Source organism: Endozoicomonas sp. Mp262, assembly GCF_025643335.1.
Taxonomy (GTDB): Bacteria; Pseudomonadota; Gammaproteobacteria; order Pseudomonadales; family Endozoicomonadaceae; genus Endonucleibacter.
On record NZ_CP092489.1, the window covers coordinates 4543037 to 4600707 of the forward strand.

Consider the following 57671-nt stretch of genomic DNA (forward strand, 5'->3'; position numbering starts at 1 on the left):
CTGAATTAGCTCTGAATAGGGTACATACAGGCGACTGCTCTAAGGCTGGTTATGAACACAACAACGCCCCTGCAGCTGATGATGTGTTGAAAAGTTGGGATAGTTTTTTCAAAAATGAAGAAACTGTATCAGATGACTTTATGGCAGACAGAACAAAGAGACAAATAGGCATGATTCAGAAAGTCAGTCCAGCCAGGCGAATCACACTTTCGGAAAGCCAGTGTATTGAACTTGGCATCAAGCCAGGGGATCATGTAGAAACTTTCATTCAGGACAACAGGCTGCAGATTGTAAAGAAACAGAAAGATGTGACTAATAAAACTAAACGACAGCGATAACTTTCTTCGAAGCAGCGCCTGAAATTTCCCATTTAAGACACTCAGATGGAATAAAACAGTCCCTTCCTAATTGAAGAAATCTGATTACTTGACCAACTACATCCATTGATAGCAGTACAGGATAAAAATTCAAGATAAGAGCATTATCTTGAATTTCCTGGGCTTTGAAAAATACCTTAAATCTGATTGCCAGCGTATATTTTTGGCTAATGCCCGATAAGTTGCTACTAGAAATGCGCAAAGGAAAAAGGCCACACAACAGCAAGTGGAATAACCCGTTTCCTTTATTCTTAAGAGATAAGAACGCATGCCCTTCGTTAAATGAAGGTATTTATTGTTATCCTTCTTAGCCACGATTAAGGTAGATACTCATCATCCAAGTTCCGATGAGTTTACTGGTGCTTTCTTAACCGTCTTTAAGACAGATATAGTTGCAGGATAGATTAATGCAGTCAAAATGGCTTTCTTAACCGCCCTTGAGGCAGATAACGTACTCTTGGTTGGAGGAATTTATGTGTATACATTTTTAGTTGCCTACATGGCAGATAACTGCGATAAAATCACTCCATGTCATGATAATAGTGTGGTTCAGCTAATTATCAATGAATGAAGTGGTTCCTATAATTAAAACAGCATTCCCCTGAGTTATAAACGTGCTCATCCCGCAAAAAAAGCCGTATAAAGATTAAAAAATATTTATGCCCTTGACCACCTATGAGGCAGATTGCTAGCGGGCAGTCGTACTTGCTCTTTTGTGGCGTTTCTTAGCCGCCCATGAAGCAGATAAAAACACGAACTGACTTTTACAATTCGCTATTTTCTTCTTAACCACCAAGGGGCAGATAACAAAGATAAAATTGCACTAGTCAGGCATGTGCTCTTCTTAACCACCTATACGGCGGATACACTCAAATACATCTGAACTAGTTCTTAGCCACCTACGAGGCAGATAACTGAAAACAAATTGCATATCGATTAAATCTTGTCTTCTTAGCCGCCTAAGAGGCAGATAACTATTATCCCAGATTGGATTAGAAACCCCTACTCTTCTTAGCCACCTACGAGGCAGATAACATAGCTTCCGTTAAAAATATCTGTGACTCAACCTTCTTAGCCACCTATGAGGCAGATAACTGGCTTTTTGTCACAAATTATGAGCAAGCATCTTCTTAGCCGCCCATGAAGCAGATAAAAACACGAACTGACTTTTACAATTCGCTATTTTCTTCTTAACCACCTAAGGGGCAGATAACAAAGATAAAATTGCACTAGTCAGGCATGTGTTCTTCTTAACCACCTATACGGCGGATAAACTCAAATATTCTCAGCCACCTACGAGGCAGATAACTTTTTATAAAATCCTGGTTAGTTATCGCAAAGCTTCTTAGCCACCTAGGAGGCAGACAACCTTCTCGGTTTCTTCATCGGCTTCTCGCTGGACTTCTTAGCCACCTAGGAGGCAGATAACGTCTGTACGGTGATGATTTTATCGATGGTAACTTCTTAGCCGCCTACGAGGCAGATAACATAAAAAAATAAAGCAGGCCCGTATCATAATACTTCTTAGCCGCCTACAAGGCAGATAACAGTCTTCCAAACAAGCCTCGCCCATGATAATAGTAGTGCTCAGGCAACTTTCAACAAAATACCAATAATTTTTTTCTGAACGCCCCTTGCTAAAGAAGCCTGACATCAATGGTCTGGAAAGGGCATTTATATAAGTTTAAAAAAAAGGGGGTAAATAAAATATTGCTTGCAGGCCTAAATTTCCCAATCGAAAAAATCCCTGATCTTTACTCCCAGAGCTTTTGCCAGTTTAGTCATACTAATAAGAGTGATGTTCTTTTCACCTCGCTCGATATCTCCAATATAGGTTCTGTTTAAACCTGCCCGATGTGCCAGCTCTTCCTGAGTCATTAGCTGCTCTTGCCTTAGTTCACGAAGTCTTACCCCGAACTCTTTCCTTGGGTTAGTCAAGGTGGCGTCCTTATAACGTCTAAATAGTAGGATGTCACCAACGCTGCAAGATTCTATCTACCGTCTATAATTGGAGTTTTGTAACTTAATTTATTGCTTCTCATACAGAAGATCGCTGTCGCTTGCTGTAGGGGAGAGTTAGTATCATGCGTGAAAAAACAACCAAAGCATTCCGTGATGCAGCCATTGCAAAAGTGTTAGATGGTGAAGCCAATATCGAAAGCGTCGCAGAAGAACTTGATATAAAGGTGTCAAGATTAAAAGGCTGGCTAGCAACAGCCATCGCAAAGAGAGGGAATAATCTTAATGAATACCATCAATACACCTCATGTGGGATATCCATAAAAGAACTGCAAAAAGAAAATAAAGCACTATGGGATGAGCGTGAAAAACTGTATGAAGTTATTCACGTTGGTAGTGAATTATTGCGCCTCTACACGGTGCTACTTACAGCCAAGTAGCTATAAAAAAACTCTTCTTGGCTTTTTAAAAAAACCAAGGCTGTTATTATGAAATCCTACGTCTACAAGCCCCTTGCTTTCCCCCGAAATTCCCCATGAATGAAAAACACCCCCCTGTTCCACTTGAACGCCTGAATGATGATGTATTGGCCATACTCAACAATGAAGAGAGGAAGCTGTATAACAAAGATCCGTTAATACCTGCAAAAAATGATTCTGAGGCCGTAGACTGCTGGCTTTCTGAATATCAAGGTTCACCCAATACGCATAAAGCTTACAAAAAAGAAGTCGAAAGGCTAATTTTATGGGCACTACTCATGAAACAAAAAGGCCTGTCAGCTCTTGATCGGACGGATGCTCTGGAATATGAAATATTTCTGGAGAATCCAACTCCTGAAAGCCAATGGACTGGCCCTAGGAAACCACGGTCTCACCCGGACTGGAAGCCTTTTTCAGGCCCTCTGGGGCATGCGGCCTGCAAGCATGCTCTAGCTGCAATAAAAAGTCTTTTTAACGGGTGAAAGTCTCATATTGACCACAACTAAACACTGCCACCTTTCTCTGGGAATGGTATGACATTGCTTGTAGCAGCCTTGGTGACTTTCCCGCAATAAGTTGCAGCAAATAACTTCCAGCCATTTTCAAACCAGTGGCTCTGAACTAATGACCGAAGCGTCAATACGCCCTGACCACCCGGATTTCGCCAGCGCATACCTGAGCACTTCATCCGCTGGGTAACCAAGGTTTTACAGGCTGCCTCTACCACACCAGAGCCGATCGGAAGGTTATTCGACAAGTGTTCAGCATAGCGCATACGCTGGCGATTTTTTCTGAAATACTCCAGCTCGGTCTTTAATTTTGAGCGGCGCGGATGCTTTTTATGCTGATAAGCCAGGGCTTTAATAATGCGCTCAACCCCATCGAGTTCCTCTTTTAGGACGTGTCGGTAAGTGACAAACTTTTCTTTGGACTTGATGCTGTTTTCTCCATAAGCCTGGTCAAATGCTTTCTTCAGGTGATCGGCTGCGTGGTAGTAATCAATAACCTCAACACCCGCTGGTAGTTCCCGGGAAAGGTATGACCAGTTGTCCTTGGCGCCATCAGCGACTTTGACCAGTGACAGCTGTGGCTTTTGTCGCAACGCTTCTTGCAATAGTGCTGACAAAGACTGCTTGAGTGTGAGTTTTTTAGTTTCTGGCATTCGTCCTATGCGGACTGTTGATAAACGCTCCCCCTGTTGATCGTAAAACGACAAAGTTCCGCAACTGGCCTCCTTGCAACCTGTTGGCCCTTGAGTCCGTTTGCCTTCAGAAGCGCTCCTGGCTCGCTTTTCTACTCGTTTGCCATCTTTCATGGGCAGCATAACGCCATCCAGGGAGGCGGCTACTGTGACCGCATTGGTGGGCACGTTAAGTTTCTCAATAAGCATCTCTTCAAAAGGCTCACGGTGCTGTTCCCACTGAGTATTAAATTGCCTGGGGAAACGAGCAAGACTGCTTTCTGAGGGAGACATACCTCCCATGAGATCAAGGAGGCTTTTTGCTTCACCGGGAGACATTTGAGCAACAACCCAGGCAGCTTGCTTTGCAGCCCGAGGCGTCCAGAAGCCTTCCACGATCCCGGCTTTCAACTCCATGGGCACGATACACGGCTCTTTGCCGTTACGGTAAAGTGTTCGCATAACCCGGACTGAACCAACCGCTGTCTGGTAGGTTTTATAACTGCGCAACACCTGCTTATAAGTGATCCCGCTGACCTCAATAGCTGGGGTATCAATATCAAGCTCAGCCAGCGCCTCTGCTAAAAAATCTTGCTGAGCTTGATTAAAGAGAGCATTAACGGTCTGCTCAAACTCTTCAAAGTGCCTGATAGGATTGCCAGACTCTCGCAGAGCCTGCAATTGGTGGCCTAACCGTTGAATCGCATCACAAGAAATGGTGGCGGCTTCAGTCCGTAGCTGACATACTTCCATGGGGCGGCCTCTCACTGGCAAGGTGTTGTGTGCTATCAACATCATACCTGTGATTGGCTGCCTTCTGTTTAAGCATTGAAAAAATAGCTGCCTACTACTTTCCCCGGTTGGCAAGCTGAAGAAGCTCGGTCAATTTGAGACTTTCACCCTTTTTAACTATCTGTGCGCAATGAATTACCTGACAGCCAATCCATTTTCCATGGCTAGAAAAAAAATATCGTCTCCGGAAGAAAGAGGTGGTATTGAACATTACCTGAATGAAGAACTATGGCAAATTATCCTCGAATACACTGATCAACTTCCTCAAGAATCAAGACGAGAAGCTGCTGAATATAACCGGCTGCGCTACATTATGCGCCTCTTTTATTTTACCGGGGGGAGAATTACAGAGCTTGCCAGCGCCTGTATGGGGGATTTCTATATGAGAGACAATAACTGGTGGCTTAAAATAAAGGGGAAGTGTAACCGCATTGAAAGAATACCTGCCCACAAGGAGATGATAGAAGCATTACAGGTTTATCGGTCGAGTCATGGGTTCACTGACCTTCCTGCGAGAAATGAGAAAACCCCTTTGATAATGGCGTTATTTCAGCAGCGTAGAGTGGGTGTAAATATGATTTACCGCATTATCAAAAAACATTTTCAGGATATTGCAGCTGTTATAAAAACAAAACATCCGAACTATGCCTACACACTACAGAGTGCAACACCTCACTGGATCAGGCATACAGCCATATCACATCTGACAAACAAAAATGTAAAGCCCCAGCATGTGCAAAAATTTGCACGACACAGTAATGCTAATAGCACGGCAAAGTATCAGCATTTTGAGGAGGTATGCTGGCATAAAGCAACACAAATATTGGGTTCATAAAAAAACGACAGAAAAAATTTGACGGACGACCGGTCATTTTCTATTTTTCATAGGGTTACATCCTTATGTATTTTAATGATACAAAAAATGAACTCGACTTTAGAGTTACCAAAGAACAATAGTACGATTTTCATCTGAAATCGGTTAATAGCAACCATCTCCAAACAAAATACAAAGATGGTTGCTATGCTCACTTCAGATCATAAAGAGATCCTCCGGGAGCTTGCCTTATATACAACGTTTCTTGCTTCAGCGCTATCCCCAACAGCAGTACCTACGTTCTGCGAACTTCTTTTTGGCTGCATGCTATCCGGGCAAGGCTTTGTCACTCAGGCGCTGTTATCTATTAATAACTTTCAATGCGTATGGAGCAGTTACCACCATTGGCTCTCTCAAGGCAAGTGGCGGTGGAGGAGCCTCGCATGCCGGCTCATTCAGCTGGTATGCTCAAAAGTACCACGGGGTGAACTTATCAACATTGGTCTTGATGATTGGGTGGTGGAGCGTTTTTCTGACAAGGCTCCCGCTTGCCGAACCCATCACCAGCACAGTAAAAAAAGGAACCGGCCAACGTATATCTGGGGACAATGCTGGGTATCCCTGGCTGTTGTATTTGAGCGGGCTAAAGATGAAGTATTTACTGCCATCCCTGTGCTTTCCTTTCCATCTCCTGCTTCAGGCAATGCCAGTAAGCTAAAAATCGCTGTTGCCATGCTAAAAGTAGTGAGGCAAGAGGTGAAGGTGCAAGGACTGCGCTTGCTGACAGACTGTTGGTATATGAACTGGACGCTAATGCAACCCGTTCTGGAAATGGGCTATGAAGTAGTAGGGCAAATCCCGTTAAACCGGGCATTGTATGCCTTACCGTTGGAGTCCACTGCAAAAAAACGTGGGCGACCCAAAAAGTATGGCATCAAAATGACGCCCCCGGAAGTGGAGAAGCTACCGGAATATCAAACAACCGTAAGAATATACGGCAGATTTCGAAAGATACGTTATCGCACCCGGGTATGTCGGGCTCGCTTCCTGAAAGGCCGCAAGGTTCGGGTTGTCTGGGGTCGGTTTGAAAATGATAAAGGACTGACAGAAAGCCGTATATTCATTGCAACCAATACTGGACTTGAAGGTATAGACATCCTTCGTATTTATGCGAAAAGATGGCCGGTTGAACCCATGTTTCAGCAAATTAAACATTCATTTGGTTGCCGCCAGTTATGGCAGCAAAAGCTGAGAACTCTGTTGCGGTGGATGCATCTGAAGATGGCTGGATACGCATTATTGCAACTGTTGACCGTCTGTAAAAATCAAGCAAGCGTGGGCATTTCAAGGATTCCTTGGCGGGATCAGGATACAACCACCGCTGGCATGCTAAGATTTGCCAGCAATTCCCGCAAACCAGATTCCGGCTGGCACATTTTCAGTTAATTAAAAATGATTTTATCGCGGATGAACAGAGCCAGACTGCTGCTATATCGGCAGTCGGTTTTAATGACAGGTAACACAGGTCACAGGGCTAACATCAACGCTCTATGTCGTATCGACAGTCAGCAACTTCAAGCTCACACTTCGCCCTTCAATGATAGCTGTAAATACGTCTGTCCAGTTATCAATGCAGAACCAGTCAAACAGCCCTCGTATGGCATGCCAGAATGCCTTTTTAGACTTTTTTATCTTGAGCGCTTCCTGGAAGAGCTTGCAAGACAGTTGTTCTATCTGGTTGATGAGGAAGGCCGTAAAAGTCAGGCATGCCAGATTGCTGGCCAGATGCTGCTTTCCGTGCCCGTAATTGTGTTCGAGATGGTAGCCCTGTGTTTTCAGTGTATTGAACGTTTCGTTTTCAATTTTCCATTTAGCGCGTGCTCCTCGCATGAATTTATTCACGTTCTCGGCTGAAAGCTCAATGTCCGTGACCCAGGTGTTGACGTACTTCTTGTTGCCCTCTGGATCAATTTCTATATATTCGAGAAAGTTAACCAGCACATCCGGGTGTGACTTGTTAATGGGGGCACCATTCACAAACCGGAACCAGTGCGTAAACCCTTTATCATCGGTATATTCATAGCGCACCACTTTGTCTGCACAATCCAGCTCATCGACGGCCTGGTATAACGACTCATGGGTTGAATCCTTTGCCACCATAATGAAGCTATAGCCAAAGGACTTTACCAACTTGATGGTCGGTCCATCTGAGTACAGGTCATCAAAAGTCAGAACCAGTGGCAGGTGCGGATGCTCTCTGGATAAATTCGCCAATAGCCGCTTGAGCGCTACCTTCTCACAATCATTCTTTGACGCATCAACTTGTTTGATGATGGGTTCAGGCATTAAAGGTAATACTTCTTTCTTGCCCGGCTTTACCAGACAGCAGGCCAGTAACTGATGGTAGTATTGCGGATTTTTGCTGCCTGGCTTTTTTACACAACACTCAGGACAACTAATCTTCCCTGAGCAAAAGTGCCCCGTACCATCGATAGGCGCAAGATACCCTTCCTCAAAATAAGTGAACTGCTTAAGCCGCCCAGATCGTTGCACAAAGGCAAACAGGCGGGTAAAGAACTTCCTTAAATAGCGTGTTTCGATAGGGTCAATCAGATCCCTCAGATAGGTATCACTGGGGACACAGCTGACATTGTACATCGACTTTAAGTTCTTGAGCCTATCTGGGTTATTGACACAATCCTGATCAAAAGCCAGTAATGAAGGGTATTTCAGGTGCATGACTGCCAGGCCACTCATGACCGCATCATGAAGGACAATTTTGTCATGTTGGCTTTTCTTGCGAAAGTCTGGAATTTGACCCGCTTCATCAGAGACTATTTTGAGCAGTTTTTCAGCAATGGTTCTTGGTTTCGTTAGCGGCACAACATGAGCATCGTTATTATTATTGTGGTGAAATTCTACCGGATAGTCTGCGATTTTAGCAAGAGGCTACCAAGCTACAGCCCTTGTTATTAAGGGCTTTAATCAAGTCTGCGGGAATTGCTGAAGATTTGCACTCGCAGGAATTATCCCCAGATTACCTATTCGTGAGGGCTGGAACCGATATAGCCAAAAATATGAGTTCAATTTTAATAGTTTGACTGACGGAATAGTCAAAGAAAAGAAAAAAGCGGCATAAATAGCGGCGACAACGCAATAATCAAGAATAATACCGAATCTGAAAAAACGTTTGGATGTATTTTTGCACACAATTTTTAAAATATAACCAAACGTTCATGTCATACTAACTCTAAAGTTAAGAAAATGAACACTTGCAATAATATTGAACCCCTGTTAGATAAAACCGGAAGTACATTGCATGAACCTATTGTTATTGATGGAATGGAAAAAGCAGTCTGTACGTCTCTGGTCAATAGAGCTGCTGGAGAGAAAGACATTCTTTCAGAACAAAAAGCTAGAGAGGTATTATTAGATGATGACTTTATTGATAAGATCATAAGTACAATTGAAGGAAGTATTAGCCTTAACAATAAATTGCCGCAGAGTGTTAGGAAAGGAAGAGTTTATATAAAGCATCAGGCAATTGATGATATTTATGTTTACTCCAATAGTATCAGAAACTGCATACTTTACGGCTGGGCTTATAACTCAGCATTACTGAGATTAAAAATACTTTTATACGCTTATTATATGATAAATAATCGTATAACATGTCTGGCTGAATCTATTATAGAAGATGTTGGATTAGCAGAAATTTTTAAAACGTTGATAACACCTCAGCGTTATCAAAAAATAAGGAATGCACTGCTAGAAGATAAAAAGAAACATCCAATATTACCTGAAAACATTAATGACCCTCAGGTTATTATACCTTCATCAAATGGAGAGTATATCGCATTGTCTGTTGGAGCAAGCACATCAATCCATTCGGAAACAAACAGACGGTTAAGAAAACAAGACAGAAGCTTATCTTGGTCACTTCCCATTGGTAATGGAGCTAATACGGGAACATTTGGCAACCTAATTGCTGAAAATAAGGGGCATTTAAAAGTTTTTAACTGTTTTCCGAAGGCAAGATATAGTCTAACGGATATCTACTATATGCAGTTAGTACGACATGGACATCTATTTGAAATGAAAGGTATAGTTACTAAAAAAACGCTCACAAATATAAAAGAATACAAAATGAATGGAAGTGGACAAGTAGCCAATATGCTGAATATTGTTGACAAGGCTGTTTTTGTAAAAAATGTAAAATCTTTGGTATATAAATTACTGAAAAATTAGTAAGTTCTCAATAACTGCTGGTTAACCCACACGAAAAGTCGCTGGATGCTTGTTCTATCAGGTCGGGCAACCAGGGAAAACTGCCACTGCCCATGATTCGATCTTTCAGATAATGCCAAAACGATAAACCGTACAACCGGCAAGTTTTTTTCAGGCTGGCAAACGTATCCCGGCACTTTCTTCCCGCTTTGCTTTTTGTGCCGCCGCTGATTTTTCGTCGTTTCACGTATTCCCGTATTTGGCTTTCGCTCAGGTTGTTATGGAGCGGAAGGCTTGGAGCATCGAGTACCTGTAGCAATTCCTTCTCTATAACGACCAGCCCTGACAGTGCGTCCTGTAAATCAGGAAAGTCTACCTGGGTATTAGTCAGGGCCTTGAAATCGCGACGTATGTTTTGAGCTTTACTTTTATCGGGGCTGGCCTTGAAGACTTTTAAATCGTTGTAGATAGCCCAGAACCATGTACGACACCAGTACTGTGCACTGGCTTGCTGCTCATTGACCGGGTGGACTTTAGCCAATCCCCGCTCCGCATGAACCCAGCATTGAGCATGGTTGAATACGTTGAACTGCTGAGCACCATCACTGAATGTGGTCAGGTGTCCCATACCATGAGCCATTAAGCTGCTGTAAATAAGCGCTTCTGCTGCTTGCTTGCGCCGGGTCTTTCCCGTTAGCCCATGGTCGTTAAGGGCTGCTTCCCAGGCTTCCCGGTTTAAAAACGTAACGCCCATGTATTGCCTGATGATGCTTAGCCACTTCTCCGGGTAATCAAATTTTTCCAGATAGTCCAAGGCGTCCTGCGTGACGGAATAAGTCTTCCAGGGGCGATGCAAGAGGCTCAGGAAGTTTTCCCTACTCTTACTGCCTGTGCTCTCAAACCAGGCAAATAGCTCATTGTTGATAATGGTACAGTAGCCATTTTGTCCTTTATGCCTAGCTCCGGTGTCATCGGTCTGGATGTAGCGGGAGCATTTGAACCCTGTTGCCAGCAAAGCGTCTTTTTCTTCATGAAAGTCAGTATGACCTTCAGTGAGTAGCCGATGAAGTTCTCCCGCGGACATTGAGATTCCTATATCCCACAACCAGTCCAACAGCTGCGGCTGAGTCACCGAGCAACCGTGATGCTGGTACAACAAATAGGACTGGAGTTGTGGTCCATAGTGATGTCCATGCAGGCTTTCGGGAGGTTTTGCTGTGATGGTTTGTCCGTCGGGCGTCTGCCATTGCTCCAAATGATACTCGACCGTGAACGCCTGAATAGTCAGCTCTTGTACAGAAAAAGAGCTAAATCCGTTTGGTGTCGAACCAGACGGGACATCAGATACTTCTACGGTGATGATTTTTTCTGTTGCTGGCTTATCAGGCTGTTGGCGATTTTTTCGTGTTCGTTCGCCAGGCTTCTCAACCTTACGTTTCCCTGAATTATCAGGCGGTTCGTTGTCATCACCGGGACCATTATCACCCTTTTTACCATCATCTTTTGGTTTTGTATTGGGTCTGATATCAGGCTTTGGCGGCAGTTTTTTAAGACGACGAATCTGCGCTTGCAGTGCCTCAACAAGCGCTTGAAGCTTCGCTATCTGCTCTTGCTGCTGAGTAATCTGCCCTTGCTGCTGAGCAACAAGATTCAGTAATCTCGCAGGTGAGTACACTTGCTCTTGATTGATTGGGGGTTGCATGAGGGAAGGATAGATGTATATCAGAATTTTGCAGCTATCCAGCAGTTATTGAGAACTTACAAAAATTACATATCACTTAAGCATGCATACATACGTGCAAATAAAAAAGAAAAATTCAAGAGAATTAAGAGTTTGAATTTCATAGGCAAAGAATTTGTTTTTATGAGTTTTGATATATTTGAACAAAGTGTTGATGTTTTTACTGAGCAAGTATTTGCTTTTCTTATGCAGAATCAGTGTTTAGAAGAGGGAGGTATCAATAATGATGTTGAAGAAATTATTAAATCGGGGATAAAAACCGCCATTCTTGAACTACATAAATGATAATGTGAGTTTGTTATGTATCTTTTTTTAAAAGACCTTGTATTACATGAGGCATCTGCCCATCAACACTGGCTAGGAATTGGACTGCCTTCACCTACAGCTATAGTAGGCTTAGCTGAAAATATTTCATTTTTTATTTCGAAAAAATTAGGAGTAAATATTAAGCTAACCATTGCACCGATCATATACAAATGTGACTTGTGCAATTATAGGTCTCCATTTCGATCCTATATGCCAAAAGATCCCCATATGAAAAAAATACGAATAACTGTAAATCCACAATCTTATATTGAGCTTGACCTTGTTATTAAAATAGAGGGTTGTAGTACGGATGAATTTAAAGCGATTAGTACTAGCCAGATAGTACTCGGTTTTCTTAATAGATTAAGGCTCGCAAAGTCGCCTATAGTTCCAAAAGAAGAGTGTCAAATAATTCCTGATATTGCATACAGCGAAAATGAACTATATCAATTGATATTCAACAGGCCTTGTCATGGTTTTTTTATTAAAGAATGTACAGAGGTTTTAAATAATTATAAAGATGAAAAGAATGATACGCTTGATGCTTTAATAGCTGCACTTGATAACTTTAAACAATCTGAAGATTTTGAAAATAATCAATTCATCCCTGTATCTCTTGGATATCACCTGCTTGAGAAACCTCGCTACAGAAAGGGGGCAAGGGAGTTATTGAATCATGCTTATGCTGAGCCGTTATTTGGATTGGTTCAATGTAAGTATCTTTTTGATATGAGCATTACACAACTTGATTCTGTTTTCTGGAGTTATGTCTGGCAAACAGAAAATTACATTTGTACAACCCAACATGAAAGGTTGAGATAATGGCTACAATTAGCAAAAACTGTAGTATTTCATACAAAAGAAGTATAGAGCCAACAAAGGGTTTCTTTTATGCCGAGACAGATAAAGACATTGAACCCATTGTGATCACAAGACAAAAAATGGTTGGCCCTTTCAGCGATCAGAAATCAGCTTCAGGGGAAGGAGCAAAAAATCTCAATGCCTTGAATATATTTATGACAGACGCAGCAATCACTCCTGCGGATACTAAAAATATCAAGATAAAAACCTGCATTTCATTTTTACCAAACTGGAAAGAGCCAGTCCGCTGCAATGAAGTGTCAGCAATAGAATCTCTTGCTGAGTTTATGTATAAATATGAATCAAAAACACGGCTTAAGAAACAAACAGACAGTTATATAGGGAATTTAGCATCACTGATTTGGACATGGCGTAATCATCAAACATTCACTCATCAAAGAAAATCAACAATAACATTTGCAGACAAAAATTTCTGCTTTAATGTTCCAGATGGATATAAATATGCCACAATGGAAGAGCTTATTGAATACAACAGTAATGAAAAGGATGTTGCTGAGCTGAGTGAAATAATATTTGACTGTTTTTCAGGTAAGGCATTTGGTCATTTCAAGTTAACCGCTGATTTAACTGCCCCCCCGGGCGCTGAGGTATACCCATCACAATTATTTCCATTATCTACTCCACAAACAAAGATTGACAGGGTTTCAAAAGAACTGGCATTTGTACCACTTGACAAGGGCAGGCGGCAAGCGGTGTTTAACAGTACAAAAATAAGTCATGCAATTCATACTATTGATACATGGTATTCCAATAGCGACGATGTAAAACCTATCAATGTAAACCCATTGGGATATGTACAGTCTAGCGGAGTATGCCATAGAGGGTGGTCATCTAGAAAGGATATTTACCACATTATTCTTGATATTGAAAACTTGTTGTTAAAGCTTGAGAAAAATGAAATAACCCCTGATATGGACTACCTGGCTGCACATCTCATAAAAGGTGGTTTGTTTGCCGGTGAAAAGGCACAAAAGGAAAAATAAAATGGCTGAACGTTTCTATATGGACTACCAATTACCCGGTGTCGAGCTTATAAACACTAGTACGATCAGTAGTATCATTACAATACTACATGGATATCAAGCAAGAAATGAACTTTCATTAGGTCTATCATTCCCTGAGTTTTCTGATTTTAGTCTGGGAAATATATTGAGAATAATTTCTACGAGTAAGCACGACCTTATGAAATTTAATTCACATTCAATTATACAGCTCCTCCAAAAAAACAACAATATATCCCCAGGATCTATCATTACAGAGCATAAGAAAGAAAAACAATATAGATTCATTCGAGACCGGCGGCTAGATAGAAGAACTGCATCCAGATGGGTCAGAAAAAAAAGCTTAACTGAACATGAAGCTCTCGATAAAGTCAATTACACAAAAAGAAAATTTCCAATTAAAGATACCTTACATGGAATATGGCTGCGTAGCAAAAAGGGGCAACTATTTAAAATATACATCCGCAAGGAATTGGCAAATGAGCAGCTATTCCCGTGACATCAATTAAATCACTGCAACAGCAAGGCTTACAGTAAATTCCAAATGGAGTGATTTCGCACAAAATAACGTCTACTTTTGATAGGGATACTTTATCAATGGCTGTCTCTCATGGCTTATCCATTCCAAAAAAGTCGTAAGCATCTTTGTGCAAACAGTTTAATTACTACGATTTCTGAAAGTTATGAGCAAATTCCAGATGTCCGACCAAACAAGGATTCCAGAAAAATAACAATACATGATGCCTCCATGTCCGCTTTTGCCATGATGCATCTCAAGTACCCATCGCTCCTCTCGTTTGAGCGTGATAAAACAGAGCAAGAAGTAAGGCATAACCTTGAGCACCTGTATCAGATAAAAAAACGTGCTCCCTGTGATACCAGTATGCGGGAAATCCTGGATCCAATAGATCCCGTAGAGTTCAAAAAGCCTTTTAAGACATTGCTGTCTAACGTCCAAAGGGGCGGATTACTGAAGGCATTCGAATTTCACTGCGGGAACTTGAAAAATCACTACTTGCTCCCGATCGATGGAACTGGGCTATTTTACTCCTGCAATAATAAAAAACCTTGTCAGGAGTGCTGTACTAAAAATAAGGGAAAGGCCAACGAAGCTCACTACCACCAGTTAATGGCAGCATGCATTGCTCACCCGGATCAAAAAACAGTCTTGCCATTGGCACCGGAAGCCATAGTTTGCCAGGACGGTTCGACCAAAAATGACTGTGAAAAAAATGCCATTAAACGGTTGTTTGCCACCATACGAGAGCATCACCCACGTCTAAAGTTCGTTATTCTTCTGGACAGTCTTTATGCTGACAACCCCACTGTCCAACTGATTAAGAGTTATGGCTGGCATTACATCATTGTCGCGAAAGATGGCAACCATGCCTCGCTGGTTGAAGCGATGGATGAGCTGGATAAAGAAGGAAAAGTTCACCGTGCTGAAAAAGTTAATGAAGAGACTGGAATTAAGTGGTGGTTTCGCTATGCCAATGACGTCAGGCTGAACAAGGCAAAATATGCAGAACAGGTTAATGTGCTTGATTTTGTCGAAACCGATAAAAAAGGTAAACAGCATATCTGGTGCTGGGTGACTGATATTCCGCTTAACGAAGAAACCATAGAACCCGTCATGAAAGGAGGGCGCTGCCGATGGCATATTGAGAACCAGACGTTTAACACCCTGAAAAATCAAGGCTACGATCTCGAACATAACTACGGTCACGGTGAGAAGCACTTAGCCACAAATCTGGCCTATCTGACGATGCTTGCTTTTCTCGTAGATCAAATACAGGAACTGTGCTGTCCCCAGTTTCAGGAAGCTTTAAGAACCCGCTCAAAAGGAGTCCGTATAGCATTATGGAAATGGATACAGGGCTATTTTTTGCATTGGCTGATAAAAACGTGGGAGGGGCTTTTTTACACAGTAACTCATGGTATTGAAGAGAAAAGGGTGATTCCATTCGATACATCATAACCGGCCATATCGTAGCTACGTTCAGGGGTGACATTTTTTCTTTAAAGCTCCGCTTTGTTAATTGGCGGCTCAGTTTTGATCGGCTTCATTATTTTTGCTGCCTTATTGTCAATACCAACGATCATCGACGTTCATCATGCGGGAATAGCTGTAAAAACGGAGAAGTTCGAAACTGTAAATTTAAAATACAGGCAAAACCAAAAAAATAAAATAGCTGAAGAAATTGACACAATCCATAAAGAACTTTCTCAAAGAGTTCCCAAGGGAGGACATAAAGCAAAGACCTGGAAAGATATGAAAATGCACAGGGATGAGCAGAAAAACAATGACCTTAAAATGGTTACAAAAGCATATTATGAAGATGAAACTTCACACCCTGTGTCTTCCTTTCACGATAGCTCATCAATACCTAATAGCCCTATTACAGAGGATTATGAACAAGCAAAAGACAACTGCTCCCAAGATCACTTATCTCTGTCTTCCCAGATTAATATTGAGGAACCAGACACAAGTGATACAACAACGTCCGACTTGCCGATTCTCTCTTATCGGGAACGTTTAAAAAATGCCCGAAAAAATGCTCGTTCAGATAAAAACTAGAGGCAGGAGTGGAGAGGGGTAACCCTCTCCTTAATGCTAATCCAATTAATCATCAACACCATTGAGTTGGATATGAAAAAAGAAGATATCTGGATAGAGTACGCAAATTACAAGCCTCAGTCCCTGAGCCGTTATCAGGGTAATAAATTCATAGAAGCTTTGCCTCTCAAATTAGGTATAGAAGACTTTATCGCAACATCTATAAGAGACCCTGAATATAAGGATTCTGAACGTTTTCTCCCTAATAGTGAACGATGTCAGGCTCCGTTTGCCCTAAAAGACTGGTTTATGCCAACAAATAACCATGTCCAGCTGTATGACAATATCGACTTGTTAATTCGCAACGGTTATGTAGAAAGACAAAAAAGAAGCCGGAGCTACCCTCTTCCACCGGCGGCAGCTGCACTTATTGGAGTGGCAGGAACAGGCAAGAGTTATGGCAATATGCACGTACTCAACTGTTACCCCGATATTATTATTCACGATACCGAAAAATACCCACAGCTACCCCGCTATCAACTCCCCAAGCTGGTCATCACAGCCCCAGAAGATGGCGATACCAAGCGTATACCAGAACTCGTTTATAAAGCACTGAGTGCGCTATTAAGCGAACACCTGAATATCCGTATCAATAAAAATGACGATATGAAGTTCTGGATGAAACAGTTTTCAGTTGGCATGTTGGTTGTAGAAGAAATCCAATTTTTATTACAGCTAGGTGTCAACAACTATGACCCCGTTATCAACGCGTTAGTCAGTTTATGTAATGAGCTATGCGTCCCTCTGGTATTTATTGGCACCATGGACATCCGTAAAATTTTTGAAGGAAGCCTTGCACAAAGCCGTCGAGTTCAATGCACAAATATGCCTTACTGGTTACCTTTCCACAGAGTAGCTACACATACTGAACAAAATCCTTCTAGCCAGAGCCTACATCCTAATTTTATTGAGTTTATGGAAGAAATGTGGCCATACCAGTGGACTCAGGATAAGACAGAGCTGACCGCGGATATTCTAGAAGCTTTTTATGAAGCAACAGCTGGCATACCTGATTTTATGGTCAAGCTATTTCAGCTCACACAGATACAGTTGATGAATGATAAGGAGCAGGAAAAACGTAGCGATGAACGAATGACTCCACAGTATATAGAAGATGTAGCCAACAAGTATTTCGATATTGCCATGCCTAAAATCAGGGCCATCAGAAATCGAACGCCGGAGGATCTGGATAAATATCCTGATATGGATTTCACGGGCCTGCCAGAAATTCAGCAGCTGGCTAAGGACTTGATGATTGCACCAGAAGAACCTATGTACGGGACAAAACTTTAAGTAAAATCTGAAAATCAATCTGATCACTTTTTGAACATCCATTCTTCAAAACTCTTCGGAGCATATCCAACCCCAGTCGGAACAGGCTTTTGGCTGGTCGCCAGTGCTTATTGAGAGGCAGCCCTTCCGCTTCCCCGTATTTCCAATGCCCTGCTATCAGACACCAGGCAAATGCCAGTGCAAGAACCCCCATCAGCTTATCCATACGGTCAAGCTCAGTCATATGAGTCGATTCAAGGTCAAATCCCCTGCTTTTAAGGCAGCCAAACAGAGTCTCAATAGACCAGCGCTTATAATAGTCTTCGATCATAGTTTCAGGTTTCTTCGTTGCCACTACAATCAAAAGACCTTTTATCGTGCGTCTGGCAGCGATATATAAACAGACACCAGATACTTTACGCTTGGTGAACCAAGTTTCTGTCTGATTGAGTTTTACATTCCTGAATAGTTGTTTGGCATTAATGTCTTTACCACAGCTACCAAGAACAGGAGTGTCTTCCTTTATTCGAAGCCGACAGATAATGCCTTGCTCATCCAGCCACTTAAACCAATCACGGCCAACAAACTCCCGGTCGGCGAGCAGTTCATCAATCTTGTCTGCCGGGATCAACGCCAGCACTCTCTTCATGATGGCTATGCGCTCGGCGGTATTAGAGTTGCCGCCTGACTTATCCAGACATACCCAGGCGATAGGAATGGCAGCACCCTGCCAGGCAATTGAAACCACCAGATAGTTGACGTGATGAGAGCCAAATTTCCAGTTAGTTCTATCCATGCAGAGTGTGTAGGTGGTGAGACTCAGCCAATGTAAAATCAACCGTCCGAGCTGCTCATAGCAATATGTGTAGCCTGAAAAAAATCGTTTTATGCGCCGATAGCTGGAGTCTTCCAGCGCTTTGCTCTGGAACTCTTCTGCCACACGGCAAAGGTTGCAGGAGCGTGCCCTTATGAGAGCAAGTATGAACTGGGCAAGAAATATAATCCGGGCTTGATGCCAGGGGAGATGAGCTTTAAGCTCTTGGGCTAATGAGCTGACGTCTTCCATGTACGACTACGGTAACTGTACGGAGGTTAGAGACCATACAGGTTACTCTACATGGGCGTCAGCTCATACCCCTTGGTTTTTCTAGCTTTCCTGATTTTTGTCCCGTACACAGCAGAAGAACATAACCAGGCCAGCGTTAAAACCATTAGAAAGCGCATGTCTAGATCGAAGCAAATCAAAATGAATTTAATTGGCCTGAATGTACAAGAAGAAAAAGCCCGCTTATATGCTGAGAAAGTTGTATTGCTGCACCCGGGTCTTCATATAAAAGAGCAGACCAGAATAGCCCTGAATATGGATGCCGGTGAATATAAACAGAATAAACAAAAAACAGAACTCAAGCGCATCGATATTTCGCTATTAAATGAAGATATTAACCTACTTCGTCAAATGCATAAGAACCGCACGGATACTAATACCTGTCATCAACAACTGATGGCAGCCGGCATTATTACTGATCTTAGAGAGCTTTAATGCGCGGGGCATAGCCATGTCATATTTTGCCAACAAGCTTGGAATTATCCCCAAGTCCAGAAAGTCTAGCCTCTTACCAAAAATAAATGGCTGGCCATATGATTATGATAAACGTGTTTCAATAGCCAGCTTTGGTCACCTTAATAAAGGTGATCATGGCTTTTATTCTGTGAAAATACTGTTTTCTGACAGCAATAAAAAATTGTATGAACACCTTCTTCCAATGCGCTATTTCCGCTATTTGCATAGAGGACTGGAGTTCAGGAGTGGACAGGTGTTAAGAACCAATCAGCCAGTCTATGACGAACATCATATTAGGTTCTCTGATCTTAATTTCAGGAATTTAAAAATCCAGCTTGCTGCTGACAGCCCTGAATGGATTAAAGAACAGCTGTTTGTTAATAAAACTAATGAATATGGTGCACAGAGACTACTCAGGTTAAAGAAAGGCAGCGTTACCTACATTCTGCCTTTTTCTGAACTGATCCGTTTTCTATTCGTAAAAAACAGCCTGACTTGCGATGATGCCTTTGTAGGAGCCAGTGTTGAAAATGCCTGTGATTATGCGCTTAGGGAAGGGAACTGCTTAACAGTACAGCTGAGAAAAAGCCGGAGAGAAACCTTTGTTACCTATGACCATGCAAAGTATCTCGCCTGGTATCATAGTGTGCCTCCGTTCCGTGCCAGTCTCTGTTCTGTGGCAGAAATGATGACGCTGAGCAAGCAACAGGGTCAATACCCTTTTGATTTTCAGCCTCCTAACCTGCCTGGATTAACTGTCACTGCGGAAGCTTGCAGGAGGGGGAATTATGGCATTATCCAACGAATTCTTCATGTAGATGGTATTCAAACTCCCGTTGAAAAAGTATTAGTTCGTCAGGGTTCAAGGGTAATGACCATCAACTTATAGTATTGACTATGGTAGTAATTATGCTTATTTGAGCCGTTGGGCACTTGCGATGAATTCCACGCAAATGCCCAGCAGCTCAAATGGGCAGAAAAAACTGTAATTAGAAGCAGCAATGAATATTACACCATAAACAGCAGCACTAATCCGAGTGCCAGCCGGTATACAACAAACGGCATCAGCCCCATGCGATTAATGACACCCAGGAACAGATGAATACAGAGCATGGCGCTGATTCCCGACAGCAATGCGCCACTGGCCAAAATGCCCCAGTCTACCGGCACGGGGGATTTCACCAGATCCAGCGTCAGCAGCAGGCCTGCCCCCATAATCACAGGAATGGATAACAAAAATGAAAACCGTGCTGCCGCCTCACGGTTAAAGCCCATCATCAATGCGGCTGTCATGGTAATACCAGAACGGGAAGTACCGGGAACCAGGGATAGCATTTGCGAGCAACCAATCACCATCGCCCGCCCCAACGTCATTTTTTCTACCGGCCACACACGTTTACCAAAATGATCAGCGACACCCAGTAATGCACCAAAAATCAGGGTGGTCGCCGTAATCACAGACACAGAGCGCATGGCTTCATCCAGCCCTGTTTTTTTAAGCAACAGCCCGAAGATAACGGCTGGGATGGTGGCGAGCCCCACATACCAGGCCATCCGGCTATGCTGGGTAACACCTTTACCCGCCAGTGATAACACCCAGTCACGAATCAGCAGGGTAAGGTCTTTACGGAAATAAATAATGACGGCAGTGAGCGTCCCTAAATGGACGGCGACATCAAACGCCAGCCCCTGATCCGGCCAGTCAAATAGCTGGGCAGGGAGAATCAGGTGGGCTGAACTGGAAACCGGCAAAAACTCGGTTAAGCCCTGAATCAAAGACAGAGCAACAATTTGAATAAAATCCATAGTCGATTAAATGATCTTTCAGATAATAAAAAAGCCCTGACGGACTACTACCGACAAGGCTTGTATAGGGTCAGTTATTACTTCAGGCCGTTCTCAGTTTTCTATCCTGAACCGCCTGATCAACCAGCGCCATTTGTTCTGGTGTCGCAATACTTTTCACCACGGAATACGCTTTGTTAGCACAGCTTGAATGGTGATCCTCAATAATCACAGATAATGCTTTTTCTTTAAACTCATCCAGGGGGCAGATAGCCGATGCCGCCTGAATATAAGCTTTATTGTGGTCTTTCATATCACCGGGAAACATCCACATACCCAGCTCATCAGCAAAGACAATCCCATCATCACCCAGACGATCTATAAGTGCATAAAGAATATCAAATCCATCAACAGCCACCCGGTACTCTTTTTGCCTTGTTAATTTCGCACATTCAGCAAACAACTCATCAAGTGTTGCAAACCAGGCATCAGTTTCCTCAGGGATATCCATAAAGTTTTTGGAATTGATATCAAAAGGCGCATAGTAGACACCATCCAGAGAATCTTTCTGAAATTGCTTCACCGCTTTTATCGTATCTTCCGGGATAGCCGGTATATCGCTTCGAGCCTCATTGATAAAACCGTCGAATACTTCCCAACGCTGAGGAGTACTCATCTGATCCCAGGCTTCCTCAAGAACAGCAAGCAATTGCTGTTGCTTTTTCTTACCCAGAATCTGAAAAACAGCGTCTTTATTCATGATGCAGATAGTACTCCTCAACACGGGATAGGGTTAACTAGCACTGGATTGAGTGGCATAGTCACCACTCAACAGCACCATTGTTAACAGCTATTGCATTACCGACAATACAGATTGTCATAGCAATAGTTAGTGGCTTCGATAAAGCCCTCAACACTGCCACAGTCAAACCGCTTGCCTTTGAATTTATAGGCCAGAACACAGCCCTCTTTAGCCTGTTTCATCAGGGCATCGGTAATCTGAATTTCACCACCTTTGCCTGGCTCAGTATCGGCAATCAGGTCAAAAATATCCGGGGTTAGAATGTAGCGACCAATAATCGCCAGATTACTGGGTGCTTCTTCCTTGGCGGGCTTCTCCACCATATCCGTCACCCGCAGGATATCATCACGGATTTCCGTTCCTGCTATAACACCATATTTATGCACTTCATCTTCTGGCACTTCCTGCACCGCTACAATCGAGCAGCGGAACTGACGATAGAGTGCGGCCATCTGGCTTAACACGCCTGGGCCATCAGGATTGACACACAAGTCATCAGCCAGTACCACCGCAAACGGTTGATCTCCTACCAGTGTTTGGCCAGTCAGTACCGCATGACCCAGCCCCTTCATCTCAGTCTGACGGGTATGGGAGAAGGTACAGTCATTAATCAGGGCACGAATATCAGTCAGCAACGCCTCTTTACCACTGCCGCTAATCTGATGTTCCAACTCAAAATTAGTATCAAAATGGTCTTCCAGCGCACGTTTGCCACGACCGGTGACCAAACAGATTTCATTCATACCCGCATCACGGGCTTCTTCTACGCCATACTCAATCAGCGGCTTGTTCACCACCGGCATCATTTCTTTGGGCATGGATTTGGTGGCAGGCAAAAAGCGGGTGCCATAACCCGCTGCCGGAAATAAACATTTCTTAATCATTAACCATCTCTATAATTCAAATTTCTTTATTTTGGGAACCACTTCAGAGAGTAGAGGAAAATAATTTTAAGCTACTACTCCATTCTCACTAACTATTTTCCATACCCATCAGGATTATCAGACTGCCAGCGCCAGGAGTCCGCCATAATATCATCTAGCGTATGCTCTGCTTTCCAGCCCAATTCCCTTTCTGCTTTTTCCGGGTGGGCATAGCAAGCAGCAATATCACCAGAGCGGCGATCAGCAATCACATAAGGCACCTCCCGGCCAGAGGCTTCCTCAAAGGCTTTTACCATCTCCAGTACACTAAACCCCCTGCCTACCCCCAGATTCCAGACATGGCAATCACGGTTATCATCAGCCAGCTTTTCCAGAGCTTTTACATGGCCACGGGCCAAATCAACGACATGGATATAATCACGAACACCTGTACCATCTTTGGTGGGGTAGTCATCACCAAACACCTGCAAACGCGCCAGTTTACCAATGGCTACCTGGGAAATGTAAGGCATCAGGTTATTAGGGATATCATTAGGATCTTCACCAATCATGCCCGATGGGTGAGCACCAACTGGGTTAAAGTACCGCAACAGAGCAATATTCCAGGCATTATCAGACTTATACAGCGCTCTTAACACCTCCTCAATCACCAGCTTCGAGTGACCATAGGGGTTAGTCGTAGACAGGGGAAAGTCTTCCTTGATTGGCAATGCGTGTGGGTCACCATAAACCGTAGCGGAAGAACTAAAGATCATCCGTTTAACATTAAATTCAGCCATCACCTGGCACAAGGTAATGGTGCCACTGATATTATTCTCATAATATTTCAAAGGCATTTCACATGACTCACCCACGGCCTTCAAACCTGCAAAATGCATGACCGCATCAAACTGATGAGCACTGAATAATTTTTTAAGCAGGTATTGATCTCTGATATCGCCTTCAACAAAAGCAATAGTCTTACCTGTAATAGACTCAACTCTTTGAATAGCAGTGGGTGAGCTATTGCAAAGATTATCTAGAATAACAATTTCATGGCCTGCATCTAAAAGTTCCACACAGGTATGGGAACCAATATAGCCCGCACCGCCAGTAACAAGTATTTTCATAAAATGCTTCTTTATCTTTGGCAGGATTAATCAAGCAAAGGGTGGAAAGGCTATATAAAAAAAGCGATACGAGCATCGCAAAATGCTAGAGTCTGCCTTCCCCCTAAGTTCAAACCAGCAAAAGTTCCATGGGTAGTGGGTCAGATGTGTGGGTTATGTCTTTGAATGCTTTTAATCTCAAGGCATAGAGAGAGGCTATCCACACATCTGACCCACTACCGTTCCATGATTCCAAAACTCAGGCTCGAATCAAGCCTAACAGTTCTTCAGCTTTAGCTTTCATCAAGGCTTCATCACCACGACTCTCAACGTTCAAGCGAATCACTGGCTCGGTGTTGGACAGACGCAAATTAAAGCGCCACCGTCCCATATCTACGGATATGCCATCGGTACGGTCCACTTCTACCGCATCTCTCTGGTAAGTGGCAAGAACACGCTCAATCGCAGCTTTGGGGTCTTCCAATTTGCTGTTGATCTCACCAGATGAAGGGAAAAGGGCTATACGTTCAGCAACCAGTTCAGACAGCGCTTTACCTTTGTGTGACATCAGTTCAGAAACCAATAGCCATGGAATCATGCCAGAATCACAGTAAGCGAAATCACGGAAATAATGGTGGGCACTCATTTCACCACCATACACTGCATCTTCCTGACGCATTCTTTCTTTAATAAAGGCATGACCGGTTTTGCACAGCACTGGCACACCACCGGCAGTTTTTACCTGATCAATGGTGTTCCAGGTCAGGCGTGGGTCATGAATAATCTTGGCACCGGGATAATGCGCCAAAAACGCTTCACCCAACAGACCAACAATATAATAGCCTTCAATAAACTGGCCTTTCTCATCAAACAGGAAGCAACGGTCAAAATCCCCATCCCAGGCAATACCCATATCCGCTTTATGTTCCAGCACAGCATCAATAGTGGCCTGACGACAGTCATGCAGCAATGGATTAGGAATACCATGGGGGAAATTACCATCCGGTTCATGATGAATCTTCACAAACTCAACGGGAACGGAAGCCGCCGCAAACCGCTTCTCAATAGCATCAATAACATGCCCCGCAGCCCCATTCCCCGCATTCACAACCAACTTCAATGGCTTCAGCTCAGCAGGTTTGATATACCCCAAAACATGATCAACATAAGGAGCCAGATTACTAATCTCCCTATAAGAACCTTTGTGCTCTTCGTGGACTCTGTGGTTAAACACTTCTTCAGCCAAACGCTGAATTTCACGCAGCCCGGTATCACCAGAAATAGGCTTGCTCTCTTCCCGAACCAGCTTCATTCCATTGTAATCTTTAGGATTATGACTGGCCGTCACCATAACTCCGCCATCGGCTTTCAAATGGGAAGTAGCAAAATAAATCTCCTCCGTCCCACACAGGCCAATATCAATAACATCAGCCCCACCTGAGCGAAGCCCATCACTCAGGGCAGCTTTAAGCGCAGGTGAGGAAAGACGGATATCCCCTCCCACAACAATGGTCTTCGGCTTCAAATACTCCGCCGTCGCCCGGCCAATCCGCCAGGCAATATCTTCATTCAGCTCATCAGGCATACGGCCACGAATATCGTAGGCTTTAAAACAGGGTAACTTACTCATTTTTTGAACCACAAAGATCACGAAGAGCACAAAGTTGTTCTACTTTATGTTCTTTACGAATAAATAGAGAAAATCAGGATGAAAGTCAGGTCTAATCAAATATCTGAGCAAATCATAGGCTGTGCCATTGAAGTACATCGGGTACTTGGCCCAGGGCTGTTGGAGTCAGTCTATGAGGAAGCTTTATTTTTCGAGCTACAACAGGCAGGTCTGAATGTGGAAAAACAGCTACCTGTTTCAGTCCATTATAAAAATAATAAGCTAAAAACTGACTTGAAGCTTGATTTACTGGTTGAGAATCTTGTTATTGTAGAACTGAAAGCGGTTGAGAAACTCAACCGTATCCACGATGCTCAACTACTCACCTACCTGAAAATGAAAAAACTCTGGTTAGGACTGCTGATTAACTTCAACACCCCAGTTCTCAAACAAGGCATCAAACGGCTGGTCAACTGAGTTTTGAACCACAGAGATCACAAAGAACACAAAGTTTTCTTGTTGTGTCCTCTCCGGGAGCCTGAACACAAAAGGCTTTTCCTTTGTGCTCTTCGTGTGCTCTGTGGTTCAAAAAAAATCAAACACGCCCGTAAGTATCCTCAAGGCGGACGATGTCATCCTCGCCCAGATACCCCCCGCTCTGCACCTCGATCAGCTCAAGGTCGAACTTGCCCGGGTTCTCCAGCCGGTGTACAGCACCAATAGGAATATAAGTAGACTGATTCTCAGTCAGCAGAATCTCTTCATCCCCATTGGTCACCAGTGCCGTACCCTTCACCACAATCCAATGCTCGGCACGATGGTAGTGCTTCTGCAGGGACAGCTTGGCACCTGGCTTCACTGTAATGCGCTTCACCTGAAAACGGTCGCCACAATCAATAGAATCGTAGGCTCCCCAGGGGCGGTAAACCTTGCGATGCAGCTTTGCCTCAGTCCGGTTTTCGGCCTTCAGGCGTTCAACAATCTTTTTAACATCCTGCACCCGGTCTTTTCTGGATACCAGCACAGCATCATCGCTTTCGGTAATAACCAGATCATCCACACCCACCGCAGCAATTAACTTCTTCTCACTGCGCACATAGGTATTACGGGTATCATGAAGCATCACATCGCCCTGAACCGCATTGCCCAGCGTATCCTTATCAGAAATATCGGACAATGATGACCAGGAACCCACATCAGACCAGCCCGCATCCAGAGGAATAACAACCGCATCTGAAGTGTTTTCCATCACTGCATAATCAATGGATTCATCCGGGCAGACCTTAAACGCATCTTCATCCAGACGAACAAAATCCAGATCAGCATTCTGCACCGCCATAGCCTTTTCACAAGCCACCAGAATATCCGGCCTGAATTGCTTCAGTTCTTCCAGATAACGGGACGCCTTAAACATAAACATCCCGGAATTCCAGTAATAATCCCCAGACGCCAAATACCCCTCAGCCGTCTCCAGATCCGGCTTTTCCACAAATTCACTAACACCAAAAATACCTTTGTGCTCTTCGTGAGCTTCGTGGTTCAACGCTTTTATGTACCCATAACCCGTTTCAGGGTGCGTCGGCACGATACCAAAAGTCACCAGCTTCCCATCACGTGCAGCAGGCAAAGCCGCCTCAACCACCCGATGAAACGCCCCCTCATCCTGAATCACATGATCCGCCGCCAGCACCAATAACACAGGATCATCATCAAACGAAAAGCTTTGTGCCTTTGTGCGACCGTCAGGGATGGCGGAAGTGCCGGTGTTGTCGGGAACATTCACCGGCCCTTTGTGGTTCAAAGCTTTTAAAGCAGCCAAAGCAACCGCAGGAGCCGTATTACGACCAACCGGCTCCAGGATAATTCCACCGGCTTCACGCCCCAACTGTCGGAACTGCTCAGCCGCCAGAAAACGGTGGTCTTCATTGGCTATCAATAAAGGCGGGCTGATATTTTCCAGTCCATCCAGGCGGGTAATGGTGTTCTGCAACATGGTCTGGTCATTCACCAGAGGCAGAAACTGTTTGGGATAGAGAGAGCGGGACTGAGGCCACAGGCGACTGCCTGAACCACCAGACATAATAACAGGTATTATATTCATATTTTTTTGAACCACAGAGATCACAAAGCGCACAAAGAAAAGCTTTTTCACTCTTTGTGCTCTTTGTGCTCTTTGTGCTCTTTGTGGTTTAAGAAAGAAAATAGTCTTTGGTATGTTGGTGAACCTGATCGGAAGCCAGTAACTCTTCTACAGTAAACCAACGGTAATCCTGATGCTGGTCAGCAGGCAGGGAGGAGAGGTCAATATCCAGTGCCAGTTCATAACCCAAAACAACATAATGGGTACTGAAATCTTCACCGGAAAAATTGTCACTGTAAAAATGCTGATAAGGCCCTAAAAAAAGTGCCTGATCCAGTGCCACTTTTACACCCAGTTCACCTTCGGTCAGGCGGCTGAATGCAGAAGCTATGGTTTCATCCTTACAGATACGCCCACCCGGCACAAACCAGAAACCCTGGGCAGGCCGGTTATTCCTGAGCCCCAGCAGCACTTGCCCCTGACTGTTCCGAACAATCAGGTCAATCGAAACCAGCGGCGTCGAGGCCACCACGGTTTTAAACGTCTCTAATTCCAGCATTCTTAAAAGCCCTTTGAACCACAAAGACCACAAAGCGCACAAAGTTTTTTGATTTAAAATAAAAGAAAAAGCTTGTTCCTTTGTGTTCTTCGTGTGCTCTGTGGTTCACAGTTAAAAGCTTTTTAACCACAGAGACCACAAAGCGCACAAAGTTTTTTTATTTCTTAAACAAAGAAACCTTTGTGTTCTTTGTGTGCTCTGTGGTTCAAAAAAATCACACCGACCGCAGTTCAGAAGCGTTTTGCAGGAACCAGTCGTAGGTAACGCTGAGCCCATCAGCCAGAGTGACGGAAGCCTTCCAGCCAAGGTTTTCGAGGCGTGAAACATCCATCAGCTTGCGAGGTGTGCCGTCGGGTTTAGTGCTGTCAAAGACAATATCACCCTGAAAACCGACAACCTGCTTCATGGTTTCTGCCAGCTCACGAATTGTGCAGTCCACACCTGTGCCCACATTGATATGAGACATCATGGGGTCTGTATGTTCGCAATAAGTTCCTTTGTCCAGGTTCATTACATGGACACAGGCAGCCGCCATATCATCCACATACAGGAACTCACGCATAGGAGTCCCTGTACCCCAGACAACAACTTCTTTATCACTACGCTGCTTCGCTTCATGAAAGCGGCGCATCATCGCAGGGATGACATGGCTGTTTTCAGGGTGGAAATTATCATTTTCACCATACAGGTTGGTAGGCATTACAGAACGGTAGTCTACTTCATACTGTCGATTATATGATTCGCACAGCTTGATACCGGCAATTTTAGCAATAGCGTAAGGCTCATTGGTGGGTTCCAGATGACCTTTCAGCAACTCACTTTCAACCATCGGCTGTTGTGCCAGCTTTGGATAAATACAGCTTGAACCCAAAAACAGCAGCTGCTTAACACCGGCAGCATAAGCCTGATGGACAATATTGCACTCCATCAGCAGGTTTTCATAAATAAACTCGGCAGGGTAAGTATTATTGGCATGAATACCACCCACTTTAGCCGCCGCTAAATACACCTGGTCAATTTTTTCAGCCTGAAAAAACGCACGAACAGCCACCTGATCAGTCAGATCCAGCTGATCCCGCTCACGGCTGACAATCTCATAGCCACCCTGCTGCTCCAACTGACGCACAATCGCAGAACCCACCATCCCACGATGCCCAGCAACAAAAACTCTCTTCATAAACTAAAAGCCTTTTTAACCACAGAGATCACAAAGGGCACAAAGAAAAGCTTTTTTCTTTTAAAAGAAAACAAAAAACTTTGTGTTCTTCGTGTGCTCTGTGGTTCAAACCAAAAAATACTCGCGGGAAAATCCTTTTTAACCACAGAGATCACAAAGGGCACAAAGAAAAGCTTTTTTCTTTTAAAAGAAAACAAAAAACTTTGTGTTCTTCGTGTGCTCTGTGGTTCAAACCAAAAAATACTCGCGGGAAAATCCTTTTTAACCACAGAGATCACAAAGGGCACAAAGAAAAGCTTTTTTCTTTTAAAAGAAAACAAAAAACTTTGTGTTCTTTGTGTGCTCTGTGGTTCAAACCAAAAAATTATTCGCGGGTAACTTTCACGTCATAGCCATGCTCTTTCAGCAAAGCATGCTGCTTGGCCTTCGCCAGATCGTTCTCAACCATCTCTGCCACCATCTCTTCCAGAGTCGTGGTCGGCTCCCAGCCCAGCTTGGTTTTAGCATTGGATGGATCACCCAGCAGGGTTTCCACTTCAGCAGGGCGGAAATAGCGAGGGTCAACGGCAACAATTTTCTGGCCAACTTTCAGTGCAGGTGCGTTGTCGCCATGAATTTCAGCAACATAACCGCATTCGTTAACCCCTTCACCTTCCCACTGGATAGCAATGCCCAGTGCTTTTGCAGTGAAATCAACAAATTGACGAACAGAGTACTGAACACCGGTAGCAATAACAAAGTCTTCCGGGTTGTCCTGCTGAAGCATCAGCCACTGCATCTCAACATAATCACGGGCATGGCCCCAGTCACGCAGGGCATCCATATTACCCAGGTACAGGCACTGATCCAGACCCTGGGCAATATTGCTCATACCACGGGTAATCTTACGGGTTACAAAGGTTTCACCACGGCGAGGGGATTCATGGTTAAACAAAATACCGTTACAGGCGTACATACCATAGGATTCACGGTAGTTAACGGTGATCCAGTAGGCATACATTTTAGCAACAGCATAAGGGGAGCGAGGGTAGAACGGTGTGGTTTCCTTCTGTGGGATCTCCTGAACCAGACCGTACAGCTCCGAGGTAGACGCCTGATAAAACCGTGTCTTTTTCTCCAGTCCCAGGAAGCGAATGGCTTCCAGCAGTCTCAGAGTACCCAGGGCATCTACATCAGCAGTGTATTCAGGGGATTCAAAAGAAACCGCCACATGGGACTGTGCCGCCAGGTTATACACTTCATCAGGCTGAACTTCCTGAATAATACGGGTCAGGTTAGAGCTATCACTCAAATCCCCGTAGTGCAGCTTAAAGTTCTGATCTTCCATATGAGGATCTTCATAAATATGATCCACACGCTCTGTATTAAAGGAAGAAGCACGGCGTTTAATTCCGTGTACTTCATAGCCTTTCTTCAACAAAAACTCAGCCAGATAAGAGCCATCCTGGCCAGTGACGCCGGTGATTAATGCTACTTTTTTTTCCATTGATACACCTATTTCATGGGTCTAATTAATAAAAATTTAAATCTCTAAGATTTCTATTCCCGGCAGCTCGCTGCGAACTAACATTCAGAGTAAGCATTTATACCCCGGAGCTTGCTACGGGGTAGTTGATTCTCTTTAGGTATTATTCGGCAGTACTTGCGGTGAAAGGCACAGAGATCACAGAGATAATATTTGATGCCTTACCTAACGGGGCAAGGTTTATTGATATAAAAAACACTTCGAAATAAGTAGTCCAAACATTGCGTTTTTCTCCACTGCTACACGGGCTGTGGCCTATGGAGAGAAAAATGTTCGTTTTCAGTCGTAAGTCAAGAATTACTCTAATATCTTTCAAAAAAAAATAGCTTTTTAGTTGGTTATCATACACGCTATATTATTAATAACATTATATTTTTTCTAAACATCCTTGTGAATCGTTCGCTTTTCTTGTTTTTTACTTGAAAACTTACTCTATTATATCTAACTAATTAAATTTAAAGTGTTTTCCATAGGCAAAAAAATTATAAAACACTCACTCTTAAGGATTGGGTGTACTAATTATTTACCCCAAGTTCACTATGCTTTTCAGATAAAAAACTAGACTTTACGCAATGCACATTATTTTTTGAGAAATCAAAAAACCATTCTTTCCCTTCCTCTAATTTATCAGGATAAATTATAATTTCTGCATGGCCAAGCTGGGCAGCCCAAAAACAAAATGTCGAGTTAGAACAAATCAAAACTTTCGCATTTAACATGCAACAAAAGTCATTTTCAAAACTTGACTCTTTGTTTTCAATGATTTCTACGCCAAGTTCTTTTGAAACAAAACAACCGTATATATTTTCACCAGAAATAAGTAGATATTTACAATCACCAACAACCCCTATGGCTCTTTTATAATAACTAATATCTAAAACTCTATTCTTATTAAAATCACCTCTTCTTAAGTGTATTACGCTGTCAGGGAATTTTTTTTCACCTTGCAGCCCACATTGTTTCTTAAATATTATTTTTATACTCTTTGATAAGTCATCAAGGACTGCATGCGACAGATGATCACCTTTTTGCCAGTAACCAAAATATCTTTTTTTATTTTCAGAATACAAACAATCCTTAAAAACCATAAAATTATTACCGCTTATTCTCTTTTTTGCAAAAGCAAACACTAAAAAAAGGAAATCACAAAAACCAATATTTTTTTTGACGGCCGATTTTCTTTGTGATAAAAACTTTTTTGTATAACTGCTGTCATGTATCTTCCAACCCAAAAGCTTAACAATTAAGCCTTTTTCAATAAAAAAAGTGTTATAAATAACATTATAACCTTTCTTTTCAAAATAGTACCCTAAAGCAATTTGGAATAAGTTATTACCAAAACCACCACAAAGAAATACATTTTTAGTCTTTTTTTTCATCAAAACACCTTACAAACAAAATCATACATTTTTTTGATACAGCGATATGTAAACAATCATCAACCATGGAGTCAGATAAGCTATTGGGAAAGATGTCGTTAGAGCCGCAAGAAAAAAACCAGAATTACAAAAGAAAAAGATAGGCTTTTTTAATGCCAGCATAAAAAATGGCATTATATATACAATAATAAACAAGCCTAGTTCTGACATAATGCCAACCATGGAGTGACTTGCATAAGTAACAAGTAAACTTTGATCAATAATTTGAGGCCCCAGTCCAATTAAAAAATCCCACCCATACTTTTTTATAACCGAACTAGTATACATTATTATTTCAAATTTTGTTGCAGCACTACCATCAACATCAGTACGGATACCCCTAATAAAAGTGTCATCGAAGTTGAATTTTGCTAAAAAATAAAAAACAGTTGAGATCATTGCAAAAAAAACAAAAATACTTGCAAATCTCATCTTTTTTTTGAAAAATCTATCAGGAACAAAAAAACAAAATAAAATTATTATTTGAGAAGCAATATAAGCTCTAGACATTGATAGGCATGATAGCAAAAAAGCAAAAAAAATGTGCTTCTTTGAAAGAACTCCTTCAATTTTATACGACAAATAGATTGAAAGCATTGCTACAAAACAAAAAAAGGCCGTATAGTTTGTATTTTGCAGAAGTATATTTTTATCTTTTATAAAATATATATTCCCACTTATCACAGAAATGATAAATTGCGGTGCGTAAAATATTATTGAAGGAATAATATCAATAGCGCATAAAAACAAAATTCCGGATGAAAATTCAACAAACCTATTTTTATTACCATTTGAAAATCTAACAGCAAGCAGGCAGGCAGTTACAAATGGGAATAACAGTCTAAAAATGTTTTTAAAAAAAAGACCTTCGTCTATATTACCCTTTGCAAGGTGAATAAAAAGAAAACAAAAAAGCGCAGCTATTGGAAAGATAAAAAAACCTATACCCTTTTTATTTACTCCTTTTGAAAAAACTATCGAAAAAAAACTCATAGGAAGGTTTAAATCACCAACTTTAATACCAAAAGCTGAGAGGAAACCTGAAGTAGAATTGAAGTTCAAAATAAACCTTTTTATCAGAAAATATAAACAATATATAAGCATGAAGATAGAAGGATTGAAAAATAAGCAATATTTTTTTTGACAGCTCGCACTTCCTCATAAAGAAAATATAATTTTTCTTTATCATCTGAACAGTTTCTCAATATAGGCTCAAGCCTAAAAGCATTTATAAAACCACTAAAACCATTAATAAAAGACCCCATCGCCAATGCTGTACCTTTCATTCCCACGCTAATATTATTAGCAAAAAGAGGGGCTAGCCACGCCGCTTGGAAAAAAAACTGCGCCAAATAAAGAAACCAAGTATCAAAACCCAGCACGGACTTTTCTTTTTTAGCATTAGCAAAAGAAGCTCTTACTTTTTTTGCTCTAACTGTATTGTTCTCAAAATACAATCCAGCTAAAAAAATAATATTCCCAAAAAAAGCGCAAGAAAAAAGAAACGGTAAAGAGTTACTATCCAAATCTATAACAATACCAATTAATCCATTGTACAGAAATATCCCAATCCTAACAAAATAACTAGCTTGCATCGCATAACTGATACCCTTAAAGGCCCCACCTTCCAATTGAGCCCTTATTCTTACACTCAAAATGTAGTTGTCAGCTAAGTATATAAAAACCAACAGAAGAATTATTACAATATAGGACCCGGTTATTAAATATAAATTACTCACTAACAACTACTCCATTCTTGATTTTTTGAGCGGCTTTTTTTGGTTCCATAATCCACCATCTTGTATTTTCTATTTTCTCGATATTATCTGCACTAAGTCTTAGTTTAGTATTAATTGCAGGGTAACCATAAGAAATACAATATCTATCAACATTTTTTAATACTACAGATCCCATTCCAATTATCGATGAGCGCCCAATAGTAACCCCGCCTTTTATAGATGCACTATTTCCAACCCATACATCTTCTTCAAGACATGTGATTTTAAAGGTTGCTCCATGTCCTATACCATAAGGCAAAAGTCTAGTATTTAACACAATCCCTTTTATGCAATGATCACCAGTACCTATCCTGCAACAATTACCAACAGATGAATATTCACCTAACTGCGTCCCTGGAAAAAGAATAGAGTCAACACCAATGAATGTGTACTTACCTACTCTAACAGAGTGAAATACTTTGCTGCCTACTTCAGTTTTTACAGACTTTGACTTAAGCAGTACTCTGACATCAAAATAGCTAGAACGGATAATCGAACCTCTAAATAAACCTATTATAAAAATAAAAGGCTGTCTGGAAATAACAGAAAAGAAAAAGCTAAAAATCTTTTTAAACATAAAACAATTAATCTCTAAATAAAAAAACACTTTAAAAACTCAAATTGGATATGTCAACTGTTTCAATGAATAGCACCCTGCCTATTTTTTATTATCGTAAGTATTTATATGCTAGCTTTGAAAAAGAACTAGGCATTATTCTTAGAAAATATATAGCAAAAGCATAGAAGTAATTATTTAAAGAGTGCGCATGTAAGGATTTCATGGCAAATAATTTCGCTTTAAAATCATTGTTCGCTTTAGCAAGCCCTCTTCGCTTAAAAAAGTTATTATCAATCCTGAACTTAAGTAAAGGTTTGTTGATATTAGCAAAAACATAATTCTTGCTAGCAAGTTCTATCCAAAAGAAATAATCCTGAGTGTTTTTCAATTCAGAAGAATACCGGTTGCCATCTTCAAAAACCTTACGTCTAAACATAACTGTAGGATGATTAAAAGGGCATCTTTTTATTATATTTTTCTTTATACTAATATCATGTGAAAACATCTTTTTATAATCAATAACTACATCATTTTCATCAATCTCTTCAACATCAGTTCCAACAATATCGACCAACTGATTCCTCTCAAGAAAAGCAACTTGCTCTTCAATTCTTTTACTCGCACATATATCATCAGCATCCATTCTTGCCAAATAGCCAACCTCACTATCACGCAGAATCACATCTATCAACTCATTAAGTGAGTATGCAAGCCCTTTATTTTCATCTCGTCTAACTATTTTTCTTACTTTCAAAGAGTCCAAGTATTCATTTAATTCTTGAGTTAAAATCCCATCGCAAATGATATAGATATCTAGATTTGTATATGTTTGAGTCAGCAGCGATTCTATAGCTTTTTTTGTATTTTCAATTTTATCGCTTTTGTAAATAGATAAAAGAGTTGCTGTTTTGTTCAAAATTTACACCAAATATAAAGATTATAAGTAGTCCAAACATTGCGTTTTTTCTCCACTACCACACGGGCTGTGGCCTATGGAGAGAAAAATATTCGTTTTCAATCTATGAACTACTTAATATTTCACCGAAACGAACCTGAGTACATTTCGGCATACCAGTTTTATTAAGGCTATATTTCCGTTTATAGCTGATCAATGAAACACCTTGCAGCCACAGCCTTGAATAATCAGCGGTTCAGTAGCTACGGGGCTATCGCTGCCTGAAAGTGTCCACAGTATTGTTACAATGCATCAAGTATAAAAATGGGCCTTTTGGTTAAGGTATAAATAGAACTATTTTTTCTTAACCATTAACGGTCACTTAGCCTATTTGTACTATGTTCTCTCATTATTACTGTTAGGGTTCTGCCGGACTTAACCGGTCGTAGTGAGAAAAATACAGGTTTGAGCCAGTTTTGATACGAATAGTGGTTCCCATAACTACCTCGGAGCAAGTTCCGGGGTATAAATGATAGCTCTGAACGTTAGTTCTCAGCGAGCTGCGGGGTATACACCCCTAAGAGGTTTAACAAGAATCAGCTCAAAAACTGGATCAAATTTGGATTTTTCACAGTAGGCCAGTGTTAACAGTTATGTCCGACAAGCTCTTAGAGAGAATGGTGACTAGTTATTTGGGTAGCTATTTACAAGTTATCAAGCAGTAACCCAATCTTGGTACCAACTAACAAACCTCTGCATAGTCTCATCTATTGATGTAACTGGCTTAAAGTCAACAGTTTCCATCAAATCATTCACATCTGCATAAGTAGCAAATACGTCACCAGCCTGCATTGGCAAGTAATTCTTAATAGCTTCTTTGCCACAGGCTTTTTCAATGGCTTTGATAAAATCCATCAATTTCACGGGGCGGTTATTACCGATATTGTAAATCTGATAAGGCGCAGAACTTCGACTTGGATCGTCGTTTTTAAAACCGTCAACACCTGTAGGAATCACACCCTGAATACGAATAATGCCTTCCAAGATATCTTCAATATCAGTGAAGTCTCTTTGAAGTTCACCATTGTTAAAGACATTTATTGGCTTATCTTTCAGAATGGCCTGGGTGAATTTCCATGCTGCCATATCAGGGCGTCCCCACGGACCATTAACTGTAAAAAATCTCAGACCTGTGGTAGGAATTTTATAAAGATGAGAATAGCTATGCGCCATCATCTCATTGGATTTTTTGGTTGCAGCATAGAGGGAAACGGGGTGATCCACAGCATCTTTGGTTGAATAAGGCATTTTGCTATTCATACCATAAACAGAACTGGAGGATGCGTAGACTAAATGCTCTACGTCATTATGGCGGCAGCCTTCCAGAATCGTCGCCATACCAACCAGATTGCTGTCGATATAAGCCATAGGGTTTTCCAGGGAGTAGCGAACACCCGCCTGAGCGGCAAGGTGAATTACACGCTGGAATTTTTCTGTCTGGAATAACTGAGCAATATCTGCACGGTCAGCCAGATCCATTTGAACGAAATGGAAGTTGGTGTAGGGTTTTAGCTGTTCCAGACGGTCATGTTTTAGCTTGGGGGTGTAGTAGCTGTTGAGGTTATCTAGGCCTACTACTTCGTGGCCCAGTTCACAGAGTTTGCGTGCTACGTAGAACCCGATAAATCCGGCTGCACCGGTGACTAAGTATTTCATTTTTAAGACTCTTTTTTGGAACCACGAAGGACACGAAGAGCACTAAGGTTTAAAAGAAAACAAACTTCGTGTTCCTTAGTGTCCTTCGTGGTTAAAAAAATCAGGCGCGGCCTATGGAGTAGTAGGTGAAGCCTTTTTTGGTCATGCGCTCGGGCTCGAACATGTTACGGCCATCAAAAATGATTTGCTCTTTGAGCAGTTCAGCCATCAGGTCGAAATCCGGAGCACGGAAGGGTTTCCATTCGGTGCAGATGATCAGGGCATCAGCATCTTTTAATGCGGCCTGACGGGTTCCACACAGTTGCATATCTTCACGAACGCCATAAATACGCTGTGCTTCTTCCATGGCTTCCGGATCGTAAGCCTGAACTTTTGCACCACGTTCCCAAAGCGCTTCCATTAATACACGGCTAGGGGCATCACGCATATCATCGGTATTAGGCTTAAAGGACAAGCCCCAGATTGCAAATGTTTTGCCTTCCAGGTTACCTTTATAGTGACCACTGATTTTGTTAAACAGCACTTCCTTCTGCTTGGCATTACGATTTTCTACAGCACGCAGCATCAGCGGCTCAAAATCAATCTCTTCCGCAGTGCGCTTCAGAGCCTGAACATCTTTCGGGAAACAAGAGCCACCGTAACCACAACCTGGGTAGATAAAGTGATAGCCAATACGTGGATCAGAGCCAATACCCTGTCGCACCATCTCAATATCAGCACCCAGTTTTTCAGCCAAACCAGCCATTTCGTTCATAAAACTGATTTTAGTAGCCAGCATGCAGTTAGCCGCATACTTGGTCAGCTCGGCACTTTTAACGTCCATAAAGATCATACGATCATGGTTACGGTTAAAGGGTGCATAGAGTTCACGCATGGTATCAATCACATCGTCGCTGTCTGTACCCACAACAATGCGATCAGGCTTCATGCAGTCATTAACTGCAGCGCCTTCTTTCAGGAACTCAGGGTTAGAGCAGATATGGAAAGCATGCTCTACACCACGGGTAGCCAGCACTTCAGCGACCTTGGCTTTTACCTTGTCGCCGGTGCCAACAGGCACAGTGGATTTATCAACAATGATCTTTTCATTGTTCATATGGGTAGCAATAGTTTCTGCTACAGCCAATACATACTGAAGATCCGCAGAACCATCTTCATCCGGTGGTGTTCCTACCGCGATAAACTGGATTTTACCATGCTCAACACCTTCCTGAGCATTGGTAGTGAAATGCAAACGACCGGCTTCAAAGTTTTCTTTAACCAGAGGTTCCAAGCCAGGCTCATAGATAGGGATTATCCCTTTTTTAAGGTTATCAACCTTGTTTTGATCTACATCGACACAAACAACGTCATGGCCTACTTCAGCCAGAACAGCTGCCTGTACCAGGCCTACATAACCAATACCAAAAACAGTGACTTTCATTATTACTCCTTTTTATTAACCACAAAGACACTAAGGCACAAAGTTTTTTGCTTTTAAAATGAAAAGCTTTTTCTTTGTGTCTCTGTGTCTTTGTGGTTCAAAAAAATTAAACGGTTTGATCTTTAAAGGTGTGCTTTTCTTTTGGCTGATGCGTCAAATGATCAGCCATACCATGTTCTGCCAGCTTATGTTTGCTGCGGCCATAACGGGTAAAGAGTTTACCTTTTTTAACTGGGCTTCTGGCACCACGGAAGAATTGAATAATCTGGCTAAGGCGGAAGGCGTGGATAACGGCTTCATAATAAAGGCCACACACACTCAAAAAGGCCAATAACTGAACCCAGTCCGGTGCGCCTGCATAATGAAGTGCAATGCCTAGAATATGGAACAGGCTACCAACCACAATTATGATGGCCAGCGTTTGTCTGGGAGTGAAACCCGCATGCAAAAGGATATGATGGACATGGGTTCTGTCTGGCTTTAATGGGCTTTGTCCCTTTTTAATTCGGCGAGCAATGGTTGCCAACATATCAACCAGTGGAATACCTAAAATATACAGGGCTGTTACTGGGCTAAACTGGGCTTCAATATGCTGGTCGCCCTGGGAAAAGCGTATTACCAGCCAGGCGAAGGTAAAGCCCAAAAACATACTACCAGCGTCACCTAAAAAGACTTTCCTTAACCCTCTCACCAGTTGCAGGTTATAAACGAGGAATGCGAGCAGTGCTGCAGCCAGTGTAATAGAAGGCAGTATAAACAGGTGGTTATTACCATGTAATAGCACAAGCAGTGATAGCACCGTCATAACACTCAGGCTTGCAGCCATACCGTCAATCCCGTCGGCCATATTGACGGCATTGATATACCCGGCAACGGCTATAGCTGTGAAGGGGATAGCAATAAACAGGGGTAAGGTGATATCACCTAGCCCAAACAGATTACCGAGGTTGGTAACGTAAACCCCTGCGCCAAAAGCCATGATAAGAGCGGCAATCCCTTCAATCAACAGGCGGACTTTTGCACTGATATCATACTTGTCATCCAAAGCACCGATCACTACCAGGGCTCCCGCAGAGACGAGATAGCAGTAGAGCTCAATACTATTTCTGCCCAGAAGCAACGTTGTGATAACGATTACTGTGTAAACACAAATGCCACCCACCAAAGGAACTGCACCTACATGCGTTTTCCTGTGATCAGGCTTATCAACAAGATTTAATCGGTATGCAATTTGTTTCCAGCATTTAATTAAAATTACAGAAAGTATAAAGACAAATAGAAATCTTAATAGGAGATTTTCTTCTAGTAGTGCTTGCATACAACGTCTCTATTCACTCAAAGAGTGATTCTGGTTGGGTTGGTCTTGAGTTTTTTCTTGTGGCTTTCGCTAAGACGGCACAAAATGAAATCATTCGGTCAGGTCGGTCTTCTTGCAATCCATGTATGTACGCTCTATTTTTATAAATGTACACAATCTTTTGAAAGACGCTAACTGGAGTCAGGAAATGAAACATCATGATTACAGTGACTCAGGGGCGGCAGAGCCAGTCACCCTGACCCAGCTGAGAAAAAACATCTTCCAAATGGTGGATGAGGTGATTGCCACGGGCAAACCGCTGACGTTAACTCGCAATGGTTGTTCCTTAGTGCTGGCTGTCCAGCATCAGGAGCAGTCCAAGCTGGCCAGGCTTAAGCCCAGAAATACCGTTATTGGGGATCTTGACAGTCTGGAGTCTGAAGATACTGGTCTTTGGGATGCTGACCATGGTTTTGATTGATACCCATATCGCCGTTTTTTTACACGGAGGTCATTTAGATAAGCTCTCAGCACCTGCGTGCGAACAGTTAGAGCTTAATGATATCGTGTTGCCTGAAATGGCACGGTTAGAGCTTCAGTACCTCTATGAGATAAAGCGTATTGCTTATCGCCCAGAACAGATTGTCGCTGACCTTTATGCGGATATTGGCCTGTATTGTTCGCCATCATCCATGACCGCAGTGGTTCAGGCGGCTATTGGCATTGATTGGACACGGGATGCTTTTGACCGTTTGATTGCGGCAGACTCACTCTGTAGTAATGTACCTTTAATTACCCGGGACAAAACCATTATTGCTCACCTGCCCAATGTTATTTGTGCACGCTGAAGCAGCGGGCAACGAAATTATCCAGAGTGGCGAGTTAGCTTTTATCAAGTAAAAACTGCATTTAGTTATAGGGGGAGTCAAATGGCGTGGTGCGCATTCCCACTTGGAGCGTGGAAACGAGGTTAACATCAAGCCGAATGAGCCTCTGCTCAGCCACTGTGATGTTGAATAACGACGTACTGGCCCTTGATAGTTTCTTTGAATGAGTCGGGTATCTGATCCCAGCAAAACAAATCTACACGGAATGGCAGGTTACTCTCTTCGAAGGCTTCCCGCAGCTCGGAGATAGCTACTGACTGTTCTTCACCTACAAAAGCAACAAGGTCAAGGTCTGAGGCAGGTCGAGCATGACCGCGGACTCTTGAGCCGTATGCCCAAACACAGGTATTAGGTAAATAACGTTTCAATAGCTGCTGAGTTATCTTTAGCTCGCTGGCAGTCAGCTCCAGAGTTTCTAACGTTACTTTCATGGCCAGGTTTCACCACTCATGGTTTGATAGAGGTTTACCGCATCCTTGATAAAGGCATCCATTATATTCAGTGCGGCTTTTGCTTTTTCTCCATCATAGTCGTGAGAGGTTCCAATGCGTGTGTCTGCGTATATCAGCCACCGGGCAATATCAGAGGTTAGCAAGTTGTTTTCATTGGCGATCCGAAACAGGGGTTTTGGGCTGTTGGGTACATCAGGTAGCCCCAAACCTTCTTTCAAGTAGCGCTTCAGTACTTTCCATAAACAGTCATAGCAGGTTTCATAGCGCTGGATAACGGATTCAGAAACCGCTTCCTGAATCCAGATGGGTAAGGCCGTATCCAACGTGCGCCAGTGACCAAATTGTGACTCAAGCAGGGTAAGGGACTGTTTGTACTTCCCGAAGTCGATCATTTGTTCACCCATGTGTCCTGGTTCTGATTGCCATCGTTTATTATACAGGTCAATGCACTTCTGACGTAATACTCATCAGTGCTGAGTGCTGGACTATCTGACTAAAGTCACGATCATTATGCAGAATGGGGACGTTATTATGGATGCAAACAGCCGCAATCAGGCAATCAACACTTTTACGAATGGTCCCGGCTTTGATCAAGATCACCTTCCCAGCTGATTTTTCCCTGAAGTTCGAGAAGCTGTTGCTGTTTTTTACGACGTACCAACTCTTCAAGGGCATGGTGAATCAGCTCTCGGCGAGAACCCAAGCCTGACAGACTCAGTGCTTCATTGACAAGATCCTGATCAATAACAATATTAGTGCGTATTATTGACGGTATGGTATACACCTTTTTTTTAAAATTTAGTGTATACAGCATAGTTCTCTGTTAATAAAAAACCAAGCCTGGCCGCTAAATTTAAATCAAATCAATAACATCTTCATACAGCGCCCGAAGGCTGACAGAAAAATCGATAGAGCCAAGCTGAAGGATGTCGGTTTCCTGTTTTAACCTGATCACTTCCCAGCCGCTGGCTGTGTTCTGGTAGAGGTCAACCGCCATTTTATCCTGATGAATCAGTACGTACTCCCGCAGGCCTTTGATGGCGGTATAAGCTGCCAGTTTTTCCATACGATCCCTGGCTTCTGTGGTGGAAGAGAGCACTTCAGCAATGATAGTGGGCTGTTCCTCTACATACTGATTTTGGCCGGGTTCGTTGCAAGCGACCATAACATCCGGGTAGTAAAAAACTTCACTGCCTTTATGACTGGCATTCACCTTCATATCACTGGCGTATGCCCTGCAAGGGCTGCCCCGCAGGTGTGCAGATAACCGGACTGCCTTTTTATCAAAGGTCCAGGTTGTTTGACATTGCAGTGCATTGTGGAACCCTATCATGGCATCGGCAAAGTCATACTGTTTGTATTGCCTGCTCCATTTCTTCCAGTGATGCCACCCTGTTGCCAATGTCCTCAGAAAAGCAGCCTGCCAGGCTGTCCAGTGTTTTTTTTAATGGTTTCAGTACCAGTTGAACATCAATCACTTCAAAGCTGACCTTATCGCCGGGTTGTAATAAGAACTGTTCCCGCAGGGCGGCGGGGATAGTGATTTACCCCTTTGAGGTGAGTGAGCTGATATTCATGGCCGTTCCCTGATTAAGCAGTGTATTACTAAAGGTAATAACTGTATTAATGTCTGTCAAAAGCCCTTTCGGGCCGTTGGCAGGCGGTTAGTTTTCCATAGGGTAAAGTGTATTGCTTGCATTGTAAGTACCCAGTTCAGATCATTGGAAAAGGGATTCAGCAAAATGCAAGAATCGAAAACACCAGCGGGAGCTGGCTATAATGGCTTTAATAAGAACATATCAAGGAGGCTACGATGGCTGAATCTTTATACGAAACCGATTTCTATGGCTGGACCCAACAACAGGTTCAACTTATTCGTTCTGGCAATCTGGAGGCTTTGGACTTGAATAATATTCTCGAGGAACTGGACAACATGGGCAAAAGCGAATACCGGCAATTTAGCCATCGCCTGGATATTCTGTTAATGCATCTGTTGAAATGGCAATTCCAACCAGAGCATAGAAGCTCAGGCTGGAAAGGGTCTATAGAAGAGCAACGTTTTCGGCTCACTAAACTCCTGAAAGAAAATCCCAGTATGAAGTCCAAAGTACCTTCTATGATGGCTGATGCCTATGAGGTGGCCAGAATTAATGCCTATAAGGAAACGGGACTCGCCAAAACAGCATTCCCCGGGATACCTCCCTGGACCATAGAGCAAGCTATGGATAGTCAGTTCTGGCCAGATTAATAACGACTCAAAGACCACTTTAACAGCGCTTCCGTCTGCCCCATAGCATCCAGTTCATTTCTAGTGAGTGTCAAGCGTGCCTCCGTGGCAACAAAACATTAAACCATTTAACCGAAACCCCCAGCGCAACGGGTCAGGAAGCGCTGGTTTCATAGGCATAGTGGTAATAGCCATAGTTGCCATAGCGGGAGGCAGACTGGATCATACCGTTCAGGACACACCCCTTTAGATTCACGCCAGACTGTTTCAATCGACTTGCGGCATAGTCCACTTCTTTAATGGGGTTAAGGCCTGCACGAACAATCATAAAGGCCGTACCACACTGTTTGCCCACAACCGCAGGGTCGGTCACTGCCAGAACCGGTGGCGTGTCGATCAATACCACATCATAGTCCTTGGAAACCTTATCCAGCAAGGTGTTGAAAGCGGGACTCATCAATAGCTCAGAGGGGTTCGGCGGGTAATGGCCACTGGGTAATACATCCAGGTTTTCTGTGGCCTTGAAAATCACAGTGCTATCGGCCTTACCCACCAACATCTCTGCCAAGCCGTTATTCCGCTGTCTGCCAAAGACCTTGCAGATATGCCCCTTCCGCAAATCGGCGTCAATCAGCAACACTTTCTGCCCGGTCTCAGCCAGCAATGCGGCCAGATTAGCGGCGATAAAGCTCTTGCCCACACTCGGGGCCGGTCCCGTGATCATAATGCGATTATCAGGTGCTTCCATCAGGGCAAAGGCCAGGTTAGTGCGCAAACTGCGCAAGCTCTCAACGGCCAGGTCGGCAGGAACCTCTTGAGCCAACAGATAACTGCTACCGTTCTGTTTATGGGCATTACGCTCAAGTATATGAAGCTGATCACTTTCAGGAACAGTGGCGTAAACGGACAGCCCCGTACGCTTTTCAATTTCCTCAGGGGTTTTCACACCGGCATTAAGCATTTCTCTCAGGAATACCAGTCCCATCCCCAACATGGCCCCAAGCAAGGTGGCCAGCACGGCAATCAGTGCTTTTTTCGGCTTCACGGGCTTAATGGCCGAGAGGGCATGATCCAGAATACGGACATTACCCACGGCAGAGGCCTTAACAATTTTTAGCTCCTGGGCCTTGTTTAACAGCTCGGTATAAACCTGGGTGCTGACTTTCACATCACGGGCCAGTCGCATGACCTCCTGCTGGGTTTTTGGCAGGTTTTCCGTTTGATCCATAAACTCCTTTTTACGGTCAACAATCAACTGCCTTTGCAGTTTCAGCTCTTCCATAATGGGATGGTTGACGGTGTAACGCTGCCCCATTTGCTCAATTTGCATATCAATTTGAGCCAGCTGGGTATCAATATTTACGGCCTGCTCCAGCACAGCCTGGGTTTCCAGGGTCAGGTCCACTGTTTTATTTTGCCGCTGGAAACGGTTCAGCTTGCTTTCTGCCAGTTCCACCTCTTTTTTCATTTCTGGCAGTTGGTGCTCCAGAAACTTCAGACTGTTTTGCGCCTCGGCAGAGACCCGCTCAACATTTTGGCGAACGTAGCGCTCGATAATGGCTTCCAGGGCCCGGGTATTTTCCAGCTTTGAAGCACCGGTTAACGACAGTGACAGGACACCGGTCTTTTTACCTTTTTCAGAAACAGCCAAACGTTGCCCCAAACCTTCAATGGCGGAAACCATGGGCTGTCGAGTGATTTCAAAGCGAGTGCCCGGGCGTGCTTTCAATTCAGAGACAAACAGGCGTACCTGTCCATCTTCTGATAAAGCAGACCTCCCGGCCTTGCCTGCAAGAACAGGCTCATCTTTATACTGCAGCTGGTAGCGCCCCTGCTCTCCTGCCACCAGTGTATAGGTTTCACCCAGCATGGTGGATGGAATCTGGAAACGCTCCACCTTGATGGCTTCACCGCCCCAGGCATAACCACTCAACCAAAGCAACGGGCTATTAATCAGCTCACCGGTTTCAGGCTCCGGGATAAAGCGGCGGGAAACCGCACGGCCAATAACAGGAAAGTAATCCGGCTCAACCACAATATCAAGCTTAAGGGATTCCACCACTTTCCCCAGGACAAAGCGACTGCGAATCACTTCGATCTCTGCTTCGGAAGGCGTTTCACCGCCGAACATATCGGTCATTTCCACCAGATTGCTCATGGGGGATTTCTGGCTCTCCACCTGAACCAGTGCATCAGACCGATAAACAGGTGTAGTAATCCACAGGTACGCCAGCGCACAAATGGCAAATAACAGTGTTGAACCGGCTATCCACCATTTGCCACTCAGAATAATACCCAGTATTTCTGACAGGCTGATCACGTCATCATCCGGAGCAGACGAACGTGTATTTGTAGTTTCAATAGACATAGATTTAACTTGTATTTGTCGTTGGCAGTTGGCAGTCTCATCGAGAACTGCTGCCTTCTCGTTCCCAGCGTCCCGCCGGGAATGCATACGGGCGTTTCCAGGTGCACTGCACCCCGAGCCAGTGGAGGTCTGCATTCCCAGGGAGAACCCTGAGAATGAGAGAAGTCAGCTACTACCTACTGATAACTGCCAACTGAAAACTCCAGCGAAACGGGTTGCTACCTTACCAGTTTACCAACCCACTCTTCTACAGTGACACGAATCAGGTCCAGCGCATGTTTAAAAGCCTGGTCGCCTTTACGATAAGGATCAGGAATTTCAATATTACTGTGCCAGCGACCTAGCAAATGAACTTTGCCCCGGGCTTCTGGTGCAATACCTTCAACGGCCCTTATATGTCCCTCTTCCATCACCAGAATCAGGTCATATTCCCTTGCCATTTCACGAGTTAACTGTCGTGCAATATGACCAGACAGGTCCAGCCCTATGGTTGCCGCATATTCCGCAGCCTTTGATGCTGCTGGCTTACCCACCAGCGCACCAACCCCGGCAGAGGCAATATTGATTTTACTGCCTTTTTCCTGAATTTTTTTGCGCAACAAAAATTCCGCAGTAGGACTCCGGCAAATATTACCGACACAGACCACTAAAATATTTGAAAACATCATTTTTTATGGGGCTAGATTATTATTACTTGGAGAAATCGTTGATCGCGTTTGTAGTAGGCAACAACTGATTGATCACACGGTTCCAGCGGGAGACACCAGCGGTATCCACATAAACCACATCTCTTGCCTGTAATGGAAAGCGGTCTGCCAATAGCAAACCCGTGGCATTTTTCATATTCAGGCGGAAAATAGTCGGTTTGCCCTGCTCAGTCTTGTTTCTAAGGATATAGACGCCTTTGGCATTGGCATACATCTGACTGATACCACTGGCAGCTACCAGGGCATCATTCAGGCTCATACCGCGTTGATCATAGGGCATGGCAATAGGGCGATTAACTTCACCCATAATAACAATCTGGCGGTAACGGTTACTGTCTATATTCAGCACATCACCATCACGCATCAGATAGTTTTCACTCATATCACCATCCAGCAACTTGGCCATATCAATGGTCTTGCGATGGTTATCAGTCATCAAAATGGCTTCGGCCTTATCCGCACTGTCCTTCAGGCCTTCTGCCAGGGCGATGGCATCCAGCACCCTCAGGGGCTGACTGGTAATAGGCAGTGGGCGGGGAAATTTAACTTCACCAATAATCTGGGCTTTCTGGCTGTTGAATTCCTGTACCCGTACGCTAACCTGAGGGTCCCTGACATATTTTGCCAGTTTTTTGGTGAGCTCGACCCGTATCTGGTTAACGGTCTTGCCAGCTGCGGCGATATTACCGGCAAAGGGGAAGAAGAAGGAGCCATCCGCTTGAACCTCAACACCTTCAGGGGTCACCTGCTGACGCTCACGAATCAATTCATTGGATTCCTTTATAGTGCTGCTTCGTGCGCCAAAGGGAGATGAGGCCACCTGCTGGTTAGAGGTCAGATCCGGATTGTTCCAGACCCTGACACTTAATACATCATGGGCACCAATCAGGTATTGGTAGAACTCATCTTTTTCCGCGGTATCATCCCCAGCCAGGTCTTTGCGACTCACAGGTTCTGGATCTACCACCTTTTCACTGATATCAACCAGATTAAAGTTGATATGTTTCTCGTTACCGGGGTCAAGATAAGCTCCGGGAGCCAGGGCACAGCCTGTCATCATTACAGAACCGGTAATAACAGCTGTAGACAGCATTAACGCTCTAAGGTTTTTCAGCCTATTCATTGAGAGGTTATCCAGAAAGAAGTCAATGGGAGGGCTTAACCCGGGTATGAAATATCCGGGTTAGCTAAAAAGCAACGAGTCTTTTATATTCAGGTACGCTACCGCCCGCCGGCTGACGTACTCGCCGGAAAACGGTCAATGTGCCTTTTATCCTTAACTCTTGGTTTATCAATCAACAATTAGCAAAGCTCTCAAGACGCAACCCAACCCAGCACAGGACAAAGTGCTACAGTATTTCAAGGGGTACGCGAAGCATGGAAGCTGGAAATATAGGAGGGTTTTTTGCTCATCACCAAATGACAAACAGCGGCATCTTTACTACTGTTTATGGCTAGAGAACTACACTACTGGCAGTAAAAACCACTCACTGTCGTTTGTTTTCGCTACCAACACATAAACAAAAAAACGATCGACGGATTTTAACCCCATACCCTTCATAGTCAATTACAGAAAATACATATAATAGAGAGGATTTTATAACTGGCGGGTATTGCGGACAGTGTTATGACTCGCCCCCAATGTCCTTGCCAGGAACGCATACGAATATCAACTTACACCGTACCTGGAAGCAGGAGGGAGATATGCATTCCCAGCGAGGACGCCGGGAACGAGAGGACGAGAGGAACTCCAGCAAAGCGTGCTCAAAAAGACTGATAGATAGCCAGGCGAACATTATCTTTGCCAAGATTAACGCTCAGAGTTGGCTGAACAGGGCCTTTTAGCAAATCAGAAACAAGTGCTCCTGTAAAACTGCCTATCACATCGGCTAACAAGTCACCAGAATCAAACCGACTGTCTGATAACTCTTTCAGCACTCCCGGAACCAGCCCCATACCGGTTGCAACAGCAATGCGCTTCCAGCGATGTTCCGGGAAATAATTAAAGTGCCTGAGTATATGCTCACTACTGGCACCCAATACCACAGAAATCCCAAAGTGCTGTTTCTTGTCGCTAGCGACACTACTTGAGGCCATCACGGCTCCACTGGCTATGGCAATACCTGCAAGCCAGACAGTACTGTATGGGTAGCGGTTATTTTCGGCAGATATTTCAGAAAATTCCCCGGCCTGCGCCGAAGGAACAACGGTATTAACGATGAGGGCTATCGAGAGTATCGATACTACAGCCCATGGAGTCTTCCAAGACTTCATGGTCAGCATCCTTACTAGTAGCAGGATCATCAATCAACAAGAGTTTCAAACTCTGTTTAACTGAAACTAATCCTGATCAATTGATAAAAATTACAGCTTTCTCTAATAAGACTAGAGCCTGATCTCCCGCTGCTTAGGCATTAAAAAGTTTATTTTCTAATTAACCAGCCGATAAATTATTACGTTTAGTTTTATTGCCTGCCTTACTCTAAAAAACACGACATAGCTATGACAAAATGCAATCAATATAACGCCGCCCATTTTGGTACTATGGTTTTTTTGACAGCCTTCCCCTCTCCTGAAAAATGTCTTGCAACAGCCTGCCAGACGGTATTTTGATATTTACACTTGCATTTTTTTCCCAGAAAGAACCAAAATAGCGTCTTTTACCCTTGCTATTCGTATGACTGCTTCTTTCCCAAGCCAGCCCGCTCCCGCAGAGCCAGTACCAAAACATATTGCCGTCATTATGGATGGCAACAACCGCTGGGCAAAAAGCCGCCTGCTACCCAAATTATCGGGGCATAAGGCAGCCACCAATGCGGTCAGGGCAACCATCAGGGCCAGCAAGGAGCTAGGAGTCAATTACCTGACCTTGTTTGCTTTTTCCAGTGAGAACTGGAATCGCCCCCGGGACGAGGTCAGGGGACTCATGTCCCTGCTATTGACTTCCCTGAAGAAAGAAGCCAAAAAACTGGTTAAATACGATATACGACTCAAAGTCATCGGCGAACGCAATCGATTAAGCCCCGTTATCCAAGCCGCCATTGATGAAACGGAAAGCGTCACAGCACACTGCCAAAGCATGACCCTTTGTGTTGCCATCAACTATGGTGGCCAGTGGGATATTGCCCAGGCCTGCAAAAAACTGGCTACCATGGTCAAAACCGGCGAGATTGCCGTTAATGCCATTGATGAACAGCAAATTGAAAGACAACTGGCAACCCGGGATATCCCCCCGGTGGACCTATTAATTCGCACCAGCGGTGAACAACGGATCAGTAATTTTTTACTGTGGCAATGTGCCTATAGCGAGTTCTATTTCACCGATACCCTCTGGCCAGACTTTGGCAAGGCTGACCTGGAGCGGGCTATTCAGGCTTATCAGAATAGGGAAAGACGGTTTGGGAAGACGAGTGAACAGTTGGTTCTGGGGAATAGGGAATAGGGAATGGTAGATAAGAGTTATAAATTAGGCCCTGCCCCACTCTAACTGAGAGTTTGTTAGTGGTGGCCTTATACTTTTATAAGAAGGTTAAGCGAGTTTTTGTTGGATTGAACGCATTCGATGCTATTTTGCCAAACCCGCAACCTTCGATGATCATCCATTAACTAATACTGTTAAGCATTAATATCCATACAGCTATTGAATAAATTGAAATACTCGTATGCATTCCCAGCGGGGACGCTGGGAACGAGGCGAAAAGCTGCCCCCCCCCTGAACAACCATCCCCTATTCCCCATTCCCCCTTCCAAAAGCTGGCTTTTTCCCAACATCCACGGTTTAATGGCGACGAAATAAGAGGCCCGGTTTAGGGTAAATCATATGGAGAGTTGTGATGTCAGCGCCATCTAACCAATTACAGAAAACACCGCTGTACGATCTTCACCTGAAGCAAAATGCCAAAATGGTGCCTTTTGCAGGTTTTGAGATGCCTGTTCAGTACGCCATGGGCGTTAAGAAAGAACATCTGCACACCCGCTCACAGGCCGGATTGTTTGATGTTTCCCATATGGGGCAAATCCGGCTCACCGGCCCAAGTGCTGCCGCCGACCTGGAAAAGCTGGTGCCGGTGGATATTATCGACCTGCCAGCAGGCAAGCAACGCTACGCCCTGTTTACCAATGAAGAAGGAGGTATCCTGGATGACTTGATGGTCACCCGCTTCCCTTCCGACAATGATGATCACTTGTATATTGTGGTTAACGCAGCCTGTAAAGAACAGGATATTGCCCACCTGAAAGCCCATCTGGGCGATAGCACTACTATGGAGCTTCTGGATGACCGCGCCCTGGTTGCCCTGCAGGGGCCTGAAGCTGCGAAAGCACTGGCCCGGCTGGCACCTGAGGTCAATAACATGGTATTTATGGACGCCCGCCAGATGACAATTGCCGGCGCTGACTGTTTTATCAGCCGTTCCGGCTATACCGGTGAGGACGGTTTTGAAATATCCATCCCAGCCCATCAGGCCAGCGCCCTGACCCAACAGCTACTGGAGCAGCCCGAGGTGGAACTGATCGGCCTTGGTGCAAGGGACTCCCTGCGCCTTGAGTCCGGCCTGTGCCTCTATGGTCATGATCTTAACCCGGAGACAACCCCCATTGAAGGTAGCCTGATCTGGGCTATCAGCAAAATCCGTCGAACCGGTGGTGATCGGGCTGGAGGCTTCCCCGGCGACAGCATCATCCTGCAACAGATCGAAACCAAAGAAATTGGCAAAAAGCGTGTTGGTCTGACGGGTTCCAGCAGGGCTCCGGTTCGAGAAGGTACCGAGCTGGTCAATGACAGGGATGAAATAATTGGACAGGTAACATCAGGCACCTACGGCCCTACTGTTGAGGCTCCTGTTGCCATGGCCTATTTACCAAAAGAATACGCCGCACTGGACACATCAGTATTCGCCCGGGTTCGTGGCAAAAAACTACCGATGACGGTCAGCAAAATGCCTTTTATCCAGCAGCGGTATTATCGGGGATAGCTAATAGCTTTCTCATTCCCGGCACCCTCTTGAAGGTGTCGCAAAAGCTTGCCTGCACTGAGTTATCCTTTGAGTCAGAACCCCTTCGAAAGCGGGGGTTCACGACACCATAGGTATAAAATCTACCTATGATAGGGAGATAGTTTTTTATTTTGTAAAAAATGGAAATGCAATAACGGATCTTTGACAAAAGCCGGTCTCCAAACATCAATAATCAGCGTCTCTTCTTTGGAAACATCTACCTTTTTCTTTTTCACTGGAATATTGATACCAGCTCCTGGACTTGCGCTCATAATTTCTTTTTCTCCAGGAACCTCCCGAAAAATAATGTTATAGTTCGAAATACTACTCAATATGGCTAAAAAATCCTTAGAAATCCCAGCCACTTCCTCATCACTCGATTCGCATCTTGCGAAAAGGTTCGGCAATAGCTGATCTTTGTATAAAGCAAAGCCAGCACTATCTACTGTTATTCCCAAACCTTCCATAACAGCACCAAGCAAGCACAACCTGTTTGCATGACATTTGCCTTCAATAGGAAAATCTAAACGATCCTCCTTTTGAGGTACATTAAGTTTCATTTGTTCCATTTGTTGTTGAAGATGATTGATTTTTTCTTGCTGCCCCTTAATTTGTTCCTTCATTTCCCTCTTACCAGCTTCAGCGAAGTCATTGGTCCTTTCTGCTTTTTTAAGTAATACCAGCTTGGCTTGCTGCTCTTCTCTCATCCTCTGATATTGATCATTCAGGGTTTCATAATAAGTAACCAGCATTTTAATCTGTGATATTAATGAGTCTTCCACAGTTAATGCTGGCTCAACTCTTTTTCTTTTTTTCTTTTTAGCACCTTTTGCTTGCAACCTGCCAGAACAATTCGAGGAGTGAGAATCACATTCGACTTCTGCTAAAATGTTATTTCTGCCAACCCATCCACTAACAACCTCACCCACATCTTTCAGCTGTTTTTCCAATTCTTCTATTTTACGATTTTTCTCCTCCAATTTTTGACACTGTTCTTTATGGTACGATTGCTTACTACTTTTGCAGTTAGCTATTTCCAGACTCTTATCCTGAATTATACCTTCAAGCTCTTTTATCTTTCCATTAAGTTCCCTTGCTATTGCTTGTTCGTCACCAAGGCTTTTACATATTTTAAAATACTCTATATCTTTCCTATCTATTTCCATCTTCAGCTTTTCTTCTTTAGCTTGAAACTCGGCCTCTTTTTGCTTTAGCTCTTCTGCCAAGCGAGCATTTTCAATATGAAATCTACTTTCTTCCTGATTACAATCAGGTGGTGAAACTTGTTCACTAATAGCCAGATACCATTTTCTTTCTTCATAAAGTAAATAATAACTATTTTCCTGTTTCGTTTCAGCATATGCAGCAAAAACCTGCCCCACATCAGAAAACTGAATCATCACATAAGCATTAATTCCCTGAGATATAGTAAGCTTAACCCCCTTAGGCATTTCAACACTAAAGTCATCATTAAATTTAACACCGTAGCGCTCAAATAACTCCTTGGAAACGGCATATCCATTCGATAAATAAACTATCAAAATAACAAAAACAAATAAAAACCCATACCATTTATTTATGCTTAACATGCTAGCTGTCACCAAGTATTAATTAATCAATCAGGAGTTCAAGTCTAGCTGCTAAGTGGAACTTAAAGAAAAACAGGCCAAGTTTAGAGGTATCACCACAGAGTGGAAGGAAGACCCTGTGGTGATAGATATCAATAATTAAAGAACCATCGGAGCAACTAGGAAGCCAAGGGCTACAGAGAGTACTATGGCAATCATGCCCGGAACAAAGAATGAGTGGTTAAATACCAGCTTGCCAATACGGGTAGAACCGGTTTCATCCATTTCAACCGCTGCCAGCAGGGTTGGGTATGTTGGCAGGACAAACAGGGCACCAACAGCAGCAAAAGAGGCAATGGCAGTGACCGGATCAACCAGGGCCAGGGCCGCTGGCATCAGGGCACGGGTGGTGGCAGCTTGGGAGTACAACAGCATACTGGCAAAGAACAGGGCTACGGCCAGCAACCAGGGATACCCCTCCAGCAGTTCACCGGCAACCAGCTTGATCTGGTCAATATGACCGGCAACAAAGGTATTACCCAGCCAGGCCACACCCAGCACACAGACACAGGCACTCATACCGGACCTAAAGGTCTGGGCATTAAGAATGCTGCTGGCATCAATTTTGGTACACAGGGTAATCAAGGTTGCGGCTGTCAGCATGAACACCATAATGGCTTCGTTTCGTGGCAGCACCGGATGTTCAATAATGCCTACCTTATCGCTGATCAAGGTGGCATAAATCACTACAGCAACAATAGTCAGGGCAAAAATAAGCACAGAGAGCCTGGCTCCCGGCTTGATATCATAAGTACGACTTTCACGGGTTTTAATCAGCCCTTTAGCCAGCCGATCCTGGTATACAGGGTCTTTTTCCAGATCCAGCCCCAGAAAGTTGCACACAAAAGCAGTCAGTATACAGGCAGCAAAGGTGGTGGGTATAACCACCATCAGCAGGTCAAGGTAGCCAATGCCAAAGGGTTCCAGCATGCCGCTAAATACCACAACAGCCGCAGAAACCGGAGAGGCCGTAATCGCAATCTGTGAGGCAATCACGGAAATACTCAATGGGCGTGAGGGACGTACCCCATTTTCTTTAGCCACTTCAGCGATAACTGGCAGGGTTGAGTAAGCAGTGTGGCCAGTACCAGCCAGCAAAGTCATCACATAGGTGACGATAGGTGCCAGAATGGTGATTTGTTTAGGCTTGCTACGTAATACCCGCTCGGCCTGTTGCACCAGGTAATCCAGCCCCCCGGCAACCTGCATGGCCGCTACAGCACCAATAACCGCCATAATAATTAAGATAACATCGATAGGAATGCCTCCCGGTGTCATCCCTAGTCCCAGGGAGAGCACCAGAACACCAACGCCACCAGCAAAGCCGATACCAATACTACCCAGACGGGCACCAAGAAAAATAAAGGCCAGCACCACTGCCAGCTGTATCCACACCATAAAACCACCAGTACAAAAAATAAACAGCGACGCAGGATAATAGAGAGCTAGACTTTTTTTTTATTGATCTGGAACAAGAAAGTTTATATTTATAAATAATTCAAATTGTTTTCCAAAAAGAAACATATTCAATCAATGCAACAATCCACATTTATTAAGTGGATACGCTAATATACAATAAAATAATCACCTATAAAAAATAAAAATAACACTACACTAACAAAACCCGAATCAAATCCTGGCAATAAAGACACAGTTATTTTTTATACCCTAAATTCATTTAAAATAATTAATTTTTAATACCAATTGCTTTCATAGCATTAGAGAGTGAATCTAAAATGAAAGGGTAGGATTTATCAAAAGGTAAACTCCGATTGATCAGCTGCTCTAATCCCTGAAAAGTTAATTCTAAACCCTGGTCACAAAATTGCTCATTCATTTTTTCATACAACAGACAATACATGCCAGAAGACAAGCCTTGATTGCTGAACATTTTTTTTAATTCACACACGCCATCAAATAACTCGTCATAGGGTAGCGAATCTGTTTTTTCAGGACAGGAAGCCAGCGCAGCTTCAGCAAGCATGATTGAGGCCGGGACAGGAAGGCCTGAGGTATTACTCATCCCCAACTGTATCGCATACAGCAGTTGATGAAGTTTCTGGATGTCTTTGGCAAAAGCTTTTTTCAATGGCAAGTATTGCGGTTTTGCCATTATCCCATGAAAAGCAGCTATTAATTTATAGGAAATATCAGGATTACTGCATTTCTTTTGCATGAATCGTTCAGCTGCCACAAGAATGTTTCCGGAAGATGATACAAGGCCATCAAGTGAAAGACAGGAAAAGTGCCCCAGGCGCATTAAATAAAGGAATAAATTATAAATAGATGGATATTCATTTAATAATTGCCCTTGCAGTATTTTATCTTTTAATGGTGAATCATTTTTTGTGGTTTTGATAAAATCCAGTAACCAAGATCTGTCCAGGCATTCTATCTCCTCGAATGCCTGATGAAGTGCGCGAAGGAGCATATAAACCGTCATACCATTATCTTCAGGCAGTATATAGCCCCTTCTCAGGAAATCCAATGCCCTTAAAATCATGCCAGGAACTTTTGTACTTGTTAATGATGCGTCAAACCAGTTTTCGCGAAAACGGATTGTTTTAGTAAAAACATCATCAAAGCTCATAGGCGATTTAATATATAAAACAGATGTTTTGCCAGGTCGGTAAATACAAAAATTGCTGTTTATGGTAAAACTGCAGTTTCTTACCGCATAGAACAACTTTCCAGCATTAAAAGTATCCAGCTTTGCCGTATTATCAGGGTAACCAAAGCCAACATAGCCACTATCACGCTTAATAAAACAGTTTGCCCTTTCACACTCAGTTGCATTTCTTTCCTGTAGTAACTGATCAAAGGCATTCGTGATTTGCTCTTCGGTCAGGGATGTTTGTATATCAATATCCGTGTCTAAACCCCCTTCTTCCATAGGACAGTGATGTGTAAAAATATACTGCAGCGTATCCCTTATTGCACCACCAACAATAGTAATAATAATATCAGGGTACATGGCTATTAAATGGTTAATGATATCGTGATGAGAAATAGCGTATTTTTCAAATCCTTTTACAGGACTTTTTAGAATATTATCAATACTACTTATAAAATAACACAACATATCTTCTGATATATCCACTTCATCAGGCATAAAAGCGGAAATACTTTCCCCACAGTTCATGTCTTTTCCATCATTTATTTTTTTATGCAACCCTCCATCCTGCTTAAAGGCTAATGAAATTTCCTCTAATTCTGTATGTTGTGAACTAAAACTTATCAGGCTTCCAGGTGTTTTCAAGATAGTTTCATCACTAACACTACTTATTGATAAATTATCATATAGCTTGCCATATAGGACTTGAATATTTCTATCAATTTTATCTAATAACTCCTTCTCAAAAACCGTAACAGGCATCTGTTTGCGATCTATTATATAAGCAAGTTTTTTATAGGCATTAACACAAAGCACTGGAGGGCAATAATAGTGTTTTCTTCTATCATCACTATCTATAGCTTCAACATTAACAAGATCCTTCAAATAAAATAAAGATTGCAGATTTTCTTCTGGCTCGTAATTTTTCCAACCAACTTTCACTTTTCTTTTTTTAAAAGGAACTTCAGCATTACTTTCTTCTTTTGACTTTCGCTTTAAATCAATATGACATATATCTTCTGCTATACAGTCAACATCTTCCTTCTGTTTTTTTCTTTTTATCTTCCGTATTGAATTATTAATCAACGACTTAATCCGGATATTTTTTGTTTCTGTATACGCCGCTTTATTACTTCCTGATTTTAGATCAGGCGCTATTGCAGGCTGTTTTAAAAGTAGCTCTACTATTTCCAATAAATTGTTTTTTGCTGCAAGGTGTAATGGCGTAAACCTCTCTTTGGCAGTTTGAGCATTGCAATCAGCATTATACCTTAATAGCTGAACACACATTTCATAGTTTTTCCTATCAACAGCCCAATGCAAGCAGCGGCGACCACCAGCATCCAGTTTCTCCAATAACTCTGCCAGCAACCCGGACCCCAGCAGTTTAGCTCCTTGCTCTAACAGTATTTTTAAGCAATCAGCCGAAGCCTCTTTGCATGCATAATGAAATACCGTATCAATATCTTTAAATCGAACGAGCAACTCATCTCCAGCATTGTCTCCAAATGATAACAGGTAATAAAGCAGGTTTAGCTTATTTTTTTTTATAGCGAGAAAAAGTAAATTATCTCCTTTATCTATAAGTTTATCCATATCCACATCTACATCCATACCTGTATATGAATCCTCCATAACACCAGCATCAACACTTACCTTCCCTCTAGTAATATGGATATATTTGCGGAATATTTTAAAATCAAACCCATATCGCTCGATGACTCTCCGGGCAATATCATCATAGTCAAATAAAACAAGTTCATAAATAAGGTCGCACAGGGTATAAATATCTTTCTCTGATAAACAGGGAAATTTTTCTTTATATTTTGTAATCCATTGATTTAATTTAAGAAACAGGCTTATTTTTTCTTCACGATAGGTGTCTTGCATTTCATCCTGGTCTCTATTGGTGCGCTTAACCTCCCTGCATATAGCTTTATACAATTCAATATCCAGCTTTTCATTGCTATAAACATAGAAAGGACTCGGTG

56 protein-coding genes (2 of these 56 running past the window's edge) are annotated in these 57671 nt (G+C 43.1%); 22 read left to right on the top strand and 34 right to left on the bottom strand.

From position 1 onward, the window contains the following. On the top strand, nt 1-338 hold the 3' portion of the coding sequence (locus MJ595_RS20170) for a hypothetical protein (RefSeq protein WP_263079893.1). The gene continues 271 nt to the left of window position 1, outside the view; only the last 338 of its 609 coding nucleotides appear in the window; its start codon lies off the left edge, out of view; it ends in the stop codon at nt 336-338. 1761 nt (nt 339-2099) lie between these two features. Here MJ595_RS20170 and MJ595_RS20175 read toward each other — a convergent pair. After that, complete coding sequence (locus MJ595_RS20175; RefSeq protein ID WP_263079894.1) at nt 2100-2315, bottom strand: helix-turn-helix transcriptional regulator; 216 nt, start codon at nt 2313-2315, stop codon at nt 2100-2102. 146 nt (nt 2316-2461) lie between these two features. Between MJ595_RS20175 and MJ595_RS20180 the strand changes: the two genes are divergently transcribed. After that, nucleotides 2462-2776 (top strand): hypothetical protein, encoded by a 315-nt coding sequence (locus MJ595_RS20180; protein ID WP_263079895.1) that lies wholly within the window; start codon nt 2462-2464, stop codon nt 2774-2776. Nucleotides 2777-2871: 95 nt separating this feature from the next. Continuing rightward, on the top strand, nt 2872-3297 hold the full coding sequence (locus MJ595_RS20185) for a hypothetical protein (protein ID WP_263079896.1): 426 nt from the start codon (nt 2872-2874) through the stop codon (nt 3295-3297). 20 nt (nt 3298-3317) lie between these two features. Here the strand turns inward: MJ595_RS20185 and MJ595_RS20190 are convergent, their stop codons facing one another. Further along, the gene (locus tag MJ595_RS20190; protein WP_263078810.1) at nt 3318-4793 is read right to left on the bottom strand and encodes a hypothetical protein; all 1476 of its coding nucleotides are present in this window, start codon (nt 4791-4793) and stop codon (nt 3318-3320) included. A gap of 154 nt (nt 4794-4947) precedes the next feature. Between MJ595_RS20190 and MJ595_RS20195 the strand changes: the two genes are divergently transcribed. Then, nucleotides 4948-5622, top strand: coding sequence for a site-specific integrase (locus tag MJ595_RS20195; RefSeq protein WP_263079897.1), 675 nt, complete (start codon nt 4948-4950; stop codon nt 5620-5622). Nucleotides 5623-5799: 177 nt separating this feature from the next. Next, the gene (locus tag MJ595_RS20200; RefSeq protein WP_263079898.1) at nt 5800-7047 is read left to right on the top strand and encodes a transposase; all 1248 of its coding nucleotides are present in this window, start codon (nt 5800-5802) and stop codon (nt 7045-7047) included. A 102-nt stretch (nt 7048-7149) separates the two neighbouring features. On the opposite strand, the gene MJ595_RS20205 is transcribed toward MJ595_RS20200, so the two are convergent. Beyond that, nucleotides 7150-8484, bottom strand: a complete 1335-nt coding sequence (locus MJ595_RS20205) for a transposase (RefSeq protein ID WP_263078000.1) — start codon at nt 8482-8484, stop codon at nt 7150-7152. A gap of 381 nt (nt 8485-8865) precedes the next feature. Here MJ595_RS20205 and MJ595_RS20210 point away from each other — a divergent pair, with 381 nt between their 5' ends. Continuing rightward, nucleotides 8866-9849, top strand: coding sequence for a hypothetical protein (locus MJ595_RS20210; protein ID WP_263079899.1), 984 nt, complete (start codon nt 8866-8868; stop codon nt 9847-9849). A 7-nt stretch (nt 9850-9856) separates the two neighbouring features. Here the strand turns inward: MJ595_RS20210 and MJ595_RS20215 are convergent, their stop codons facing one another. Next, nucleotides 9857-11530: a transposase gene (locus MJ595_RS20215; RefSeq protein ID WP_263078486.1), complete on the bottom strand. Its 1674-nt coding sequence runs from the start codon at nt 11528-11530 to the stop codon at nt 9857-9859. Between MJ595_RS20215 and MJ595_RS20220 the strand changes: the two genes are divergently transcribed. From MJ595_RS20220 to MJ595_RS20250, 7 genes are all read left to right on the top strand, one after another. Continuing rightward, the gene (locus tag MJ595_RS20220) at nt 11504-11854 is read left to right on the top strand and encodes a hypothetical protein (RefSeq protein ID WP_263079900.1); all 351 of its coding nucleotides are present in this window, start codon (nt 11504-11506) and stop codon (nt 11852-11854) included. The genes MJ595_RS20215 and MJ595_RS20220 overlap by 27 nt on opposite strands. 15 nt (nt 11855-11869) lie before the next feature. Further along, entirely contained in the window at nt 11870-12697 is an 828-nt protein-coding gene (locus MJ595_RS20225) for a hypothetical protein (RefSeq protein WP_263079901.1), read from the top strand. After that, the gene (locus tag MJ595_RS20230; protein WP_263079902.1) at nt 12697-13740 is read left to right on the top strand and encodes a type I-F CRISPR-associated protein Cas7f/Csy3; all 1044 of its coding nucleotides are present in this window, start codon (nt 12697-12699) and stop codon (nt 13738-13740) included. Before MJ595_RS20225 ends, MJ595_RS20230 begins: the two co-directional genes overlap by 1 nt. A gap of 1 nt (nt 13741) precedes the next feature. Then, the gene (locus tag MJ595_RS20235; protein ID WP_263079903.1) at nt 13742-14257 is read left to right on the top strand and encodes a type I-F CRISPR-associated endoribonuclease Cas6/Csy4; all 516 of its coding nucleotides are present in this window, start codon (nt 13742-13744) and stop codon (nt 14255-14257) included. Between the two features lie 111 nt (nt 14258-14368). Continuing rightward, a complete protein-coding gene (locus MJ595_RS20240; RefSeq protein ID WP_263078002.1) occupies nt 14369-15736 on the top strand; it encodes a transposase in 1368 nt (455 codons plus the stop codon). 54 nt (nt 15737-15790) lie between these two features. Beyond that, a complete protein-coding gene (locus tag MJ595_RS20245) occupies nt 15791-16336 on the top strand; it encodes a hypothetical protein (protein ID WP_263079904.1) in 546 nt (181 codons plus the stop codon). Between the two features lie 72 nt (nt 16337-16408). Further along, a complete protein-coding gene (locus tag MJ595_RS20250) occupies nt 16409-17668 on the top strand; it encodes a TniB family NTP-binding protein (RefSeq protein ID WP_263079905.1) in 1260 nt (419 codons plus the stop codon). On the opposite strand, the gene MJ595_RS20255 is transcribed toward MJ595_RS20250, so the two are convergent. Beyond that, complete coding sequence (locus tag MJ595_RS20255; RefSeq protein ID WP_263079463.1) at nt 17646-18713, bottom strand: IS4 family transposase; 1068 nt, start codon at nt 18711-18713, stop codon at nt 17646-17648. The genes MJ595_RS20250 and MJ595_RS20255 overlap by 23 nt on opposite strands. Nucleotides 18714-18869: 156 nt before the next feature. On the opposite strand from MJ595_RS20255, the gene MJ595_RS20260 reads away from it, so the two are divergent. Both MJ595_RS20260 and MJ595_RS20265 read left to right on the top strand, forming a co-directional pair. Next, nucleotides 18870-19187: a hypothetical protein gene (locus MJ595_RS20260; protein WP_263079906.1), complete on the top strand. Its 318-nt coding sequence runs from the start codon at nt 18870-18872 to the stop codon at nt 19185-19187. A gap of 16 nt (nt 19188-19203) precedes the next feature. Beyond that, nucleotides 19204-20097 (top strand): hypothetical protein, encoded by an 894-nt coding sequence (locus MJ595_RS20265; protein WP_263079907.1) that lies wholly within the window; start codon nt 19204-19206, stop codon nt 20095-20097. Nucleotides 20098-20216: 119 nt separating this feature from the next. Here the strand turns inward: MJ595_RS20265 and MJ595_RS20270 are convergent, their stop codons facing one another. The 5 genes from MJ595_RS20270 to MJ595_RS20290 all read right to left on the bottom strand — a co-directional run bounded on the left by MJ595_RS20270 (nt 20217) and on the right by MJ595_RS20290 (nt 25397). After that, the gene (locus MJ595_RS20270; protein ID WP_263079908.1) at nt 20217-21014 is read right to left on the bottom strand and encodes an undecaprenyl-diphosphate phosphatase; all 798 of its coding nucleotides are present in this window, start codon (nt 21012-21014) and stop codon (nt 20217-20219) included. 82 nt (nt 21015-21096) lie between these two features. Beyond that, nucleotides 21097-21753 (bottom strand): hypothetical protein, encoded by a 657-nt coding sequence (locus tag MJ595_RS20275; protein WP_263079909.1) that lies wholly within the window; start codon nt 21751-21753, stop codon nt 21097-21099. Between the two features lie 98 nt (nt 21754-21851). After that, entirely contained in the window at nt 21852-22679 is an 828-nt protein-coding gene (gene galU, locus MJ595_RS20280; protein WP_263079910.1) for a UTP--glucose-1-phosphate uridylyltransferase GalU, read from the bottom strand. 92 nt (nt 22680-22771) lie between these two features. Beyond that, complete coding sequence (gene galE, locus MJ595_RS20285) at nt 22772-23788, bottom strand: UDP-glucose 4-epimerase GalE (RefSeq protein ID WP_263079911.1); 1017 nt, start codon at nt 23786-23788, stop codon at nt 22772-22774. Between the two features lie 238 nt (nt 23789-24026). Continuing rightward, nucleotides 24027-25397 (bottom strand): phosphomannomutase CpsG, encoded by a 1371-nt coding sequence (locus MJ595_RS20290; protein ID WP_263079912.1) that lies wholly within the window; start codon nt 25395-25397, stop codon nt 24027-24029. Between the two features lie 78 nt (nt 25398-25475). On the opposite strand from MJ595_RS20290, the gene MJ595_RS20295 reads away from it, so the two are divergent. Beyond that, the gene (locus MJ595_RS20295; protein ID WP_263079913.1) at nt 25476-25853 is read left to right on the top strand and encodes a GxxExxY protein; all 378 of its coding nucleotides are present in this window, start codon (nt 25476-25478) and stop codon (nt 25851-25853) included. Between the two features lie 118 nt (nt 25854-25971). On the opposite strand, the gene MJ595_RS20300 is transcribed toward MJ595_RS20295, so the two are convergent. From MJ595_RS20300 to MJ595_RS20310, 3 genes are all read right to left on the bottom strand, one after another. Next, entirely contained in the window at nt 25972-27477 is a 1506-nt protein-coding gene (locus MJ595_RS20300; RefSeq protein WP_263079914.1) for a mannose-1-phosphate guanylyltransferase/mannose-6-phosphate isomerase, read from the bottom strand. Nucleotides 27478-27565: 88 nt separating this feature from the next. Further along, the gene (locus tag MJ595_RS20305; protein ID WP_263079915.1) at nt 27566-28015 is read right to left on the bottom strand and encodes a GDP-mannose mannosyl hydrolase; all 450 of its coding nucleotides are present in this window, start codon (nt 28013-28015) and stop codon (nt 27566-27568) included. A 214-nt stretch (nt 28016-28229) separates the two neighbouring features. Next, complete coding sequence (locus tag MJ595_RS20310; protein WP_263079916.1) at nt 28230-29192, bottom strand: GDP-L-fucose synthase; 963 nt, start codon at nt 29190-29192, stop codon at nt 28230-28232. Between MJ595_RS20310 and MJ595_RS20315 the strand changes: the two genes are divergently transcribed. After that, a complete protein-coding gene (locus MJ595_RS20315; protein ID WP_263079918.1) occupies nt 29166-29570 on the top strand; it encodes a hypothetical protein in 405 nt (134 codons plus the stop codon). The genes MJ595_RS20310 and MJ595_RS20315 overlap by 27 nt on opposite strands. On the opposite strand, the gene gmd is transcribed toward MJ595_RS20315, so the two are convergent. The 9 genes from gmd to MJ595_RS20360 all read right to left on the bottom strand — a co-directional run bounded on the left by gmd (nt 29557) and on the right by MJ595_RS20360 (nt 39824). Continuing rightward, nucleotides 29557-30678 (bottom strand): GDP-mannose 4,6-dehydratase, encoded by a 1122-nt coding sequence (gene gmd / locus MJ595_RS20320; protein WP_263079920.1) that lies wholly within the window; start codon nt 30676-30678, stop codon nt 29557-29559. The genes MJ595_RS20315 and gmd overlap by 14 nt on opposite strands. 554 nt (nt 30679-31232) lie before the next feature. Then, nucleotides 31233-32096 (bottom strand): alpha-1,2-fucosyltransferase, encoded by an 864-nt coding sequence (locus tag MJ595_RS20325; RefSeq protein ID WP_263079921.1) that lies wholly within the window; start codon nt 32094-32096, stop codon nt 31233-31235. A gap of 21 nt (nt 32097-32117) precedes the next feature. Then, nucleotides 32118-33197 carry a hypothetical protein gene (locus MJ595_RS20330; RefSeq protein ID WP_263079922.1) on the bottom strand — a complete coding sequence of 360 codons (1080 nt, stop codon included), beginning with the start codon at nt 33195-33197 and terminating at the stop codon, nt 32118-32120. A 14-nt stretch (nt 33198-33211) separates the two neighbouring features. Continuing rightward, nucleotides 33212-33790: a hypothetical protein gene (locus MJ595_RS20335; protein ID WP_263079923.1), complete on the bottom strand. Its 579-nt coding sequence runs from the start codon at nt 33788-33790 to the stop codon at nt 33212-33214. 76 nt (nt 33791-33866) lie between these two features. Further along, nucleotides 33867-34490 carry a hypothetical protein gene (locus MJ595_RS20340; RefSeq protein WP_263079924.1) on the bottom strand — a complete coding sequence of 208 codons (624 nt, stop codon included), beginning with the start codon at nt 34488-34490 and terminating at the stop codon, nt 33867-33869. Nucleotides 34491-34581: 91 nt separating this feature from the next. After that, nucleotides 34582-35388, bottom strand: a complete 807-nt coding sequence (locus MJ595_RS20345) for a glycosyltransferase (RefSeq protein ID WP_263079925.1) — start codon at nt 35386-35388, stop codon at nt 34582-34584. A gap of 693 nt (nt 35389-36081) precedes the next feature. Next, entirely contained in the window at nt 36082-37083 is a 1002-nt protein-coding gene (locus MJ595_RS20350) for an NAD-dependent epimerase (RefSeq protein WP_263079926.1), read from the bottom strand. Between the two features lie 100 nt (nt 37084-37183). After that, nucleotides 37184-38506, bottom strand: coding sequence for a UDP-glucose/GDP-mannose dehydrogenase family protein (locus MJ595_RS20355; RefSeq protein WP_263079927.1), 1323 nt, complete (start codon nt 38504-38506; stop codon nt 37184-37186). Between the two features lie 106 nt (nt 38507-38612). Next, nucleotides 38613-39824 carry a hypothetical protein gene (locus tag MJ595_RS20360; RefSeq protein WP_263079928.1) on the bottom strand — a complete coding sequence of 404 codons (1212 nt, stop codon included), beginning with the start codon at nt 39822-39824 and terminating at the stop codon, nt 38613-38615. A gap of 187 nt (nt 39825-40011) precedes the next feature. On the opposite strand from MJ595_RS20360, the gene MJ595_RS20365 reads away from it, so the two are divergent. Beyond that, nucleotides 40012-40284 carry a type II toxin-antitoxin system Phd/YefM family antitoxin gene (locus MJ595_RS20365; protein WP_263079930.1) on the top strand — a complete coding sequence of 91 codons (273 nt, stop codon included), beginning with the start codon at nt 40012-40014 and terminating at the stop codon, nt 40282-40284. Beyond that, nucleotides 40262-40651 (top strand): hypothetical protein, encoded by a 390-nt coding sequence (locus MJ595_RS20370; protein ID WP_263079931.1) that lies wholly within the window; start codon nt 40262-40264, stop codon nt 40649-40651. The genes MJ595_RS20365 and MJ595_RS20370 overlap by 23 nt, the downstream gene beginning before the upstream one ends. A gap of 149 nt (nt 40652-40800) precedes the next feature. On the opposite strand, the gene MJ595_RS20375 is transcribed toward MJ595_RS20370, so the two are convergent. The 5 genes from MJ595_RS20375 to MJ595_RS20395 all read right to left on the bottom strand — a co-directional run bounded on the left by MJ595_RS20375 (nt 40801) and on the right by MJ595_RS20395 (nt 42680). Next, the gene (locus tag MJ595_RS20375; protein ID WP_263079932.1) at nt 40801-41121 is read right to left on the bottom strand and encodes a nucleotidyltransferase domain-containing protein; all 321 of its coding nucleotides are present in this window, start codon (nt 41119-41121) and stop codon (nt 40801-40803) included. Beyond that, entirely contained in the window at nt 41118-41546 is a 429-nt protein-coding gene (locus MJ595_RS20380) for a nucleotidyltransferase substrate binding protein (protein ID WP_263079933.1), read from the bottom strand. The genes MJ595_RS20375 and MJ595_RS20380 overlap by 4 nt, the downstream gene beginning before the upstream one ends. Nucleotides 41547-41710: 164 nt before the next feature. Beyond that, the gene (locus tag MJ595_RS20385; protein ID WP_263079934.1) at nt 41711-41956 is read right to left on the bottom strand and encodes a type II toxin-antitoxin system VapB family antitoxin; all 246 of its coding nucleotides are present in this window, start codon (nt 41954-41956) and stop codon (nt 41711-41713) included. 39 nt (nt 41957-41995) lie between these two features. Beyond that, complete coding sequence (locus MJ595_RS20390) at nt 41996-42475, bottom strand: Uma2 family endonuclease (RefSeq protein WP_263079935.1); 480 nt, start codon at nt 42473-42475, stop codon at nt 41996-41998. 13 nt (nt 42476-42488) lie between these two features. Then, on the bottom strand, nt 42489-42680 hold the full coding sequence (locus MJ595_RS20395) for an AbrB/MazE/SpoVT family DNA-binding domain-containing protein (RefSeq protein ID WP_263322551.1): 192 nt from the start codon (nt 42678-42680) through the stop codon (nt 42489-42491). A gap of 275 nt (nt 42681-42955) precedes the next feature. Here MJ595_RS20395 and MJ595_RS20400 point away from each other — a divergent pair, with 275 nt between their 5' ends. Continuing rightward, entirely contained in the window at nt 42956-43390 is a 435-nt protein-coding gene (locus MJ595_RS20400) for a DUF29 domain-containing protein (RefSeq protein WP_263079936.1), read from the top strand. Between the two features lie 133 nt (nt 43391-43523). Here the strand turns inward: MJ595_RS20400 and MJ595_RS20405 are convergent, their stop codons facing one another. The 4 genes from MJ595_RS20405 to MJ595_RS20420 form a co-directional block, all read right to left on the bottom strand. Continuing rightward, on the bottom strand, nt 43524-45737 hold the full coding sequence (locus MJ595_RS20405; RefSeq protein ID WP_263079937.1) for a polysaccharide biosynthesis tyrosine autokinase: 2214 nt from the start codon (nt 45735-45737) through the stop codon (nt 43524-43526). Between the two features lie 218 nt (nt 45738-45955). Continuing rightward, nucleotides 45956-46402 carry a low molecular weight phosphotyrosine protein phosphatase gene (locus MJ595_RS20410; protein WP_263322552.1) on the bottom strand — a complete coding sequence of 149 codons (447 nt, stop codon included), beginning with the start codon at nt 46400-46402 and terminating at the stop codon, nt 45956-45958. 25 nt (nt 46403-46427) lie between these two features. Beyond that, the gene (locus MJ595_RS20415) at nt 46428-47567 is read right to left on the bottom strand and encodes a polysaccharide biosynthesis/export family protein (protein ID WP_263079938.1); all 1140 of its coding nucleotides are present in this window, start codon (nt 47565-47567) and stop codon (nt 46428-46430) included. Nucleotides 47568-48208: 641 nt separating this feature from the next. After that, the gene (locus tag MJ595_RS20420) at nt 48209-48718 is read right to left on the bottom strand and encodes a hypothetical protein (protein ID WP_263079940.1); all 510 of its coding nucleotides are present in this window, start codon (nt 48716-48718) and stop codon (nt 48209-48211) included. 403 nt (nt 48719-49121) lie between these two features. Here MJ595_RS20420 and MJ595_RS20425 point away from each other — a divergent pair, with 403 nt between their 5' ends. Further along, complete coding sequence (locus tag MJ595_RS20425) at nt 49122-49886, top strand: isoprenyl transferase (protein ID WP_263079941.1); 765 nt, start codon at nt 49122-49124, stop codon at nt 49884-49886. 391 nt (nt 49887-50277) lie between these two features. Continuing rightward, entirely contained in the window at nt 50278-51417 is a 1140-nt protein-coding gene (gene gcvT / locus MJ595_RS20430; RefSeq protein WP_263079943.1) for a glycine cleavage system aminomethyltransferase GcvT, read from the top strand. Between the two features lie 122 nt (nt 51418-51539). Here the strand turns inward: gcvT and MJ595_RS20435 are convergent, their stop codons facing one another. The 3 genes from MJ595_RS20435 to MJ595_RS20445 all read right to left on the bottom strand — a co-directional run. Then, nucleotides 51540-53027, bottom strand: a complete 1488-nt coding sequence (locus MJ595_RS20435) for a hypothetical protein (protein WP_263079945.1) — start codon at nt 53025-53027, stop codon at nt 51540-51542. A gap of 138 nt (nt 53028-53165) precedes the next feature. Next, complete coding sequence (locus tag MJ595_RS20440) at nt 53166-54464, bottom strand: anaerobic C4-dicarboxylate transporter (protein ID WP_263079947.1); 1299 nt, start codon at nt 54462-54464, stop codon at nt 53166-53168. 289 nt (nt 54465-54753) lie between these two features. Next, nucleotides 54754-57671, bottom strand: partial view of an ankyrin repeat domain-containing protein gene (locus MJ595_RS20445; protein ID WP_263079948.1) — the 3' portion only. It continues 1129 nt past the right edge of the window; 2918 of the gene's 4047 nt are visible here — the last part of the coding sequence; the start codon falls outside the window, past its right edge; the stop codon is at nt 54754-54756.

Excerpts from the sequence above, each read along its gene's own strand:
- MJ595_RS20325 (WP_263079921.1), bottom strand. The coding sequence starts at position 32,096 with ATGAAAAAAAAGACTAAAAATGTATTTCTTTGTGGTGGTTTTGGTAAT.
- MJ595_RS20350 (WP_263079926.1), bottom strand. The coding sequence starts at position 37,083 with ATGAAATACTTAGTCACCGGTGCAGCCGGATTTATCGGGTTCTACGTA.
- MJ595_RS20340 (WP_263079924.1), bottom strand. The coding sequence starts at position 34,490 with ATGTTTAAAAAGATTTTTAGCTTTTTCTTTTCTGTTATTTCCAGACAG.
- gcvT (WP_263079943.1), top strand. The coding sequence starts at position 50,278 with ATGTCAGCGCCATCTAACCAATTACAGAAAACACCGCTGTACGATCTT.
- MJ595_RS20360 (WP_263079928.1), bottom strand. The coding sequence starts at position 39,824 with ATGCAAGCACTACTAGAAGAAAATCTCCTATTAAGATTTCTATTTGTC.
- MJ595_RS20200 (WP_263079898.1), top strand. The coding sequence starts at position 5,800 with ATGGTTGCTATGCTCACTTCAGATCATAAAGAGATCCTCCGGGAGCTT.
- galU (WP_263079910.1), bottom strand. The coding sequence starts at position 22,679 with ATGATTAAGAAATGTTTATTTCCGGCAGCGGGTTATGGCACCCGCTTT.
- MJ595_RS20260 (WP_263079906.1), top strand. The coding sequence starts at position 18,870 with ATGTCTAGATCGAAGCAAATCAAAATGAATTTAATTGGCCTGAATGTA.
- MJ595_RS20240 (WP_263078002.1), top strand. The coding sequence starts at position 14,369 with ATGGCTTATCCATTCCAAAAAAGTCGTAAGCATCTTTGTGCAAACAGT.
- MJ595_RS20380 (WP_263079933.1), bottom strand. The coding sequence starts at position 41,546 with ATGGGTGAACAAATGATCGACTTCGGGAAGTACAAACAGTCCCTTACC.
- MJ595_RS20440 (WP_263079947.1), bottom strand. The coding sequence starts at position 54,464 with ATGGTGTGGATACAGCTGGCAGTGGTGCTGGCCTTTATTTTTCTTGGT.
- MJ595_RS20390 (WP_263079935.1), bottom strand. The coding sequence starts at position 42,475 with ATGATAGGGTTCCACAATGCACTGCAATGTCAAACAACCTGGACCTTT.
- MJ595_RS20225 (WP_263079901.1), top strand. The coding sequence starts at position 11,870 with ATGTATCTTTTTTTAAAAGACCTTGTATTACATGAGGCATCTGCCCAT.
- MJ595_RS20270 (WP_263079908.1), bottom strand. The coding sequence starts at position 21,014 with ATGGATTTTATTCAAATTGTTGCTCTGTCTTTGATTCAGGGCTTAACC.
- MJ595_RS20410 (WP_263322552.1), bottom strand. The coding sequence starts at position 46,402 with ATGTTTTCAAATATTTTAGTGGTCTGTGTCGGTAATATTTGCCGGAGT.
- MJ595_RS20355 (WP_263079927.1), bottom strand. The coding sequence starts at position 38,506 with ATGAAAGTCACTGTTTTTGGTATTGGTTATGTAGGCCTGGTACAGGCA.
- MJ595_RS20435 (WP_263079945.1), bottom strand. The coding sequence starts at position 53,027 with ATGTTAAGCATAAATAAATGGTATGGGTTTTTATTTGTTTTTGTTATT.
- MJ595_RS20210 (WP_263079899.1), top strand. The coding sequence starts at position 8,866 with ATGAACACTTGCAATAATATTGAACCCCTGTTAGATAAAACCGGAAGT.
- MJ595_RS20420 (WP_263079940.1), bottom strand. The coding sequence starts at position 48,718 with ATGAAGTCTTGGAAGACTCCATGGGCTGTAGTATCGATACTCTCGATA.
- MJ595_RS20385 (WP_263079934.1), bottom strand. The coding sequence starts at position 41,956 with ATGCTGTATACACTAAATTTTAAAAAAAAGGTGTATACCATACCGTCA.
- MJ595_RS20235 (WP_263079903.1), top strand. The coding sequence starts at position 13,742 with ATGGCTGAACGTTTCTATATGGACTACCAATTACCCGGTGTCGAGCTT.
- MJ595_RS20190 (WP_263078810.1), bottom strand. The coding sequence starts at position 4,793 with ATGATGTTGATAGCACACAACACCTTGCCAGTGAGAGGCCGCCCCATG.
- MJ595_RS20375 (WP_263079932.1), bottom strand. The coding sequence starts at position 41,121 with ATGAAAGTAACGTTAGAAACTCTGGAGCTGACTGCCAGCGAGCTAAAG.
- MJ595_RS20255 (WP_263079463.1), bottom strand. The coding sequence starts at position 18,713 with ATGGAAGACGTCAGCTCATTAGCCCAAGAGCTTAAAGCTCATCTCCCC.
- MJ595_RS20290 (WP_263079912.1), bottom strand. The coding sequence starts at position 25,397 with ATGAGTAAGTTACCCTGTTTTAAAGCCTACGATATTCGTGGCCGTATG.
- MJ595_RS20405 (WP_263079937.1), bottom strand. The coding sequence starts at position 45,737 with ATGTCTATTGAAACTACAAATACACGTTCGTCTGCTCCGGATGATGAC.
- MJ595_RS20400 (WP_263079936.1), top strand. The coding sequence starts at position 42,956 with ATGGCTGAATCTTTATACGAAACCGATTTCTATGGCTGGACCCAACAA.
- MJ595_RS20215 (WP_263078486.1), bottom strand. The coding sequence starts at position 11,530 with ATGCAACCCCCAATCAATCAAGAGCAAGTGTACTCACCTGCGAGATTA.
- MJ595_RS20250 (WP_263079905.1), top strand. The coding sequence starts at position 16,409 with ATGAAAAAAGAAGATATCTGGATAGAGTACGCAAATTACAAGCCTCAG.
- MJ595_RS20275 (WP_263079909.1), bottom strand. The coding sequence starts at position 21,753 with ATGAATAAAGACGCTGTTTTTCAGATTCTGGGTAAGAAAAAGCAACAG.
- MJ595_RS20310 (WP_263079916.1), bottom strand. The coding sequence starts at position 29,192 with ATGAAGAGAGTTTTTGTTGCTGGGCATCGTGGGATGGTGGGTTCTGCG.
- MJ595_RS20305 (WP_263079915.1), bottom strand. The coding sequence starts at position 28,015 with ATGCTGGAATTAGAGACGTTTAAAACCGTGGTGGCCTCGACGCCGCTG.
- MJ595_RS20295 (WP_263079913.1), top strand. The coding sequence starts at position 25,476 with ATGAAAGTCAGGTCTAATCAAATATCTGAGCAAATCATAGGCTGTGCC.
- MJ595_RS20370 (WP_263079931.1), top strand. The coding sequence starts at position 40,262 with ATGCTGACCATGGTTTTGATTGATACCCATATCGCCGTTTTTTTACAC.
- MJ595_RS20315 (WP_263079918.1), top strand. The coding sequence starts at position 29,166 with ATGCCCAGCAACAAAAACTCTCTTCATAAACTAAAAGCCTTTTTAACC.
- gmd (WP_263079920.1), bottom strand. The coding sequence starts at position 30,678 with ATGGAAAAAAAAGTAGCATTAATCACCGGCGTCACTGGCCAGGATGGC.
- MJ595_RS20425 (WP_263079941.1), top strand. The coding sequence starts at position 49,122 with ATGACTGCTTCTTTCCCAAGCCAGCCCGCTCCCGCAGAGCCAGTACCA.
- galE (WP_263079911.1), bottom strand. The coding sequence starts at position 23,788 with ATGAAAATACTTGTTACTGGCGGTGCGGGCTATATTGGTTCCCATACC.
- MJ595_RS20415 (WP_263079938.1), bottom strand. The coding sequence starts at position 47,567 with ATGAATAGGCTGAAAAACCTTAGAGCGTTAATGCTGTCTACAGCTGTT.
- MJ595_RS20365 (WP_263079930.1), top strand. The coding sequence starts at position 40,012 with ATGAAACATCATGATTACAGTGACTCAGGGGCGGCAGAGCCAGTCACC.
- MJ595_RS20195 (WP_263079897.1), top strand. The coding sequence starts at position 4,948 with ATGGCTAGAAAAAAAATATCGTCTCCGGAAGAAAGAGGTGGTATTGAA.
- MJ595_RS20185 (WP_263079896.1), top strand. The coding sequence starts at position 2,872 with ATGAATGAAAAACACCCCCCTGTTCCACTTGAACGCCTGAATGATGAT.
- MJ595_RS20300 (WP_263079914.1), bottom strand. The coding sequence starts at position 27,477 with ATGAATATAATACCTGTTATTATGTCTGGTGGTTCAGGCAGTCGCCTG.
- MJ595_RS20265 (WP_263079907.1), top strand. The coding sequence starts at position 19,204 with ATGTCATATTTTGCCAACAAGCTTGGAATTATCCCCAAGTCCAGAAAG.
- MJ595_RS20180 (WP_263079895.1), top strand. The coding sequence starts at position 2,462 with ATGCGTGAAAAAACAACCAAAGCATTCCGTGATGCAGCCATTGCAAAA.
- MJ595_RS20230 (WP_263079902.1), top strand. The coding sequence starts at position 12,697 with ATGGCTACAATTAGCAAAAACTGTAGTATTTCATACAAAAGAAGTATA.